This window comes from Paenibacillus sp. GYB004 (assembly GCF_036577605.1).
Taxonomy (GTDB): Bacteria; Bacillota; Bacilli; order Paenibacillales; family NBRC-103111; genus Paenibacillus_AB; species Paenibacillus_AB oceani.
In genome coordinates, this window is the sequence record NZ_JARBDB010000048.1 from 1 (window position 1) to 42,754 (window position 42,754).

Consider the following 42,754-nt stretch of genomic DNA (forward strand, 5'->3'; position numbering starts at 1 on the left):
TGGCACCCTTTATTTTCGGCATATTGGGCTAACCGAGACAAATAGAGGCGGTTTGCACCCCTTATTTCAACCACTCGGTCGGGTCTGCACCCGTTTCGCGGATATTAGCGGCTACAAACCGCTCTTATATCTGCATCCAAGCGGGTTGTAGACAAAATAACGGCTCCGTCTGGAATCCCCTACCTTACAATCCTTATTCAATCAAGGGATTCCGGACAACCTGTTTGAGCAGAAGAAGGTAACTTTTCACTTGGAACGGCCTGCTAACACTTCTACACATTGAATCGACAGCCTCCCAAACCGCTCTTATTCGGTTCTTCTCTCCCCGGCCGAGCTCTTGTATCCGTTTGCTGAAGGAACTGCTCGATTCATGTGAAACGGCGTTGGATACCACCGAGGTCAGCACGTGGCCCCACAACACAGCGGAACTCGCAATCGGCATCGTATGGAACCGCTCAATGATGCCCCGTTGCTTATCCAAAAACAGACGGTAAGCCGTATAAGAGATTGCGCTGGCAATCGCAATCAGCAGGATGCCGGGCAACAGGTAATTCACATAGTTCTCCGCACCAGTTTGGATTGCGCCGCCAAACACATAAACAAACAGCATAAAAAGCTACATACCCACAATTGCAACAAACGTAGATACGGTACTTGCGGATCAGGGTGGCAACGCTCTCGGGAGACAAAAGAAATTTAACAGTTTCCATATCGCTGGAACACCATCTAATCATATAATTGGAGTATCCGAATCCCGCCGGAATATTTTAACATTGGAGGAATTCCATGACCATTTTGCGACGACACAAGGTTTCATTACTACTTATACTCGGGTTACTCGCCATCTCGCCATTGACCGCTTCGGCAGCGGAGCCGATGATTAAGCCGACGCTCCCGTCTATCCCCTCTGTACCGATCATATTGATCGATCCCGATGACGATTTCCCTTCTGGGTCCTTGGCGAACGCTCCGTTGATCGAGCGCCGTTGGGAGTTTTCCCAGCTCAAGGGAGCGTACTATGCTCCGAGCCTGGCAGCGGACGGCACCTTATACGTCGGAAGCTGGAACAAATACTCCGACGGTGACGGACTGGCCGCCATCGCGCCTAACGGCAAGCTGTTGTGGAGCCTCCTCTCCGACAACGGCTATTACGACACGACCATCGGACCGGATGGCACCTTGTACGCTGCAAGAGGGGGAGGCGGACTTCAGCAAATATTCAAAGACGGACGGATCGGATGGACGTACTCCGGTTCGATCACGGGGAAGATTTCTTTCCTGGCGGACGGAACGATTGTGCTCGCAGTATCGGATAAAATCGTATGGATCGACCCCGATGACGGTTCGATTATCCGGTCGGTCGATGTGCCTTCGGTACTCCCGCATTCGCTCAGCGTCGCCGCCGACGGCACGGTGTACGCCGTATCCGGCAAGTCGAGTCTCTACTCGGTCAAGCCGGACGGCAGCTTGAAATGGTCACGCGACATGACCGGCGGCAGCGGCTCCGCTAACTTTTTCGGCACCGCTCTCGGCTCCGACGGAACCGTGTACGCCGTAGCCAATAAAAACACTGTCGTCGCCTACAAGCCGGACGGGAGCGTTAAAGATCAGTATACGGCGTCCGCGGACATTTCGACGACCCCGGTAATCGGCAAAGCCGGCGAATTGTACGTCGGACTCGTCAATGGCAAGCTGATCGGATTAAACGCTGCCATGGACGTGAAATGGATCACCAAATTTACCAATTCCATCACGCGAATCGTCGCCGGCCCGGGAGAGCTTGCGTATGTCTACAGCAGCGATGGTCAATATTTGTACGCGATTGCCGCCGTCGACGGCAATGCCAAGTGGATAGCCGAAGTGCCTCATAACAGCGGCGGCGGCCACGGGAATATCGTTTTCTCCTCCGACGGCACCCTGTTTGCCAGCGGCTTCGGGCTGTTCGCACTCGGAACGCCGCCAGTTGCCAGCGTTACGCTGGATAAGCCGGCGATCGAGCTACAAGCCGGACAGAGCACGGCGCTAACCGCTACCGTCGCTCCCTCCGTAGCGGTCAATCGCAAAGTCAATTGGAAGAGCGATAACCCCAACGTCGCCCACGTCAACAGCTCGGGTATCGTAACGGCTGTGTCGGCGGGCAAAACGAAGGTGATCGCATCGACGGACGAAGGAGGTTACATGGCGATCAGCGAAGTGAACGTCAGCGCCTCGCCGCCCCCCCTCCTCGTGTTGACGGATATCGAGGGCCATTGGGCTAAATCTGAGATAACGAAAGCGGTCGAACAAGGAATCGTCTTCGGATACGAAGACGGGACGTTTAAGCCGGAAAAGAGCGTGACAAGAGCGGAGTTCGCGGTGATGCTCATGCGGGCTTTGAAGCCGGATGTCGAAGGCATTGCTCTGCCGTTCACGGACCAACACGATATCCCTTCGTGGGCGGCCAAGGCCGTCGCTCAAGCTGCTCAGCTCCATATTGTAAGGGGCAATTCCGACGGAACGTTTCTTCCGTCGAACCACATCACGCATGAGGAAATGCTGGCGATGGTCGTACGCGCCTCGGGCAAACCAGCACCGGACCCCGCGCCTGCCAGCGGTTACGCGGATGACGCCGATCTTTCGGACTGGGCGCGAGGATCAGCGTACATCGCTTCTCGGCATTCGCTTCTCGGCGGCATGAACGATAACAAGGTTCGGCCGAAGACCTCGACTACTCGCGCGGAATCGGCTGCGGCCATCGTCCGCATGCTGGATCTATAAGTCAACTAGCCGGGGACCCTAGGGTCCCCTTGAAAGAAAAATTGCAACTTGTGCTTTGAGGTAACAGGAGTACTCACCAAGGACTTGGAAGAAGGGACGCACCTGATTGAAGAATACAAAAAGAGCAGGTTCACCTGGCGCTTGCTCCAAAATAACCATTTCGTTATCGTGCCTTTTGGCTAGATGCATTACAAATTGATCTGCTTATTAATAAGGACGGGTGGGATCTATTATGGAATGCTGCAGCTTTTCTGTATAAGCATCAAAAGCATCTATGCCTTCTTCTAAAATTAGACGTGCTTCTTTATCAGTAATGGGTATAACCCACAAGACACTAATTATTTCTTCACCTATTTGTATTTCTTCCAAGTCCTCACTTTCCCCCCTTAGTTCATCAATCAACAGGGCTTTTGCAGTCCAGTTCTCTGGGGCGAGTGCGCTCTCAGTCATTACTCGTGGGACTTCCGAAGATTTTACATTTTCAATAGTATGGGCAAGTAGGTCGCAGAAATACGAGAATATGCGATCGACGCTCTCTTGTCCCATATCGGGTGTTAAAGCTAGCATCCATTCCGTCTCGGTTGGTTTTCCAGTTTTTCGAACGGAATTCGATAGGCCGACAGTTGCGAATCTTGCAGGATTGTTTTCATTCGTTGACGGAAAATAATAGATCTCGATATATACGCCAATCTCCGGTTTTGTCATTATAACTCTGTATTCCGGCATAGACCATTCTTTCATATACAAATTAAGAATAATGGTTCGTTTGATATCAAGGTTCAGCAGTTTTTCTTGACTCGATTCTCGGTTGATTTGCACACCTATCCCCTTTCTGGTTGGTTAGCTAACAAAACGCAATGGCTACTTAGCCGCGGACGGAATGGGACAAGTGCCGTTGATGTTTATTGGCCAGATCGGGTAAAGCCGAAAACGATTCCCCACCCAAACGGTTCCGGTAAGCTGTCAACGATCGTCATCCTCCAGTTCGCCGCCGGAGGCTGGCCGCCGACGTTCCGATTGCTTCCGTTGCTCGTATCGCTCACGAATCTTCGTTAATGCTTCCTCTCGAGCCTTTTCGATTTTCTCTCCAGCTTGACGTTCGAGATCTTCCTTCCGGTCCAGACTGGTCTTGTACACATTCACCGTAATGATCTCGCCTGTCTCTCTAATACGCACGCCCTCTTTACTCACACTCCCCCACTCTTCGTTATTTACTTGATTGAGCACAAATTTCTCAAGTGCTACTGCAACACCATCGTTATCGTTGGATTCGGTAACGTACTTTGCACAATTTTTCAGTTCCGTTATCCCGTTCCCCATGGCAATGGGAAATCCGCATTTATGAAAAAGTCCCAAATCGTTAAAGTCGTCACCAAATGCCATGACATGGTCCGGGCTAATCCCGACTTCATTTAAAACCCACTGCACGGCATCCTCTTTTGAAGCGGATTTATGCATAATTTGAACCAATACTCCTTCATCCGTTGCGATTACGTTGACTTGGTTACCGAATTGCCGGGCAAGCTCGTTCCATGAGCTGTAACTCACAACCAGAATTTTAGTCGGAGATAGGGAATAGATAAAATTAGAGTCGACTACCTCTGGTCTAGATTCACCCGAACGGGCGTCAAACTTGGCGGACTCGGAGTCGGGAATCGGTGTGCACGTATACCAGGAGTCATTAACTTCATAGTAGATGGTAGAGTGGGGCTCGCTTAGCTCAATGAATTTAATAATCTGCTGGCTGATCTCTGTGGGGATGCAGATGTGCCGCTGAAGTTGTTTAGATTCGTTTGTTATTAAGGCACCATTGTAGAAAATAAGGTACTCTGCAAATGGAAGATCTTTTTACGAATCGTTTAGCGACTCTAGGCGGACGTGCTGTAGCGACAATAACATGAATTCCGGCTTCAAAACACTGCTTAACTGCATCATAATTCCGAGGAGATATGGATTTGCTGCTATCGAGTAAGGTTCCATCCAAGTCTAGCACAATTGCCTGTATTTCTGACATCTGCATCCCCACATTCCATAGTTAAATTCCTCCAATTATATCGGAATAGAGATGCTTGTGATAGTCTTTTTTTTGTGAGCAGGTTATGTTCACCCTCGCCAAACGTGCACGCGAGCTTGGAACAAAATAGGAGTCTTTAGTACATTTTAGTCTTCCTCCATATAATCCAATTCCAATTTCGCATCCGTGACGACGAGCTTATGGAAAAGCAGCTTCAGGAACTAGCCGAACATTCGGGCGATGTTGTGGTTGGAGACAAAACAACCGCCGCAGCATCAAATGCCGCGGCGGTTGTTTGTGGGCTCAATCGGTTCGACGGAACCGACGCAGGTCGGTCGTTAAACCGAAATCACCTTTGTCTGCATGTTCAATTCCATCACGCTCCCTTCCTGCAGGATACTTTTAGTATACTGGACGATGTCGCATCCCGCTATGGACCGTTTTGTTATAACGATTTTGGACCAACTCTGGGCGGACGGATGGAATCGTTACTTGCGCGTTGCTTCGAGAGTAACCGCTTACTTTTTCGATGCTTTGATCGTCTCAATATCTTTATCCGCTTCTTCCGCCGCTTTCCTCAGCAGTGTATTGATATCATCATTTCCGGTTCCTGTGATCAATTGGTTCATGTGGGTCACCCATTTTGTTTTAGCTTGAGCATCATAAGTTGTCATCGCCATAGGTTCGGCCAGCTTCTCCGGAAGCCGAGCTTTAATATTTTTACCCTTCAAGTGCTCCACTTCTTGCCCGAATGCGTTGCGTACGGCTTGACTCTTATGAACAGGCACGTCTCCACGCTTCGCCAGCTTCAACTGGAACTCTTCCGACGTTAAGAATGCGATCGCTTCAAACGCTTCATCTTTATGCTTGCTCATCGAAGTAATGTCGAAATAGGTCGGATAAGGTTGCGAACCTACACCGGGAAGCTCTTTAAATTCCGGGAGCTTGACCATGTCCCAATTTTTTATGGCATCATTTTTATCGGGGATAGCAAGGTGAGCCATCATAGCTACGGTCAAGTCTTTTCGGAATGCATCCACCTGCGCGAGTAAGACGCCAGTCTTGGAATCGACCTCATTTCCAGGTATTTTATAGAAACGAGAGAGATTGTCCGCGATTTTTTTCCAGTTTTCATTCGTCGTGAACAAAGACTTATCCGTTTTAGGATCCACATAACCTGCAGAGAACTGGTTCGTCTGAGCGATGTGTTCCACCGAGGCTACCAATCCGCGATAATTTACGCCACCTTCGGTTCTTGTCATTCTCTTGGCTAATTCATAGGTGTCGTCCCATGTCATTCCATCTTTCGGATAGCTGACACCGAATTTGTCGAACAGATCCTTATTATAGGATAGTACACTTACTGTATTCGTAACCGGCAGTCCGTACATTCCGCCATTTGCGATTTTTTTCATAAGCTCAACCGTTGAAGGCTCTAATTGGTTTAAATCATAATTGTTCTTTTTGATCAGCTCGGTCATATCGTACTGCATGTTATTGGCAATCAGATGCGCATGAATATGTCCGACTGACGAAAACAATACGTCAATAGTCGTTCCGCTTGCAATCAAATCGGTCGTTTTCGCGCTTGGAATAAATTTAATATTCATGTGGGGGAATTTTGTTTTTATCGCGTCCCCATACTGTTCCATAAACATAGCTTCCGTCCAACCGCTTGAGGTTTGGAAGAAGACAAGATCGACCGGCTCTTTCTTTTTCACTTCCGGGACTTTGCCGCTATCAGTCGTCCCAGCAGCCGTCCCTGCAGTCGTACTCCCTCCGGTGTTGGCGCCCGAGCATGCTGACGCTACTGCGGCGAGCAGTCCGAATATTGCAGCGTTTTTGACGAACTTTGCTAAATTAACACCTATGTGCCTATTGTCGTTTTTTGTTGCGCGACTCTCCGCAAGTTCGATTTTAGTTCTCTTTTTAACCATTCTCGACGCCTCCCTTTTTGTTTGAGCGCATATGTTGGAGTTGTAAGCGCTCTATCCATAAATCGATTATAACCCTACAACCTGAGAATATCATAAATGCGGTATATCAAAGTTGCGATTTCTTATGGTAAAATGCTAATTAAATACGTCGAATATTATCGGAGGAATTATGTTGATTTTTGAACATTGCCCGTTTCTGATTGACGCCCCGGTTAAGCTCGATATGTTTTTTGACAACTCCCGGTATTTCAAGCAGCTATTTCATTTCCATCCCGGTATTGAAATGATATTTGTGCATGAAGGTTCAGGTCAGCTCATTCTGGAGCAGAGCATATATGAAGTAAAACCCGGTACATTGATATTCCTCAAACCGTACCAGCCTCATTATCTGCAAATGCAGATCGGCCCCGGCAAACCTTATATCCGATCGCTGATAAAGTATGAGCATAGCTATCTTACGGAGAATTTGAAAGCGTTTCCGCAGCTGCGCGAATTTCATGACTACATATGCAGCGATACATCGACCTCCCAAGTGCAATATGTGCCGGATTGGAAAAACTTCGAGCAGTTTCTCCGGGAAAATTACGAACGGCTGCAGCGGTATCCTTTCTACAACAAGATGGAAGGCAATGCGCTGTTTCTCGTAAATGTATTTCACTACTTGTATCCGCTATGGAAAACAGGAATGGTATCGAAGCAGAAAAAACAGGCCGCCGAGCCGACTGTAGCGAAAATGATCCGGTGGATTAACGAAAATTATGAGCAGGAATTTCAGCTTGAAGCGTTAGCCCAGGCGGTGCATATCTCTCCGAATTATGCGTCCTATATATTCCGCCAGACGACGGGCAAGACCATTATGGAGTTTTTGACCGACCGGCGTATCAAACAAGCGTGCATTCTGCTGAAAACGACGGCCGCATCGGTGCAGGAAATCGGTGAAAAATCGGGCTGGGTGAACTTTAACTATTTTTGCAGCATATTCAAAAAACGGTTGGGCATGACGCCGAAACAATACCGTCATCATTAACTGCTTGATCCGGCAAAGGATATATGTTTTGCCCTTAGTCAAGGACAAGAACATATATCCTTCGAAATGAAAGAAACGCCCGATCGTTCCATGGTTTGCTGCTTTATTCAATCTAAAGAGCTGCTGTCTCCAAAAGCGTTACGAATACACCGCTCGAACAACGGTCTTTCAAATTCCAGTTTGTTTTTGGAAGCTTTTGTTTCTACGATCGCACCCGCTTCCAGCAGATAGTCCCGAAATAAGGTGTGAAATGTGCTCGTGTCCTCCTCGGGGTCTCCGCTCCATTCTGATGCATCCAAGCATATTGTAGTTATAAATTTTTGTTTGGTTTTATAAAAGAGCGGCTGGTATATGCCTGATTTGTCATAATACGTCGAAACATCCCCGTTAAAACATAAGCATACATCCATTTCCTGCAAGCAGGAAAACACGGCATCCTGCATAGAAGCTTTTATGCGTTGTCGTAAGTCGCGCACCGATTGGACGACGCCGGGCGTGACCCTCTCCGCACCGCCATAAATCGTTCGTATCGTGAGCTCCAATTCGCGATCCCCTCCCGTTATGTACATAGATCCGTGCCGGACGAGTACCCGGTTTCAACCGGTCTTCCCCCATTAGCCAAATATTATCATAAATGACTACCGTCTGCTATTACGCATAACTGCCCATGCCAAGCATTTCCTTATCCTTGAAAATATCCTAAATGTAAAAAAAGCAAAAACCGCATCCGCTGCGAATACAGGGGAGATGCGGTTCTTTGAGAAGTTTTTCGGTTTATGCTTATTTGCCTGTTTTGGCTATTTCCTCTTCGATTGCTTTGTTGATCGTTTCTTCCGCATTGCGCAGCGCCGTATTGACGTCCTTATGGCCTTGAATGACGTCATCGAACTCCTTGCTGAGCAAGTTCGCGCCATTGGTAGCCAGCTCGGGCGCCTGCGGACTCGGGGCGACCTTGTTGTGGAAGGCGGCGCTCGTGTTTTTACCCTTTAGCAGCTCCAGATCGGCGCCGAACGCTTTGGCGATCGTTTCATTTTGCAAGCTTGTCGTCTTGCCGGACTTGCTGTTGGCCAGCTCGACCTCGTCGGACAGCACGTGCAGCAGCACCTGGAATGCCTGTTCCTTCGACTTGCTCGTGTTGGATATGAACCAGGCTCTCGGCTCCACCTGCAGCCCCGTATTTTGCTGCGCGGATGAGACCGGAACGGACACCATGTCCCACTCGATATCATTCATACCCGCTCGGGTATATGCGGAAAGCGGGGAAATAACGGCCGCTATGTTTTTGTTCGTATAAAAGGCCGTCAGCTCCGCTGCGCCGTCGCCCGGCTTGTAGCCGGTCAGCATGCCGTTCACTTCGTAGAAGCGCTTGGCATTATCGAATATAGTTTTCCAAGGCGCCGTATTAACAGCGGCACGGCCGGTTTTGGCGTCGATGATCGGCAGCGACTCCGCGTTGTTGGTCAGCATGGTGCGAAAAAACATCGTGACGCCCCGGTACTGAATCCCGTCCTGGAAATTGGTCATCTTGCGGCTCATCTCGTACGCTTCATCCCACGTCATGCCGTTTTTGGGATACGTAACGCCGAACTTGTCATAAATATCTTTGTTGTAGAACATGACGTGCGGATTGGTGCTCTCCGGCAGACCGAACAGCTTGCCGTCGCCCGATACGTCGCGGAACGTCTGCAGCAGGCCCGGTTCGAATCGGTTCAGATCGACCTTGTACTTGGCGATCAGCTCGGTCAGATCGTACTGCAAGCCGTTAGGGAGCAAATTTTTTTGCATTTCGGGCAGGGCGAACAGGAAAATGTCCGGCACGTTTTGGGTGGCGATCATATCCGGCACGGTCCTGCTGCCGGGCTTGACATAGTTCAGCTTGTAGTTTGGAAATTTACTGCGGACATAACGCTCGACTCTCGACTTGAAGATGTCCTCGGTAAATGAGGAACTGCTCGCGTAAATCGTCAGCTCCGCGGCTTCATTATAATCGACTGCCGCTGGAGCCGCTTGCCCGGAGGGCGCGGCCTTCGGCGTGCTGCCCCCGCTCTCTCCCCCGCCACATCCGGACACCAATGCTACGACCGCAAAAGCAGGTCCCACAAGCTTCCAATTCATTTTTCGCATCATGGTTCGGAACTCCCCCATCGGTTCAATCTTTCTATTCCTGTAAAGCTGCTCATTCTCGGTTAGCCTTGTCCGGCTTACGGCTAGGGTAACGGCTTCCGTTAAGCTGCATCTCACCTAGAGCTTGAGCGTGCCAGCAAACCCGCAATCGCCCTCATCCTTTGCGGTATGCCTTCGGGGCAAGCCCCGTGTACTGCGCAAACACTCTGGAGAAATACAACGGGTCCGTATAGCCGACCTCGGCGGCAATTTCGCCGATACTTTTGCGGCTGTCGCGAAGCAGCTCCTTTGCTTTATCCATGCGGATTTTGATCAAATATTGCACGGGCGACCAGCCGGTATACTTTTTGAACAGCAGCGACAAATAGCTTTGCGATAACGAGACATAATCGGCCATCGCTTTGCGGTCCAGCTTCTCGGGATACCGCTCGTTAATGTAGCCGATCACTTTATTGACCAGCGCAAGCGCCGCTTCCTCGTCGCCTTTGGAACGGATTTGCTGGTTGAGCAGTTCGGACAGGAGGTTTTTGAAAGCGAGATTCACCTTCCATTCGTAACCGACCTTTTTGCTGTTCCAGCAGGTATGCATGTGCTGCAAAATGACGGTGGCCGCATTGGCGTGACGAAGCTTCGAGAACGGCTGGAGCGGCAGCTTATGCCCGCCATTTCCCGCTTGCAGCGACGGGCGGTTCCACCCTTCCCAGCGGACGAGCGTATAGTGAAACATAACCGAGTAAAATTGAAGCGGGTCTTGCCTGGAGCTAATCAAATGAATGTCGTTGCCGGGAGACGAATAAACGACCATGCCCGGCTGCAACGCCGTTTCCTCGCTGTTGTACACCAGACGGCCGGAACCGCCGCAAACGATCGACAATTTATGGATTTTGCAAAATTCCCCGAACGCGTAATTCATTTCTTCCCAAAACGGGGTTTCCCGTTTCGTAATCAACCACACCTGGGGATGAAGCTGGTTCCAAAAGTCGTACTGATGCTGCATTGTGTCCCGCCTCCGCAAATAGGCTGCTGCGGCTGTCTGCCGCTTGCCGTGGACTTACGCGCTCAGGTATTCCCGCACGTCCGGCCGCCTTGCGTACATTTTACCACGAGGCGAGCCGGTCGCGTGTGAGCCGCTGCAACTGCGCGGTTGCGTGGTGAGGCAGCTTGTATTCCGGTACGCTGTTCAAGTAATACCGTGCCTGAAACGACTCGTCCAGCACCTCGCTCCGAACGAAGGCGGCGATGCGCTCACGGACGGAAGCGTGCCGGCCGCCGATGCGCAGCAGCGCCAGCAACGCGTACGATACATACTGAAAACGGTAATCGTCGGCGCTCACGATAAACTTGTTGCGAATCCAGCTCTCCTCCGGCTCCCGGCTGCCCGGCTCCGCGATGATCCGTTCCAGCTCGGGCACGATCTCCGCGTCCCCGAGCTTGCCCAGCAAATAAATGGCCGCGTGCGCCCGGAACTGGCTGTACATATGGCTCGTGCCGGACATAAACGCATCGCGCTCCAGCACCATTTCGCGCAGTACCGGGATCGCTCCCTCATCCCCGAGCAGTCCCAGGGCCAATGCGCTGTGCTTGCGCAGATGGCCGTCCTTCTTGTGCGCGCACCATTCGCGCAGCGGTCCGATCATCGGGCCGCCAAGCCGCCTTGACGACCAGATCGCGATGCCTGGTGTCTCGGAGTCCAGTCCGCTGCGGATCGCATCTTGTCCGGTCATCCATTCGACCGTATCCGGCGCTTCTGACGCACAGCCGGAACGCTCCAGCAGCCGGCGCAGCTCGGCATAGGGCACTTCTCGGACGGCCGTGTTATCGCGCACCGCCAGATAGGCGGCCTTGGCGGCGATTTCGCCGCACTTCTGCATATCCCGCTTCATCCGGACACAGGAGGCGAGATCGTGATCGACCGCCAGACTGCGTCCCGCCACCAGCAAATTAGCCGTTCCTTGCGGGATCAACGCCGCCAACGGAACCGGTACGGCGATCCGCAGGCTCCACAATCCGCTGACAACCGACCATTCCTGCTGCAGTTCGCTCTCCAGAGCCAGATCCTTGGCATGGTTGTCGAGATTGGCATAGGCGTAAAACAGCGGTTCACCGGTCCATTCCCCCCGGACAAATCGTTCGAAGGTAAGCGTTGGATCTCCGTTAATGAGCCGTCCTTCGCGAATGCCCAGCTGCGGCGCGACCTTGAGCAGCCTGTCGCTTTCGCCATAGGTGTGCTTCAAATGCGTCGGCAGCGTCGTAGAAGCGAGCAGCGCCTCCGTCAACTCGGCGGCGTCGGTATGATCGACATATCCCGAGTCCGTATAAAACGACTTGACTCTCCCGTTGCGAAGCAGGGAGACGACATTGGAATAAGCGTGCGTCGTCCCGTCGCTGCCGCGACCGAAGCGGGCCGTGCACCCGGCCATAACGGCAATCTCTGCGTCTCCGGAGCAGTCGATCACGACGCGGCAGCCTGCTTCCTGTACGCCGTCGGGGCCGATCCACCGGACGCCGGCAATCGTCCCGCCTTCCATATAGAGGCCGATCGCCGTACATTCGTAGCCGATCGTGACGCCGGCATGAAGCGCCGCTTCCTCCAGCGCCAGCTTCTTCGCTTCGACGCCGGCCCCGTCGGTGAAGCAGCCTTCCTTCTCGAGCTGTGCCGCCCGCTCATCCAACTGCTCGTACAAGCCGCCTTTGTCGCCGAAATAGTAATACGCGACATGGCCGTTGGTGCCCGTGCCACCCATGCTCGTCTGCCGCTCGATGCCGAGCGTGGACAGTCCCGAACGCGCGGCTTCGATGGCGGCTACCGATCCGGCCGTACCCAGACCAACTACGATCGCGTCAAACGTCCGCGCGAATCGCGGCTGGTCGACCACGGTCGCCACGCTTTGCTTGTTGATCCATTGCAGCAGTTTCATAGGTCACCTCCTTCCTTCCTCGCCGCCAGTACGCCTTCCTCCAGCGCTTCCAGCAGATTCGCATATGCGCAGGATGGCAGCCGGGTCCAATTCGTACGGAGGACCGCCGGCCCTTTCCCGACGCGCTGTTCGAACGTATCCGCGATGGCGGCGATCGTCCAGGGCTGCCAGGCTGCGGGACGACCGCGCCACGCCGTATACAGCTTCCGTCTGGCTGTCGACCAGTCATCATGCGCCGCAAGCTCGAAGCTTGCGATCGCCTCGGAAACGAAGGGTCCGCGGTAAAACGACAAGCGTTCGTCGAACGATTCCGGCAACGGAACCGACGTGTCCGTTTCCAGAGTCGCACAGTGCAGCAGCGCATTGATCCGCTTGTGGACGATTGCGGTCCCCTTCTCACCCGTCAGCGGCAAGCCGCCTGACGTCGTATCGACGATTCGCCCGGCTACAAGCGTCTCCATCCCGGACGCATGAGCCAATGTCACCTCATAGCCATCCGGATGCGGGGCGATTCGCACAATATGCGTCATCAGCAGCAGTTGAAGCCGTTGTTCCCGAATCCAGCGGCAGATGATCGGCAGTACAGCAGGAACATGCAATCGGCGATCTGCGGTCAGCACTCCCCTGCGTTCCAGTTCCTCCAGCAAGCGCCCGCCGACCTCTGTCCGGGCTGTACGCGGCCACTGCTCGCCCGGGCGATAGCTGCTAATAAATTCATGGCCGGGCTGCGAGAACGGCTCGACGACCAGTGCCTCCGGTCCCGACTCGCTTGAGTAGCCCAGTCCGGCAAACGTCGCGCCGACAATAAGCAGCGGGATATGTTTCAATGGTTGCGGCCCCCTTTCCAAAACGACGAATCGTTTGCCCTAACTATACGGAAGGGCCCCGGAATTGAGAATGAAGAAAGCAATCGAAAACATGGAGATTCGTCTTCTTTACCGAAACTACACAATCACTCCCAGTATTGGACTGTTGGATTGCGGCTGCAGCGGCAGACGAAAAAAGCGCCCTTGGCGGACATCCACCACAAGGCGCTTCATCAGAATAACCATCAACTTATAATCAGGAAAATCATAATCTATCCGAAGCTGCTATGGAACGTGTAGCCGCTCGCCTTGGCCAACCGCTCGGACTCCAACCAAACCTCCGTCACCCGCGGGCTGTTGCCGCCGTTGACGGCGCCGAGCGCCAAACGGTATTGCACCCAGCGGCCGGCTTGCCGCACACCGGCTGCAGACTGGCCGTTCTCGAACCATGCCTCGGCGGCGCCTCCCGGTCCTTGCCACGCGACTTGCTCCAGTTCCTCGCGGTTGTCCGCGAATCGGAGCTGCGCCTTCACCCACGTTTTTGGCTGAAGCTCCGCCTCCCAGCCGATGCGGGCAGCCCGCTCTCCCTCGGGAAGCTCGTGAGCGCTCGATATATAAAACTCCTCCGGGCCGCGGTCGACGATATTGCCCGGATCTATGGACATCATGCCGTGCGGACCCATTGTCGGCAGCTTCGTCCTCCGGTTCGGCGAGAAGCCTTCCGGACCGTTCCACATGACATAGGAGTATCCGACATGGTCGCCGTACGTTTTATGATTCGCGATCGCGAGATCGGTCCATCCGTCCTCGTCAAAGTCGATCGCCATCGCGCCGCACGACGAATGAGCAGGCAGCTGCAGCCGATTATCCGACGAGTAACGGCCGCCTGGCTGCCCCCAGTACAAGTACGCGTCGATATCGCGTTCCCGGCCGCTGTTATAAGAGGTGGCAAAAATATCGAGAATACCGTCCCGGTTGAAATCCGCAATCGTCAGCGCATTCGCGGTATGGGCCGGCAGCTGGGCGCGGCGTTCCTCGCGATACCCGTCGGGACCGCCCCAATAAATGTAAATATACGATTCGTACTTCGCATTTTTGCCCATGACCAGATGGCCGCCGACGATCAGATCAAGCCAGCCGTTGCCGGTCAGATCGGCCGCCTGTGCGCATATGCCGCCATCGCAGTTGAGACGGGTCGAACGCTCCATCGAATAACCATCAGGCCCGCCCCAAAGAATATAGCTGAAGCCGAATATTTGCGATACGAACAAATCCAGCCAGCCATCGTTATTGAAATCCGCCGACAGCATCCATCTGGGCTCCCGGTAAGCGAGGCCGACAGGGTCCCCGTACGAATGCAGCGCTTTAACCGGAATGTACTCCTTCATATTCGGGTCCATCAAAATGCGCTGAGGATTCGCCGTATCGAAGCCGTCCGGGCCGCCTCTGAAGATGAGCAGCTCCGGGTTGCTGACGCCGACGACCGCCAGGTCCAAATAACCGCTGTGGCGGAAGTCGCCGACCGCGCTGCCGTGCGCGCGCAGCGTAGGAAGAATCTGTTTATGGTCCGGATCGAAACCGTCCGGCCCGCCCCAATAAAGGAACGATCCCGGGTCGAGATGCGGGGCGTTCTCCGCGCAGTTGGCGATAAGAACATCACCCCAACCGTTATCGTTGAAGTCACAGCAGATCGAATCGACGGCCGCCCAGCCCGGAAATTCGATGCGGCGGCTTTCATCGAAGCCGTTAGGGCCGCCGAGATAGGCGTAAGCCGGCACATCCCCTCTCACCCGTCCCGACACATGGTTGATAAAAATGATCTGCGGACGCTCGGCGTCCGAAGTCCGTCCGACCAGCGCTGTCGCAGCGTCATGCGTAACCAGCCGAATCGGGTCGGCGAGTCGGACCGTTTCATTGCACTCAACGGGCTGATGAACTTTATAAATCAGCGACTCCGTCGTATTCATCACGTTCGTCCGGCCTTGGCAGAGGACAATCTCCGGCATGCCGTCGCCGTCCAGATCGCCGATGCTGACATCGCGCGCGCTGATCGTCGGCAAGGCCGTCCGTCTGTCATCCCCGAAGCCTGCCGCGCCGCCCCAATAAATCCAGGACAGCTCGCTTGCATCCCGATCGGCGCAGACGGCGAGTACGATTTCTTCATAGCCGTCGCCGTTCAAATCCGCCGCTCCTGCGGAAACCGCATTGAGGCATCCGATCACAATCGGCTCGCCGATCGTCCGGTCGCTGCAACAAGGATAAAACGCCGCCGCATCGTTCTCCTGACGGAACAAGAACGGGTTCCCGCCAAGCTCGACGATTTTCGGCGTCCAGCCTTCTACGAAGGTCATCCAGCCTGCTGTCGTGCTAGCCAGCTGTCGGGAGCCGGGGTCGTCCCCGCCAATCCATGTGCTGGCCGACAGCTGCAGCCCTTCGGGGCCTCCCCACAGCACAAACGGCGGCCGCCCCTTCGTCCGCACATATAGATCGGCGAAGCCGTCGCGGTCGATATCGCCAGCGGTCATATGCGTCACTTCCATGTCCAGCGTCACGCTGTCCGTATGGCGGAAGCCGCCAGCCGTCTGATGGTAGACGACGATTTTTCCGTTGCTTGCAAAAGCGATATCCGGCAAGCCGTCCCCGTTAAAATCGCCAATTGCAACCGCACGACAATTCGGAACGGGCAGCTCCGTATTGTAACGTTCGCTTAGACCTTCCGGCGAGCCGTAATAAATGTACGCCGTCACATCGGCATGCGTGCCGTTGTGCTGGTTGGCGATGACAAGATCCTCATAGCCGTCGCCGTTCAAATCGCCGAGTGCTCCATAATAGGAGCCGGCCGAAGGCAATTCGAGCCGCTCCTCCTGACGGAACGGATGAGGATAAACATAAACCGGAGGCCGCTCGCCCATGTCCTGGCTGTTAACGAACATTACGTCCGCATACCCGTCCCGGTCGATATCGAAACGAAAAATGCGCTGCAGTACGCCTTTGCGGGACACGTACAAATTTTGCCCGCCATTACCGAAGGTTCCGTCCGCAAAATCTTCAAAACCCCGTTCTCTCCAAACGCTGTCCATGTGTTTCCCTCCATCAGCTAATCCGTTGTACCGGCAACTGAGATGCCGCGCACAATATGTTTGCGGCGACCCTCCGCATTCTAGCCATCCTGTGTTCGCAGCCGATAATACCGCCACTCGCCATTACCCAGGATCGGAACTCGTACAGCTTGACATCGCTGGCGACGACCGGCTTCAGCGGACGATGTTGATCAGATGTGTTGATTGCTCGTCACCCTGTTGTCGCGCACCTTTAACTCCACAAATGATGGCGCTTTCATTTCCCGGATTGCACTTCGGCAACCTTTCAGGACATATCGGACAGTCCCAAAACCTCCTCTCTCAATAAGTGATATGGTCATACCATACTACTTCAAATAGTATACTTGCCATTTTTATAAGTCAATCCCTTTATGATTTCATCCGTTTCATCAACTATACGTGGAGTCTGTGGGCAGACTGAGCTCGACGGCACCAGTGCGGTGAAGAACTTAAGCGTTCTGGCGACCAATGAACTAAAACAGGCCGCACATAGGCGACCTGTTTTCTCCTCAGTGGTATTCCTTACCTGATTACCTCAACGATTATAATATCGCTCGATGTGGCTCCTGCCGCATTCATGAGCTCGCCGCGGTACTCGTAGCGGCCGACCGGTTTTCCGTTCAGCTCGACCGTTGCTTTTTGCGCATTGGGCGAAGAAGCGGTCAACGTCTGCGACTCGATCAACTGTCCGTTTTCATACAAACGGTATTCGGCCGCGTTGGTCCCCCACCACAGGTTCATCGCGACGGTATAAGTTCCGTCTCCGTCCCAATTGTCATGAGACATGGCGGGCTTGCCGGGAGCGGCATCGGTAATGTGAACGACATGCGGTTGGCAAGTCGACGTGCCGTAGGCATTAAGGAGCTCACAAGTATAAGTATACGTCCCGTTCGATTTGCCGCGAATGTCTATAGCTGCATTTTGCGCCTGAGGCGAAGCTTCGATAAGGGTCTTCTCTCCGATCAGGGAGCCGTTCTCATACAGTTTAAATACGGTACCGTTGTTTCCCCACCACATATTCATCGAAACCGTATAGTTGCCGTCGCGAAGTCCGTTCGCTTGACCGGAATTATCGGACAATACCGGCACGCCGGGCCGGCCGGAACTGGTTGAGGAACTTACCGTCACTTCAACGCGTCCGGTTTCCAGCAGCACTCCGTCCACGACGATCTGCGCCCGGATTTGGGCGGTCCCCGGATGATGGGCCGTCAGCTTGCCGTTTTCCACGGAGGCAATCGAAGGGTTGCTGCTGAACCATACCGGATTTCTTCTCTCCAGTTTCTGCACGGTCCCCCCCTGCTCCAGCAGTCCGGTGATGGACACTTCCGACGATTCGCCCGGTGCAAGCGTCGTCTTGGCTATATCCAGCCGGGCTCCTATCGGCGAGAGCCGCAAGTCAGGGATCGTAATTTTGAGCAGATTCGTATCCTCGGTTATATAAAAATTCCCGAAATCGTCCTGAGCCAGCCAGTTCGTTTTGCCCGACTTGCGAATCATCTGCTTTTGCTTGGTCGCCGCATCGATTCTCATAAACTGTCCCGCCTGAGTGACATACACGTTGCCATCATGTCCGATGAGGAACCGTGCGTCGCGCCATACAGCGCTGCCGTAGGAGCGGGTCACCAGATTTTGCCGATGAACGACCTGTCTGGTTGCCGGATCAAAGATGAACAAGTCGCCCTCCGCCGAGCCCCAGATCATGCCGTCCGGGCCGACGATCAGCTCGGTAATCCCTTTTTTGCCGGGAACGGGTACCGTTTCGAACACCTTCTGCTTATTCGCCACATCCCAGATGAATAGCTTCGCTTCCGATTCGGTCGGATCGATGCCGAGTCCGCCCCATACGTTCGATCCGCCATACACGAGACCGTCCTTGTACGTGACGGCCGTCACGCTTTGCTGATTGACCACATTGGCGTACACTTCGCGTTCCTTCGTCTCCAGATCGAAGATGACGAGCGCTCCGCCCAGGAACCCGTACTTCGGCACGGTGCCGATCACGAGCTTCCCTTCGTCCGGCATCACCGTCCCCGTAAGTCCGCGGTCTTGATGGGCGACATCGGATGCGGTGAACAGGAAGGACGGATTCGGATGAATCGGGTCCTGCCGATTCCACGGCAGCGATTGGTCGTATTCGTATACCCTCATGCCGGTATATGTGACGAAGTAAATTTTATCTTTGTAAGCGAATACCCGGTCCGTCTGATTGCCGGGAACCGTCTGTGCGGCGCCCACGGATTGCTTCGAATACTCGAGCCGGGTTCCGTCCACGGGATCGTAAATCGCGTTGCCGCCCACCACGTAACCGCTCGTATGGATGCGTCCGTCATTGCCCTTGAATACGGTCTGGAGGGTGCTCGGTTCCCCGCTGACCGGAATAAGCACGCTGCGCCTGGCACCGGTGGTCAAGTTGTATTTGAAGATGTTCCCTTCCGTAATGCCGACCAGCGTATCGCCGGGAAATTCCGCGCCGGAGAACTGCGCGAACGTTAGACCGTTGGCATCCGCAGGCGTCCGGATGTCCAGCATGTTGTACTGTTTCGTAGCGAAATCGTAATAGCCGAGCTCCGACGAAACGGTAAAGTACACTTTACCGCCGTCCGGAGACAAAGGAGAGACGAGTCTGGACGTCACGGGCGCGCTCGTCGTTTCAAACTCGCCTGTCGTCAGATCCATGGCGAGAGTCGCCCCTGGAGATAGTCTCATGAACAGTTTATTTTGGACGACGCTCATATCCCATACGAATTGAGCCGTGCTATACTGGGCGGGTAGTGCAATTTCCGTCTTCGCGCCCGTATCCCGGTCATAACGAATCAGATGGGCATGAGAACCGATTCCGAAGTAATAGTCGTTCCTCGCCTCGTCGTAGGCAACCGAGTATAAGTAGTATTCGTCCGCCGTCGCCCGGCCCAGATTGATCATTTCGCCGGTGGCGGTGTTGTATTCGAACGCCTCGTTCCGGTTGTACGATCCCCCGATGAGGATGCCGTCCGGCCCGTTTTTCAAATCGTACACGGCCGATCCCGGCATTTTTTTCACGAAATGCACCTGATTCTCGCCCGGCACGTATTTGAACAAATTCGTCGGCGTACCCGCCATGTAGACGGATCCATCCGGAGTAACGGTCAAACCTCTTACGTACTCGCCCTTGTAGTAGGTGCCGGAGATCGTATCTTCGATCGGGATTTGGTTTAATACGGTTTCCGCTTCCACATCGATCACGAGCAGCTTGGCCGGCAATCCCGACAACGTGGCGTAAGCGATCGTTTTGCCCGCAGAGTTCTGATGGAATACGGCGCGTGAAATATCGACATTATGTACAAACGGTCCCAGATTCGTAAGCTCGTACGGAACCGTCCCTTCATCGACGAGATGGAGTTGAAGATCGTCCACGGTGGCGGAACCCCTCCCTGCATTTTGGGTATAAATGAGTACTCTCGCGTAGGCGGCGCCGGTCGGGGCGTCCGCTTCGACGGAAAATTCGGTCCAAACACTCGACGGCGGCAGCGTCACGAATTTGTTGCTAAGGTTGCCGCTCACTACGTCGTCTCCTGTCTGCTTATACGTACGGACGCCGACGTACACCGTTCCGGTCGTGCCGGTCGCTTGGAATCGAAGCCGCAAACTGTCGCCGGCCGATATTTCGATCGGGTCGCTGAAGACGACTGCGGCAACCGAAGTCGAATCGTCCGTTACCTTCAAGGCGTTCGATCCTTCGTAACTGACGCCATCGGTCACTTCCATCGATATTCCGGCCGGATTGTTGCCGCGCAAATGCCATCCCGGTACGGGCTGGTTCTCGTCTCCGGGTACCTCGAAGCCCGGGTTGGACAACAGGTTAGGCGTTTGCGTATCGGCATGCGCGCGAATGGAGCCCATCATCAAAGTTGAAACCAAAAGGCAAAGTACGACTACAAAACTTACGACGTTCGTGTGCAACTTGCACCTCATTATTCATCCCTCCGATCGAATGGTAGGGGGGCGGCGGGTTCCGCTCCCCGGTTTGCTGCCTTTATCCTTCGTCAAGGTTCGCTTTCCGATTGTATGCTCCACTCTTGATCCGCCGGATTATCCGGATGGGTTTATTTGCTCTTCTGCTTGGCGACCTCCGCTTTTAGCTTTTCATCCAATTCCCTTAAAGCGGTATTAACGTCCATCTTGCCCATAGCCACATCCACGAACGTTTGACCCAGCAAATTTTGCTGCGTTACTCCGGGCACATCCGTCAAGCCGGCTTTTCGCTTCTGCGTATAAGGGATCGGCGGATAAACGTTCACCGCTTCCATGTTTTTCTTGCTGTACACCGGATGGCTCTTGCCAAGCGCCTTCTGGATGTCCGGATTAGCCAGAGTCGTCGTAATACCCCGTTTGGAGTCCTCCATCTGGACTTCGTCGGCCAGCATGGCCAGGATCATCTCAAACGCCTCTTCCTTGTGCTTGCTCGTTGCGGATATCGACCAGTATGCCGGGCCTCTCTGCGGCATCAGCTGGGGAGCTCCCTCCAGGGCCGGATACGAGACGAGATCCCAGTTCAACTCTGGCGGAAGAACCAAATATACGCTATGCTGGTTGGTCATGAGCGCCACGTTTCCTTTGGCGAACGCTTGCCCGTCCAATGCCGCCGTGCTTTCGATTTTATTGTTCGGAATTTCGTAAAACCGTTTCAAATTGTTGAACAGCGTCATCCATCGGTCCGGATTCGAGAGCTTATCTGCGTTCGGATCGAGAATCGGCAAGGAATACGGATTGTCTCGAAGCAGATTCGTCGGATGTGAGCTGAATCCCCGATAAATAACGCCTCCGTCGACACGCGTCATTTTTTTGGCCAACTCGTACACTTCATCCCAGGTCATGCCGTTTCTCGGATAAGCTACCCCGAACTTGTCGAATAAGTCCTTGTTGTAGTAGAGCGCTTGGGGAAAATACGGAGGCACCGGCAACCCGTACAACGCTCCATCACGTCCGACGTCGACGATTTCGTCGATAAACACGTTGTTGAACCGCTTCAGGTCATGCTTGTGCTTTTTGACGAGCTCGTTCAAATCGTAGCCTAACCCCAAATCGAGATATCCGCTTACAAGTGTCGGCACATCGGTCCGGATGATGTCCGGGATACTGCCCGAGGCGATCCTATCATTGATCGTCGCTCCTTTGCCTCCAGGCGAATACTCGACCGTCACGTGCGGAAATTTCATCTTCAGCAGTTGTCGGAACCGTTCGTCAAACTCCTCGGTTTTAACCCCGTTCGCGAGAATTTTCATCGTGTACGGTTCTTTCGGTTTTTCCGCCTCCGCCTTGCCGCCTTCTCCGCTTACCGAACCTTGATGCTTCGTACCGCACGCAGTCGTCGTCAGCATCACGATCAGCACGGCGGCGAGCCCCAGCCTCGTCGTTTTCATGTCGTCCGTCTCTCCTTACTTCCCCCATAATAGGTCAGCAATTTATTGACCCCAAACTGACCCTATAAATAGCATAAAACGTTTTGAAAGCGCAGTCAATCGTTTCGAAAACGTTCGGCCCCGTCTATAAATTGTCTTTTTATTCGAGCGGAGACGATCCTCCTTTACACATCGCATGATGAGAAGTAGCATCCTATTGGCGCATAAAAAAAGCATTTGGGACTTTTTTCCCAAATGCCGCAATCCTGCGAATTTATTCGATTGCCTGGCTGCTGTTCATGTCTTGCAGCACTTGTTCCATTCGCCTGCTCATCGTAACGCCGTCCTGCAACCCGGTTAAAAACAGCTCGAACTCTTTCTGGATCGCCGACAGCTGCTTGGAGGTGAGCGACATATGCTCGAGCAGCCGGTACGTAGGTATCATGCCTTCAAAAATGCGAAAATGCGCCGGATGCCGAACGTCCGTCTCTCCGTCCCGCTCGGAGGCTTCCCGGTGCGCCGGAATACTGAGCGTTTTGCTGCGGATCACCACCTGAGCCTCGTACGAACCGAGAAATTCGACAAGCCGTTTTGCAGCTTCCTTGCTCTTCGATTTACGGCTTACGATCGCGCCGATGACGGATAGCAGATTGCCTTTCTCCCTGACATAGGGAAGCGGGGCGACATCGTAATCCATCTCCGAATGCTTCAGCTGGTTAAGCGAAAAGTAGGTCGTCATGATCATGGACACTTTGCCGTCCTTGAACCATTCGACCGCCGCACTGTCGAGTCCGGACAGCATAGTGGGAAACACGTTCGGCTGCTCCACCAGCTCCCGGCATACGCCCAGACATTCCGTCAAATCCTTGTCCGGCAAACGGTAAAACCCTTCCCGATCCGGGGTGAAGTCGATCCCGCTTTGCAGCAAAAAAACCGGCCAGCGGTTGCGCGACAGCAGATGGAAGCAAAAGCCGAATCTCTCATTCTCGATCGCCGCTTTTCGGGCAAGCTCCATCAGCTCGTTCCACGTCCAGTCCCCTACCGGCTCGGACAAGCCGCGATCCTTCAGATGGCTGCGGTTGTAACAGACGACGAGCGGCGAAAAAATTAACGGCTGCACGAGCAGCTTTCCCTGATCCGCAAACGGCCCGGTCGTAAACGGATAATAGCCGGACGTCTGCTCCAGCGGCTGAAGCGGTTCCAGCAAGTCCGCCTTCTGCCTGCTCGAAAATTGCCGGAACGTATGATGGTTAATAATCGCCGCATCCAGCGTGCCGTCCGCCATATGCTGCTTGATATATCCCGCATACTCGTTAGTCGGAATCATTACAGTCTGAACGCGAATGTTCGGGTGCCGCTTCTGAAATTGCTCCAGCAAGCCGGTCAATTCCATCTCCCGATCAGTCGTGTTATAGACGCCGAGCCGGACGATTGGTTGGTCCTCGGACGGTTGTCCAACCACGATGTTGCCGACCCGCGGAATTTTCTGGATAACCCCTTCCCGGACAAGCTGCTCCAGCCCTTTGCGCACCGAAGTGTTACCGAGCCGAAACCGCTTCTCCAGATCGCTCTCGGAAGGCAAATACGTCCCGACGGCCTGCACGTTCGTTATGATTTCGTTCCGGATCGTATTCACCATTTCATCGATCCGCGCCTGCGAATGTTTTCGAATCACTTTTTTTTGCATTGCACTACCTCGCCCACCCGTTAGCCGCTGACTCCCTTGTCGCTTTTGGTCAAGAGGGTCTGGCCGTTCTTTTCCAACCTATAGTCTAGCACCAACTATCCTTTTCTCGCAACATGGCTCATTTGCATCGGACTGCCGCATCATGGGGATTCTTACGGGCGAAAGAGTCTATCTGCAGTTACAAAGGTTCAATCCGATAATCGGCAGAAGGGATGTGTATCCGTAGAACAAGACTTCCCCGGAATAAGACATCTTCGTCATCCCTCCTTTTGTCCCGCACGACTATCACGTCATCGGCCACACCCCGCTGGACTGTACAGTATTTTGTTTCTTCCGGGAAACCGGTACCTTCGCTCCAGCCGGTCGTTCGGGAGGTTGTGCCGGAACAACTTGACTCCGAAGGAATCGTGTGGCAAGAACTCACGATCGTAACCGTCAACGTTCATGGTTTAACTTTAGTGAAATACAGGTTTAGATCGTCATCCGCACAAACCATGCTGCCAGGTGTAACTCAAATATTAAGCCCCAGGCATAGCCTGGGGCTTAATATTTGAGTTAATTAGTCGTATAGATGTCTTCCGGCGGCTTCAGTCAACTTGGATGACATACTGAAAAAACCAAGGAGCTAAGCGGTCTTTCTTACTTAGCTCCTTGGTTTTTGGCATCCACAGCGGCCTTCGTGAACAGATTGCGGTTTAGTGAAAGCCGCTCGACCTCTTCACTTTTCCCATAGCAGTTGTAGCCGTTCTTATACCCGGCTTGTCTGTTACAAGAATTTGTCCAACTGAAAACAAAAACCCGCAAGTTATGCAGGTTTGAATCGGGCTAAGTTCTTTTCGTCTGACAGTCATCGGACGAAAAGAACTTGACCCATGATGCAAGGTCGCAGAAGCGCCCCGACTCCTGTTCACCATTTTGCCAGTACGGCCCCCAAATCTGTTATCATCAAATCTGTCCGGTATGGCGACTTTTTCTTCTTCAACTTCTCTTCTAAAACTGAAATGATCTCCATCAGATCCTGCTTAAACATCTCTTTCTGCGTCTCAATCGGAAGTTCTCCCTCCTGCCGGGTAAAATGCCGAGTGATTTCCAGCTTGAGCTGTCCGCGGCGTTTTGCCAGCTTGCCGACCTGCAGACGGGGACGGATATAGTAACCGGCAGCGAAGTCCGGCGGAACATCTTGCTCCGTATGAAAATACTCATAGCGTACACTCGGCGAAGGATCGTCATGATGACTAAACCAGCAATATATGCCGAGATAGCCAAAATCGTCTCCGTATAACTCCTGCCGCATATCGCGGTCAAGCTGCTCTCTAAGTTCCTCCAAGCTGTCTACGAATGGTTGCGCAGAGCGCTGGTAATTGCCCGAACCGACCAGGCGAATCGGATTTTTGGGCAATGGATTGCGCTGGGTAGCCAAAGCAGAAATCCCGTAGTTAGCCAAGTCGTGACCTCCGTCAATGACAAAGCTGTTTCCGCGCTTGCTCCATCCCTTGGATGTCCCTTCAATCGTGGTAAAGGTTCGGGTACGCAGACCGGAATAATAAGAACCGTTGATCCATTTTTCGGCAATTGCCTCCACTGGCTCACGCCCCGCCCATCCGACAACACGGAGCGCTTCGCAAACGCGAACCAGCTTGTTCCATTGTTCGATGTTCGCATAATGGAAGTAGCGATCGTACTCCGCAAACAGCGCTTGACGCTGCGAATCCAGCAACGGCTCTTCCTGAATACGTGCTGTCAATTGCTCTAGTGTTTCGAATTGGTACAGATCGTTCAGCATCAGGATTCTCCTATATCATCATCGAGTGGTTTTTCGGAATACGAATATTAATCCTCTGGCATTTGCCAACCCGTTTCCTCATCCCATATGGCATCCGTATCATCTAGATGCACATGCCAATCCCCATTAGAAATACTTTTTCTAATATCCGTCAAACAGGCCAACCAATAGAACAGCGCCTGCAATGTATCTTCAAAATCGTCTGATAAGGGCAGCTTTGTTGAACCAGCAAAGATCACGGTTGGTTCATCCTGATCATAGTCATAAACACAAAATGTTTCTCCAATATCTTTCATTTCAAAACCAGTATTGTATTTATCCACGATGGCCGTTATCTCTTGCTCCTCACTGTTAGTAAGGTTATGGTCTCTCATACAAGTATAATAAACAGAAACTCCCATTTGCTATATTTCTCCTTTTCCTTTTCTTCGATCCCGTCCTATTCTACTTACATTTTAGTGCTAATTAAAGTATCGTATTACCTATATTTCATTCTAATCATCCCCTTCTTTACTCTTAACTTTCAGAATATAAAATGATCAAACAAGAACTACAAGAACAAAATAAAGGCTGCAAACCACTCTTATCCGACTGCTTCCCCAGCCTAATACAGGATATGACAAGAACTCACGATCGTATCCGTCAACGTTCATGGTTTAACTTTAGTGAAATACAGGTTTAGATCGTCATCCGCACAAACCATGCTGCCATGGATAACTGGTTGTTGCTGATACATGAGTCCTCTGCCGTCAGGCAGATAACCTCTTTTTGAGTATAAACGCTGTGCACTGCCATAACTTTGATTAAGTCCAACACCAATTCCTACAATTCTGTACTTCTCGAATCCAATTGCCTCGACAGCTTCCATTAATGCATTTCCAATTCCAAGCTTTCGAAATGGAGGGATAACATTAAAATCGTTAATCTCCGGTATGCCGTTTTCAACAAAGTGAGGATAGTGAGATGTAGTAAGAAGATGCAGGCTTCCCACAAACTGCCTCTGGTAAAAGCCTAGCAAAGTTATTCGTTCTGCTGTTTCATTTTGTTCCCAACACCTCAAGATGTAATCCCTAGGTTTTCCAATATGATGTTCGGTGAATACCTGATACACAAGTTCCACGTCTGCTTCCGTCATTTGGCGAATTTCAATTGAATTACTCATACTTTCCGCTCCTTCCAATGCACAATTTGCGTTTTAAGCTTATTTTACCAGTGTGTCTCATGTTAGGTAGGTCATTTATAACTTAAACGAAATTATCCTTTCCGATAGTTCAACGGCATCCTTACAAAGTAGCAGAGAGATATTCACACATTAAACATTTCCTGATATCGAAAGAGATGCTATCATTAGGTAAATTATACTAAAAAAAGCCGAATCAAGGCACCCCTAAGCAAGATGTGAATGACGGTTTCGGAAGTTAAGGAGATATATTGATGTGGAAAAAAGCTTTAGTTTTCTCGATGGTTGTCCTGATCCTGTTCCCTCTTGTCCCTTCAACCAGCTTTGCGCAAGACGAAAATCCGGTCTGGTTCGAAGATAAAGCACTTGAACTGTTGGTCAGAGAAACGTTGAATGTCCCTCCCGATAAATCCATTACGCGAGGCGATATGGCGAGTCTCACAGCATTGGGAAGTATGGGGAAAGGCAGCTGGTATGGAATTCAGAGTCTGATCGGCTTGGAGCATGCAGTTAATCTAAGATCCTTGACTCTAACCCATAACAAAGTAAAGGATTTACAACCGTTGCAAGGGCTGCTCTCGTTACAACGTCTCGACCTGAATAACAATATCATTGCAGATATCGGTCCATTGCGAGAGTTGGTTAACCTGAAATCGCTTACCTTGTATTTCAATGAAATCGAGGATATTAGCGCAGTGGCATCTCTGAAAAAATTGACTCAAATCGAACTAAGTTCCAATCGAATTACAGATATTACGCCCATTGAAAGTTTGACCGAACTGGAGTGGTTCAGCGCTCCATTCAATCGGATCGAGTCGATTCCCCATCTCGGCAATTTGAATCGACTGATCTACCTGGGGTTGCTTCGAAACTCGATCAGCGACATAAGCGGGCTTTCATCCTTACCGAGTCTACGCTATTTAACGCTGGGTTCGAATCGGATCACAAATATTCAGCCCATCCAAACGCTTCGCTTGTTGGAGAGTCTCGATCTGAGCGACAATGCTGTCCATGATCCGAGTCCGATCTACTCGCTTAAATCTATCCAGAGCCTTAACGTCTCGAGCTTAGGAATTAAGGACATTTCATTTCTGAGTGGATACGATTTGCTCACTGAGTTCAAAGCGGAAAACAATGAGATTCGTGACATTTCCCCGCTTGGCCGGCATGTTGGCCTCACTCAAATCGATTTGAGTCAAAATTGGATCAACGACATCTCGATCCTTTCCAAGCTCTCCCGGTTGGAAACGTTAAAATTGGCCGGCAATCGCATTGAAAACGTGAATAGTCTTAAAGACTTGACCGTACTGCGATCGTTAAATTTGACCGACAACCGGATTTCGAACGTAAAGCCCATATCTGGCCTGAAGAATCTCTATTGGTTGGATATCGGCGGAAATCCTGTATCGGACTATACGACGCTGCGCGGTTTGCGTCAGTTAACTTCGTTGGCTGTGCCGAATGCGGGTTTGAAAGATATCGGTTTTGTATCTGGACTTACCCGGCTGAACTCTCTTTGGCTCAGCGGCAATCAAATCGAGGATTTAAGCCCGATCCAGGAACTGAAGGGCCTCATGGATTTACATATAACGGATAACCGGATTCAAGATCTGACGCCTGTCGCATCTCTCCGGAATTTGCAAAAAGTCTGGGTCGACTATAATCTGATTGCCGATCTTCAGCCGATCCAATCCTTATCCAAGCTCGCCGTGCTATCCGCCAAGAATAACCGGATTACCGATGTTTCGCCGCTGGCCGCCATGCCCGCTCTATGGGAAATCTATCTGACGAATAATCCGTTATCTGGCGAATCAATCGAAGTATTGGAGCAAAAGAAGGCAAACGGCTCGACCGTTTCTTATGGCGAGCGAATCCAAGTGTCGATTAACGGGAATTTGCAAAACTACTCGCTGGAAGAATCACCTCAAATCATTCAGGATATCGCTTTCGTACCATTAAGGAAAATTTTCGCTGCTTTAGACGCCGTAGTTCGATGGGACGAGGAAACGCGATCGATTGTGGCCACCAACGGCCAGACCGAAATCAAACTTTCGATCGACTCCAAGATCGCGTTAGTTAATGGTGCCAAAGTAGATCTCGAGGAAGCACCCCGAATCGTAAACCATATAACGATTGTTCCTCTACGGTTTGTGACGGAAGCTTTTGGGAGGACCGTGCGCTGGAACGAAGAGAAGCAGCGGATTGAAATCGACAAGTAAATCACTTTGTGGAAGTTGATCCCTCTACAAATATGTACAGCGGAAGTCCAAAACAATTCTTGGATTTCCGCTGCCTCTAGCTTAGAACTCTATCGGTACAAACCTGTTATTTCGCCTTCTCAGAAGCAATTGCTTTGTTGATCACTTCTTCGGCGCTTCTCAGCACCGAATTCAGATCCTTATCCTCCACAACAGCTTTCTGAAGTTCCTTCATGAACAGGTTCTGGCCGGCGACATTCGTTAATCCCGGCTCTCGGCCAGGCATGCCCGGCCCGACCTTGTTGAAGAAGAAAGCCTCGGTATGTTTGCCCTTATACAAGGGATCGTTTTTCAAATATAAACTTTTGATTTCTTCGCTTTTTAAAATCGGGTATACTCCCAGCTCCGCCGCAAGCTTGCCCTGCAGCTCCTCGGAAGACAGCCATGAGGCGACCTGGAACGCGGCATCTTTATTTTTGCTACTGCTCGTCAGGTACACGTTGCGGAAATCGGATAATCGGCCAATGCCAGGCAGCTCCTTGTACACCGGCATACTGACGATATCCCACTGGAAGTTCCAGTCCATAAAATTTCTGGACACGAATGTTGTCATCGCGGAACGCCCTTCAATAAACTCTTTCCAATCCAGGTCTTTGTTGATTGTTTTGGAATCAAACTTTAATCCCGAAATGGTATAGAATCGTTTCCAGTTTTCAGCGATTTTTTTCCACCTTTCCGTATTGACAGCAGCCTTGTCCTCCGTGAAGCTCAAAATCGGTTCGCCAAACGGGTTTTGAGTAAAGAAGGTTTCCATCCATCGATCCGAAAATCCCCGATATTGGACGTCTCCTTCGACCCGGGTCATGACTTTAGCGACCTCGTATACATCATCCCACGTCATGCCGTCCGTCGGATAAGGAACGCCAAACTTATCGAAAAGATCCTTGTTGTAATGCATCACCCCGCCATTTGTCCCGCTAAGAGGTATACCCGCAATGATGCCGCCCGTTTCCCTCTTCATTTGCTCAAATGCAAGCGGATCGATCCGCGAAGAGTCGAACTTGTACGTTTTCATCAACTCACTGATATCGTACAGCAATCCGTTTTTTTGCAGATCCGGTGTCGCTACGCCTCGCCCGACGAACAAATCCGGCATCGCGCCTGAGGCAAGCATCGTATCGATCGTTACCCCTCCCGTTCCTGTGCTGGGAACCGCTTTCAACGTATAGTGAGGAAACTTGCTTTTGGCTTGCACGGCAATATAATCATATTCGCTCTGCGACATCGACCACATATAAAAGCTGATTTCTGCTGGCGAATTCACATCCTGAACGGTGCCGGCTTCTCCTGGAGGATTGGTCGCTTCCGTCCCGCTTTTGGCACATGCCGAAAGTGCCAGTGAGCCTGCCGCAAGTGCGAAAGCCATCCACATTTTTTTGTTCATCATACTCCCTTTTATCACTACGTTGCTATCCTTCATTCGAGGTCACCTTCGCTATTCGCTTTTCTATTGGAGGAATCTGAAACGGTTTCAGCTAGGAGTCGACATGAGCCAGAACGCCCAGTCGTTAAGCGGCCGTAAAGTCGCCAGATGCTGAGATACTGCAATCAATCTGGGAGATCCATACACTTTTTGGGCTCTACGGGTCAGTTGGACGGCGAGACCGTTGATTTCGTTGTCGATATTTTGCCAAGCCCAAGGCTGCTCCTCCGCCAAATAAGGGGCCAAAAAGTCGAATCCGAGCTGAATGCCTTTGCCGTCCTCGGTCCGGTAATGCCATAAATCGACACCCAGCACTTCGCCGCACCGCGCCAAGGCTACGAAAGCGCTTAATCCGTACAACGAGTAAAACAAAGCCCGATTGCGTTTCAACTCGCGGTGAAGCCCGCCATCCGCTGTAAACTGCACGCCGATTTGCCATTTGGCGCGTTCCATCATTTGAACGGCCCGATCCATATTACCGCTGTAGATCGAGAAGGCCGCTACTTGAGCCGCGTACCAAGATCCGTGATTATCGGTTGCGCGGTACTCTTCTTTTCCTGCCGGGCTCTCCAACAGCCAATCCGTATAGGAAGTAAACCATTGCTTTAAAGCTTCATGATCGGCGGCAGTCCAGCTATCCGACTGGGTTAACAAGCTGACGGAATCCAGCAGCCCGATCAATTGAACACCTTCGATAATACCGATGGCCATTCCATCATTAACGCCGGGCAGCGAGGACGCATACTTGAAGTTCGGGTTCATCCGGGTTTCGGGATTCAGAAACCAGACGCGCAGAAGCTCGGCTGCTTTAGCCGCATATCCTTCAGATTTTGAATAGAAATATGCCAGCGCCAACGTGTTGACCCTTATACGCATATTGAAATAAGGTCCCAAGTCATACTGATCGCCGGATGCCGCCGGATTGGTATATCCGTCGCGCCGGATGAAGGGCATCCCGTCAGGCGTATCCGGATTCGGCCACGCATATTTGCCTATAGCAAAAAAATCATGGTTGTCCCCGGATGGCGGAGTACTATCATTATCGACTACGGAGCCGGGTGGCAATTTGAGAAAGGCGGTTGCCTCACCCAGCAGTGCATAATAGGCCGGCATCAGGGTGGGATCATTCGCTTTAATCTTTTCGCGAATGCTGGTAACTTCCTTGTAGTCGAGATGGATAAGAGTTGGTGTTGTCGTTTGTTTCATCGCTGGAATGTTCTCCTCTTGGAGTAGTTTCGTTTCAACGTCACAGCCTGCTGCCATGAAAATAAGCAGGAACGGCAGGGCATAAAATCCGGATCTGTTCATCAGTTCGTTTTACCTGCTCACTCAGCCGCAGGTCTTAAGGCTATGACCGTAACCGAATAAGGATCAAGCGTCAAGCTGACTTCCCCGCCTTCGTACGAGGTCGGATTCCCTGGAGTCCATACGGCTGCTCCCGTTCCTTGGACGTTCTGTTCACTAAGATCATAACCTCGCTATGAAGCTCCCAGAAACAGCCGGACAGCACCTCGCAACCCGCGCCTGTATATACATCCTTGTATCCTCGCAAAAGCACTTTTCCCCGTATTCTGTAATTGTAATTTTGTCTCCATTCCATCGCCCCTTCCCCTGCCATCCTTACTCGAGTCCCGATGCGACTTAGGAGAGAATGACAGCCCTGAGTACGCCATTGACCAAATCGCGTATGCGATCGCACTTCGGGCCCTTGATGTTAGGTGTTTTTACGTATAAATCCGTATGTTCCCCTTCTAAGTTCATTGTAAAGAAAAGCTGTAGAAGAACGAATGCAAGTTATTATTATATTTTATATACATTCTTGCAAACAACTTTTCGTTAGCGCAATAGGTAAACAGTCTTTGGCCTTTAGTTGAGAACTTATATTTTTCAAATAAAAAAACCGCGATATACGCGGATTCCAAGCTTATCTGTCCTCGGCTGTGACAGCATCCATTTTTTATTTTTATCTCAAGGAAGCACGGTAGGCCAGGTAGGCAGGCACGTTAAAAAGAGAAAAAGCGATCATCCACAAAGCATGCAATCTGTGATGCTTATAGGCTTGAATCATGGCCCATACAGCGAAAAGCACCCAGTACACTACAAAACACGTAACGATTGCATTTATCCAAGCGAGATAAAAATGCTCGTAATTGATGTCCACGGACCATTTTCCGCTTGAATACACCGTACCCGCCATTCCGTTTAGATACATCATGCTTTTGAACGGCTTCGGATTTTGGTACTTGAACGCTTCCTTGGAAGAAGAGTCTGAATCCCTTTGAAAAATGGTAAGATATACGATCTGTGAAGCTTTTACTGCTTTTTCGATAATGAGTGTTTTGCCCGCCTCGCTGAGTTCCTGATCGGCTTCCAGTGCATAAAGCACAGACTCCGCAACGTGTATCCGCTGAGAAAGCAACCGGTATTCGTTAAAGGCGAACAAACATCCGATCAAGATGCCCAAAACTGCAAAGCCAATTGCTGTACGTAATAAATTTACAGAAAACATGCGAGGCATCCGGAAATATTCTGCGACTTTTCCTTGCAGCATACCTTCGTCTCCAAAACGTTCCAATGCAATCGTAACGGCTTCTTCTTCGGATTTTCCTGCTGCCTTCAATTCCTCAACCGCTTCCAGCAAATGGACTTTCATTTCCATCTTTAGTTCATCCACTTCTTTAACATCTTTTACATGCGCATATACAGAATGGATAAAGGCCTCTATTCGATTCATGGATGATCTCCCCTTTCTAAAAATGAATCCATAATCTGTTTTACAAATTGCCATTCGGCACGTTTCCGATTTAGCTCGTCTTCCCCTAAAGACGTAAGTTTGTAGTATTTTCGTCTTCCTCCCGGACCTTGCTCATCCCCCCAGTAGGAATTCACCCATTTATTTTGCTCCAGCCGCTTCAAGGACAAATAAAGCGTGCCTTCCTTCAGCTCAAACTGATTCTCGCTCTTTTCCCGGACCGTTTTGGCCAAATCATAACCATACATATCTCTGCTATGTAACAAAGAAAGAATAAGCGTATCGATATGACCTTTTAAAACTTCTTTATTGATTTCCAACATGTACACCCCCTATATAGTTTATACTACACATTACCTTATAATGCAAGGTATTATAATAAAGAAACACCCGATAATCATTACCGGGTGTTGACGATTATTAGGGTATGAGCCTGATAGAGCGTATACGAAATGCGGTGCTTTGCGGTGAAGTACCAGCATATCATGCAAATTGCGGTGATCGCGGCATTGGACCTATCGTGATGCGTTAGTTTAAACTAGGATACTTTTGCTGATCCATGATTGGTTCTGTATTCGATCCGCCAATCTCGTTCCGGAAATTTGAACACTAATTGGTCCAGGAAGTTTTTCAGCTTTAGTGCATCATGGGGTAGACGATTCTCCAAAACATTCCAGGCATCAACGACAACTCTTCGTGGCATCTGAGTTACATTTACCCGATCTTCGAAGGTCTATCCGCTGTTTTGATGAGTAACAGGTCGGTCCCATCAGCTAGTGACAGGAAGGCGACCCCGTCAGGGTCGATTCCCCTAAGCTTCAGCCCCAATAGATCCTCTGATACCATTCGCCTGACTGAAACACATCCGTAACAGGCACATAAATACACTTTACCGCTTGCAGCATCTGGACTCATTCCTTTCGGTATCTATTCTTACTGAATTCCGTGCTCACAAATCAGCTTTTGATCGGCGCATAAATATCGAAATCAAAATAATCTATCACATCCGCAGGGATGTGAAACGGGTTTACCGGAGTGAGACGATTCATCTCATATCCGTATGAACCTTCCGTCATATCTCTTTCAAAATCTCCATTTTTAAACCATTTCCACAGAGAATCGTAAGTTTGATCCATTTGGCTGCGGTCACCGCGTACCGTTGTTTTTGCATATGGTTTAGCCGGGATCGTTATCGTTTCGAACCCTTCGGGAATACGATCCAGAGAACCGGCTTCCACTCCTACCCATAAGGTTTCGACCTTTGTCGCCCATTGCCACTCCGGTATGAATACTAAACCTTCGTCCGTATGCAGCCTGTCCGCGTGACCTTTCATGGCGGCTTCAACTGCTTTCCATGCTTGACGTACATCGCGTTGGTTGGCAATCGTACGCAATACAATTGCCTTCATCTCGGGACGTTCGACCACGACAATTTCCGGGATATTCGATTTCATTTCTGCTCCTCCTCGGATTACTTTTAATGCTTTCGGTGTTGCAGCCGGCCGATAATCCTCCAGGGGGCTGTGTTGCGGCGCTAACCACGATGAATGACTCTGCGTAATGCCTTACTCCGTTACGATCGATTTCCATACCCCGTTCTCATTAACCCGGAATTTATTTATCGTCGTGTTGTAATAAATTTGGCCGGCTGCTCCATTCCCTGGATCTTCTGCAAGCGTTCCCACTTGGACGGCTCCTAAAAATTTGGCTTCACCGCTCGATTGTACGGAAAACAGCGAGTCCGATTCTGTTCCATCCGTTGATTCGCCCGCAGGCGTTGTTTTCACCTCAAACGAAGAGTTACCCGAATGGTCACGATTACCGATATAAACGTCGGCCGAGCCAGCACGTTCCTTATGCGCATCTCCATATAGTTTCAAAGTGCCCCCCGTGAACTTCCCGTCTATAGGCTCGGAGCCGGCAAATTCAAGGTTCCCCGAATGACCCGGTCCACTTACCGGTCGCTGAAAGATCCCTCGGTGTCTGCCGAAATCAAACCCTTCGTTCGGAATATCGGAGCCTAGCTTAATCCAACCGAAATCAATAGAGCGTTCATCCAGCACAAAGATATCGGCGGCTCCATCACGTTTACCGACAAGCATCGTTAACCGGTATGTATCGTCTGCGCTCCACCCTTCGAAGACATGCCCGCCGTTTACAAAAACGGATGTCGTCACGTCCGAATCATTCGAGTTCCATCTGCCCTTCCGGCTGCGAACCGTGATCATTCCGTCACTGTCTATCCCTCCGCGTATACGATGCGGAAGCGGTGTCCGGCTTGGCACAAATCCCCTTTTGTAAGGAGTTTTACTCCATTTGTCCCATTGTTCGTTGATTTCCGAGTGCATCTCCAAGTAACCGTCCTCATGCTTTTTGATGTCCGCACACATCTTCATTTCCCCTCCCTGAAATTGAAAATATTAGCAATGATCTATTCCTAATTATAGTATAAAAGCTTGCCGTTCCATACCGCGATCACCATTCAAAGAAAATAAAAAAAGGAGCGCCCCTGCTGATGAGGCACTCCCTTACCGGATAACGATGTGATTTCCTGACTTGGCGGTCGGCGCCGGGACCGTTTTATTCTCAACTGCCGGAGCTCTCCGTGAAGGAATTCGCATAATGGATCGGTTTATTTTGCTTTTCTTTACGTTTCAATTTATAGTTCGCCAATACCATATATAGGGACGGCACGACGAATAGCGTCAAGATTGTCGAGAATATCATCCCGAAAATAATCGTCATGGCAAGCGGACGGAACAAAATATCCCCGATCGTCGCGATCGGAATCATACCGACGATCGCCGTGAGCGATGTCAACACGATTGGACGGAAGCGGGCGGACGCGGCCTGCATGACGGCTTCCTTCAGCTCCATTCCATGGTGGCGCGCCTCCTCGATAAACTCGATAAGGACGATCCCGTTCCGCACGACGACACCCGCAAGAGATATAATGCCCATAATGCTCATGAAACCGATCGGCATACCCGTCAAGAAAATGCCAAGAATCCCTCCGGCCGCAGCCAGGTACACGGTCGTCATGATCAGCAGCGGCAATGAAAGCGAGTAAAACTGCATCGTCATCAGAAGCACGATCAGGAAGGCGACGATGATCGATAGCTTGCCGAGACTTGCGAATATATCCGCTTGTTCCGACGTTTCACCGCCTATACTCCATTCGTAGCCGTCCGGGAACTTGAGGTCCGTTAGCTTTTTCTGCACCTCGGCCATTACTTCGGTCGCAGTCCGGCCGGATACGTCGGCGGTAATCGTTACGGTCCGCTCGAGGTTATACCGATTGATCTGCGGGATCGAGAACCCCGGAACCATTGTCGTCAGTTGCGACAAAGGGATTTGACGGCCTTGGGCGTTCGTCACCTGCACTTGTTGATACAATACATTCGGCTCGGCTTCGTTCTTAGCCACATACAGATTGATGTCCACAAGCTCCCGTCCGGTGTCGAATTGGCTGACGGTTAAGCCTTGGCCGACCAGCAGCAATGTCCGGGTCAAGTCGTTGTAGCTGACCATATAGCGATCCATGGCTTCCTGATTCGGCTGAAAAGTCAGATTGTACCTCTCGATCCCCATATCGTCCATCACGTTCACTGTGCCCTGGACGCCGGCAACCGCAACTTTCACTTCGTCGGCCATCGCTTGAAGCTCACTCAAGTTCTCGCCGCTCAAACGGATCGATACCGGCGAGCCGACCGGTATACCGAGCTGCGGGACATGGATACTGAGATTCGCACCCGGGTATGCGGCGTTCAAATGCGACTGCCAGGCCCCTACCGTCGTTTCGCGGTCGAATTTGTCTTTGACCCCGATAATCTGGAGCTGCCCGGTCGTCGGACTGGACGGTGGAGATCCGGATGCGATGTCGCTGAACAACGTCGGAGCGCCTCCGCCGGCCGCATACGTGATTCGCTCCGTTTCCGGCTGCGACACGACCCAATCGGCGATTTCACGGACGACCCGGTCGGTCTCGACAAGGGAGGTGCCCGCCGGCATCCGGATGTTGATCGTCGCTTCCGGCCGTTCCGAGTCCGGGAACAGCTCGATTGGCGTAAACAAGGCAAGCGTGTACGCCGCCGTACCGATAAGCAGACCGGCCAGACCCGTAATGAGCGGCCGTTCCAGCACCTTGGCCATCCACCGTCCCGCATAGATGCCAGTTACCGTCTGGAACTGCTTTCCGAGGAAACCGGAAGGCTTTTGCTTAAACTGCCCCGCCTTCTGGCGTTTCCCGTCGTACCAGCCTCGGAAGATTGGAATGATCGTGAGCGACATGACCATGGACGCCAGCATCGTCAGCGAAACGACGGTTGGAATCGGCTTGATAAAGGCGCCGATGTCGCCCTGCAAAAACAACAGCGGCGCGAACGCGGCGATCGTCGCAAGAGTCGCGGTCAGAATCGAGATGGACACCTCTTTCGTCCCGTTAACTGCAGCGACGGCCGGACTTTCGCCGAGCGCCGACATTCGTCGCTCGATGTTGTCATTAACCACGACGGCGTCGTCGACCAGCAGTCCGAGAACGATGATGAGGCCGACAATGGAAATTTGATTCAAGGTGATGCCGAGCACCGGCAAAAAGATGAACCCGAGTCCGATGGAAAACGGAATCGCAAGCGCCACAGTCGCCGAAGTAAGCAGATTCAGCCCGAGTGTACAGATCAGGATAACCGCTGCTATGGCGATTAACAGCTCCTTGCTAAGCTCGGCAAATAGTTCATTGACCCGATCGTTTTGAGCGAACAGCGACTCCAGCTTCAGATGTGCGGGCAAGCTGGGAGCCAGCTTGTTCATTTCTTCGTTTACAAGCCGGTTCATGGTAGGAACGTCACTGCCCGTTTCACTGTTCAAGCTGATCGTGATAGCCGGTTTTCCATTGTAATACGCATAATAGTCCGTTTTCTTATACGTGAACGTCGCGCTCCCGATATCCCGCAAATAAACCGGCGAACCGGTTTGCGTTTGCGTGACGACGACCCGGTTCAAGATTTGAGCCTCTTGTGCCTCCGGCACCGTCAGCAAATACTCGCGACTTCCGAAATCGAGACTGCCTGTCGGGACGCGATCGTTATAGCCTTGCAGCGAGTTCAGCACTTGCTCCCAAGGGATGCCGAGCTGCCCAAGCTTCTGCGCATCCACCTCGACGCGGACTTCCCGCTCCGGCAGCCCCCTGATGTCGACGCCCGCGACTCCAGGTACGGTGCGAAGCTGATCCTTCCACGTTACCATCAGATCGGTCAGACTATAAAGATCTTCCGGGCGATCGGCTGTAATCGCGAACTGCTCGATGAACGACTTGGCGAGATCGTCATTGACGACCGGCGCTTCTGCGTCTTTGGGCAAGCCCGCCTGAGCATCCTGCACCTTTTTGCGCAGCTCGTCCCACTTCTTAGCCGCATCCGCATCGTCGTCCGCCTGCACCAGAATGGAAGAGTACCCGTTATGCGAGGTGGAGGTGATCGTTTTGATGCCTTGAATTTCCTTGATTTTCTGTTCGATGACCTTCGTAACCGTCTGCTCGACCTTTTCCGGAGCCGCTCCAGGATAAATCGTCGTCACGAGCGCCTGCTTGATGACGACGTCCGGCATTTCTTGGCGCGGCAGCTGGGAAAATCCGAAAAAACCGACGATCAGCGCCATCAGGAGAAAGAGCAGCGTAATTTTCCGTTTCTTGATGACGTAATCGATCACTTGGCACGCTCCTCGGATGTCGCGATCGCATCGCCATCAAACAATTTGTACGCCCCCTTGGTGACGATTTGATCGCCTGGCGAAACTCCCGAAGTCACTTGAAGCCGATTGTTCGCAAGCTCTCCGAGCGTGACGTTCGTCTTCACCGCTTTGCCGCTGACCTTCTTGAAGACGTAGGGTTCGCTGCCTGTACTGACGACCGCCTCGACAGGGACGAGAATTCCCGTTTCTCCGGTCGACGTTCGTGCAGCCTTCACGACTTGTCCCGGCAACCAATCCGCCTTCGTATTCGGCACGAGCACTTCGACGTTCACCGATCCGGTGCTTGAGTTCGTCGTAGGATACACGTTTTTGACCGTCCCGTTCCGGGACTCTCCGTATAACGTAAGCGCCACCTCTTGTCCGACGCTCCATTTGCGGATTTCTTGATCCGGTACGGGAAGCACTACTTTCAACTGCGTCATGTCGCCGATCCGGAAAGCCGGCTGACCTCCGCCCGTCAATTGCCACGCCGAGACGAACTTCTCCAGCACGACGCCCTCGATCGGCGAGACGAGCGAAGACTTGTCGACGGCCATCTGCGCTTGATCTCGACCTACAATCGCTTCCCGCCCAGCCGCTCTGGCCTGCTCGAGTCCCGCTCGTGCCTGCGCCAGCGTCGCTTCAGCAGACGTGACGCCTGACGACGACTGTTCGCTTTGCGCCTTCGCGTTGAGATAGTTGGTCTCCGCTTGTTTGTAGGCCAAACGCGCGTTGTTCATATCCGTCTCCGAAGCGCTTCCGTCTTTATAGCTAGCCTCTACTTTGTTCAATTCGTAGGTCGCTTTTCGAAAAGCTTCCTGGGTAAGCGCCTCTCCGTTTTTGCTCAATACGTCCCTCGATTGCCGCGCATTCTCTACACCCACCGTGGCAGCTGCGACGGAAGCCTCCGCCTGACGGACCGCCGCTTCAGCTTGCCCGATCGCGGCTTCCGCCCGATTCAATTGAAACTTGTAATTCGATGCGTCGAGCGACGCCAGAACGTCTCCCGCCTTGATGAGGTCCCCCGCTTGTACGAAAGTCTCGGTAACCCGGCCATCCACTTCGAAAGAGACGACGGCTTCCTTCACGGATTGCAGGGTGCCCGCCAGCGCATAACGATCGAGAACAGGCTCCGGCTGCACCGTAATCACCTCAACCGTCTGTATGTTCGCGGCGATGACCTCCGCATCCCCATTCCCTGCTTGAATCGAGCAAGCGCTCGAAAGTAACGCCACAAACCCCCAGGTCAGTACAGAAAGCGAAATTCTTTTCCTTCGATTCGATTTCCAGTCATCCATTTCTCTACCTCTCTCTATAAACTTGTAGTCCTGCGTGATTGGAACTCCAGTTCCATTATAATGTAATGATGTGGACTCGTCATCTTATTCGATACTTGTTCATTATTTCGAAACTTTTATATTCACTTCCAAGTTCGCTCTCTGTTTCTTCTTTATACTGAGGTTTGATACCCGCCTTCCTAGTGCTTGAGAGTGAGCAGATATGTTCCCAATCTGAGCCTTGTCTAAGACTTCGACTTCAAACGAAAAAGCCTCGATCAATAGGAACGAAGCCATGGTTGTGATTTGGTTGTAGTGAGAACGGGCAGAGGTAACCGTATCGACGCTTAATATTCACCTTTAATTACAAAAAACGAGCCCCGGATTGTTCCAGCCAGTTTCGAATTTTGCCTTGCAAACTTGAACTTCCCTTCCAGCTCCTTGGGCACGTCCATCCCTACAGAAAGCTTAAAACCAACAGCCCGCTTCTTAGGATCATCGACCGTATACATGACATTAACCCCAAGACCGTCCTCATAAAAAACGTAAGCCATTTGGATATTCTCCACTTGAAAACGCGACGTTTCTAGCGGTTTGCTCGAAAACTCGATACCTCGCTCTTCTTTCAAAATTCGGTTCACATAAACAAGGGTATCCTGGCTTTCGCTAGCCGGTACAACGGTATACGGGTGCTTGTATTTGTTCATAAAGTAACGGGCTTCATTAGCACGCAACCCGGCAAGCGCTTCTGCAACAGGCGAAGACTCTAAACCGGCTGTAGATACCTGTTTGAAATCGACGATATAGGACATTTTCATCTCTCCTCAGATCTTGGCTATGGTTGCACCGAATATGATTACTGCTCTAACATCTTTTCAAGCTCGCCGCACCATTTCCCCCATCCGTACTTGGCGCCGCCCAGTGCTTGAGCGTTGGAGATTCCGGTTTGTTCGAGATGAAGGTTCACCTTCCCGTCCCCTAAATCATGCAGCGTCCAGGTGACGGTATGCTTTTCTCCGCTGGCCCACGTATAGGACAATCGGTGTGGCTCCTCCACAATTAGCACCTCACCTTCGATAATCCCATTCCAATATTCGGTCGGTAACGTGCGAAACTGAAAACGGTGGCCGACGACGGGTTTGAAATTATTGTCCATCCCCTCGCCGGTGTGGATATTAGCCACCCACTTGGCAAGCTTGCTTGAATCAGTTAAGGCGGACCAAAGCTTCTCAAGCGTTGTTGTGTATTGGAAATCCAGGGTTAATGTTAAACTCATTCTTCTTCCTCCTCTAGTAGTTGGCTTAATCGAAACATATTGGTACTCCAAAATTTGTTGTAATAAGCGACCCAATCCTGAATTTCTTGGAGTGGAGAAGCGTTTAGCCGAAAGCGCGTTTCTCTGCCGACTTTCCTGTCGAGAACCAGCCCGGCTTCTTTGAGAATGGTCAGATGCTTGGATACCGCTGTACGGCCCATCGGAAAATGTACCGTTAACTCATGAAGCGGCAGCTCCTCCGCCTCTGACAATAGGTGAATCAGTCGGCGCCTTGTCGGGTCTGCAATCGCGTCAAAAACGTCACGCAACTGGTTATTCTCGCTCATAGCACCCCCTCCAAACCTTTATATTTCCGAAGCGGAAATCTTTTGACGGGATGAACAGCCAGTCTTACCTCCCCCTTCTTGAATCTTCGGCTTTTCGCGACTATTAGACACTATTTGGTGTCGTTTTGATTATAGGACACCATTCGGTGTCGTGTCAACAACATTTTTGAACTCACCATGCAGCATGACATGGGGACTGCCTTTTTTTCTGCCGTTATGGAAATAAAAACAGCAGCAGTCAAGGGCTTTACTTTCCCGCCCTTGACTGCTGCTGTATAGTCACTTTCTTCATAAGTATTAAAGAGCTCATAACCGGTAACCTGCTAGCGAAGCGCAACCGTATGATCTTTGAATTTGTTAATTCCATCATTCCGTTGGAACGGAACCAGCCTAGTTTGCGTTCGCGCTCGTTTCTTCAACCGCCCGAAAATAGTGGCCGTCCGGATCGTAAAAGGTGAAATAACCGAAAGCACTTGTAAATACAGGTTCTCTATCGACTTGAGCCCCGGCTTGTATAAGCCGTTCATGCAGAGCGAGCAAATTGTTCGTTAGCAACTCCACCATCGTCACATGTCCCGTGCTGCTCGTGATAAAGAACGAACGGGGAAATACAAACTTCAATGGAGTGACATCCTCCGGTTTGGTTTCCATTAAAAAAATACTCGGTCCGTTCCCATTCTTCAATGCAACATGTGCCTCTCCAAACTGATAATCAGCTGATTTCAATTCATAACCCAACACATTGCAATAAAAATCAACCGACGATTTCAAATCTGTGACCGGAAATCTCATGCAGCAGTAACCAATCACATCCGCAGCATTCGTTTTCTTGCTCAACATTCTTTACAATCTCCTTCGAAAATAAGCTATTTTTCGTTTGAACCTCTCATGACTAAAGTCACGAGATTCTTGGGTAGTCCCTTCTAACGAAGAGAAGTTCACCAAGCTAACCCTGTCGTTCCGACAGTTCGTGTAAGGATTACACAGCAAGAAGTCTTTTGCC

Annotated in this window: 31 protein-coding genes and 1 pseudogene; 3 read left to right on the forward strand and 29 right to left on the reverse strand. The window is 51.5% G+C overall.

Annotated elements, in window-relative coordinates; all coding sequences use genetic code 11:
- Nucleotides 1–373: 373 nt before the first annotated feature.
- A pseudogene (locus PV433_RS20985) lies at nt 374–616 on the reverse strand (ABC transporter permease); the annotation flags it as partial.
- 170 nt (nt 617–786) lie between these two features.
- Between PV433_RS20985 and PV433_RS20990 the strand changes: the two are divergent.
- Complete coding sequence (locus PV433_RS20990) at nt 787–2,757, forward strand: S-layer homology domain-containing protein (protein ID WP_332074019.1); 1,971 nt, start codon at nt 787–789, stop codon at nt 2,755–2,757.
- Nucleotides 2,758–2,964: 207 nt separating this feature from the next.
- Here the strand turns inward: PV433_RS20990 and PV433_RS20995 are convergent, their stop codons facing one another.
- From PV433_RS20995 to PV433_RS21005, 4 genes are all read right to left on the reverse strand, one after another.
- Complete coding sequence (locus tag PV433_RS20995) at nt 2,965–3,576, reverse strand: suppressor of fused domain protein (RefSeq protein WP_332074020.1); 612 nt, start codon at nt 3,574–3,576, stop codon at nt 2,965–2,967.
- Nucleotides 3,577–3,720: 144 nt separating this feature from the next.
- The gene (locus PV433_RS21000; protein WP_442951557.1) at nt 3,721–4,578 is read right to left on the reverse strand and encodes an HAD hydrolase family protein; all 858 of its coding nucleotides are present in this window, start codon (nt 4,576–4,578) and stop codon (nt 3,721–3,723) included.
- Nucleotides 4,541–4,777, reverse strand: coding sequence for an HAD family hydrolase (locus PV433_RS34190; protein ID WP_442951556.1), 237 nt, complete (start codon nt 4,775–4,777; stop codon nt 4,541–4,543). The genes PV433_RS21000 and PV433_RS34190 overlap by 38 nt, the downstream gene beginning before the upstream one ends.
- Nucleotides 4,778–5,289: 512 nt before the next feature.
- Nucleotides 5,290–6,708, reverse strand: coding sequence for an extracellular solute-binding protein (locus PV433_RS21005; protein WP_332074021.1), 1,419 nt, complete (start codon nt 6,706–6,708; stop codon nt 5,290–5,292).
- A gap of 169 nt (nt 6,709–6,877) precedes the next feature.
- On the opposite strand from PV433_RS21005, the gene PV433_RS21010 reads away from it, so the two are divergent.
- Nucleotides 6,878–7,735 (forward strand): AraC family transcriptional regulator, encoded by an 858-nt coding sequence (locus PV433_RS21010; protein ID WP_332074022.1) that lies wholly within the window; start codon nt 6,878–6,880, stop codon nt 7,733–7,735.
- 107 nt (nt 7,736–7,842) lie between these two features.
- Here PV433_RS21010 and PV433_RS21015 read toward each other — a convergent pair whose 3' ends face one another.
- From PV433_RS21015 to PV433_RS21070, 12 genes are all read right to left on the reverse strand, one after another.
- Complete coding sequence (locus PV433_RS21015; RefSeq protein WP_332074023.1) at nt 7,843–8,277, reverse strand: Imm12 family immunity protein; 435 nt, start codon at nt 8,275–8,277, stop codon at nt 7,843–7,845.
- Between the two features lie 238 nt (nt 8,278–8,515).
- Entirely contained in the window at nt 8,516–9,862 is a 1,347-nt protein-coding gene (locus PV433_RS21020; RefSeq protein WP_332074024.1) for an ABC transporter substrate-binding protein, read from the reverse strand.
- Nucleotides 9,863–10,013: 151 nt separating this feature from the next.
- Nucleotides 10,014–10,856, reverse strand: coding sequence for an AraC family transcriptional regulator (locus PV433_RS21025; RefSeq protein WP_332074025.1), 843 nt, complete (start codon nt 10,854–10,856; stop codon nt 10,014–10,016).
- A 100-nt stretch (nt 10,857–10,956) separates the two neighbouring features.
- Nucleotides 10,957–12,777 carry an FAD-dependent oxidoreductase gene (locus PV433_RS21030; protein WP_332074026.1) on the reverse strand — a complete coding sequence of 607 codons (1,821 nt, stop codon included), beginning with the start codon at nt 12,775–12,777 and terminating at the stop codon, nt 10,957–10,959.
- Nucleotides 12,774–13,604 (reverse strand): hypothetical protein, encoded by an 831-nt coding sequence (locus PV433_RS21035; RefSeq protein ID WP_332074027.1) that lies wholly within the window; start codon nt 13,602–13,604, stop codon nt 12,774–12,776. Before PV433_RS21035 ends, PV433_RS21030 begins: the two co-directional genes overlap by 4 nt.
- Before the next feature lie 251 nt (nt 13,605–13,855).
- Entirely contained in the window at nt 13,856–16,663 is a 2,808-nt protein-coding gene (locus PV433_RS21040; RefSeq protein ID WP_332074028.1) for an FG-GAP repeat domain-containing protein, read from the reverse strand.
- Nucleotides 16,664–17,206: 543 nt separating this feature from the next.
- A complete protein-coding gene (locus PV433_RS21045; RefSeq protein ID WP_332074029.1) occupies nt 17,207–20,635 on the reverse strand; it encodes a hypothetical protein in 3,429 nt (1,142 codons plus the stop codon).
- A gap of 131 nt (nt 20,636–20,766) precedes the next feature.
- Nucleotides 20,767–22,083: an ABC transporter substrate-binding protein gene (locus tag PV433_RS21050; RefSeq protein WP_332074030.1), complete on the reverse strand. Its 1,317-nt coding sequence runs from the start codon at nt 22,081–22,083 to the stop codon at nt 20,767–20,769.
- A gap of 253 nt (nt 22,084–22,336) precedes the next feature.
- Nucleotides 22,337–23,749, reverse strand: a complete 1,413-nt coding sequence (locus tag PV433_RS21055; protein WP_332074031.1) for an extracellular solute-binding protein — start codon at nt 23,747–23,749, stop codon at nt 22,337–22,339.
- Nucleotides 23,750–24,656: 907 nt separating this feature from the next.
- The gene (locus PV433_RS21060; RefSeq protein ID WP_332074032.1) at nt 24,657–25,532 is read right to left on the reverse strand and encodes a hypothetical protein; all 876 of its coding nucleotides are present in this window, start codon (nt 25,530–25,532) and stop codon (nt 24,657–24,659) included.
- 47 nt (nt 25,533–25,579) lie between these two features.
- Nucleotides 25,580–25,933 (reverse strand): hypothetical protein, encoded by a 354-nt coding sequence (locus tag PV433_RS21065; protein ID WP_332074033.1) that lies wholly within the window; start codon nt 25,931–25,933, stop codon nt 25,580–25,582.
- A 248-nt stretch (nt 25,934–26,181) separates the two neighbouring features.
- A complete protein-coding gene (locus tag PV433_RS21070) occupies nt 26,182–26,694 on the reverse strand; it encodes a GNAT family N-acetyltransferase (protein ID WP_332074034.1) in 513 nt (170 codons plus the stop codon).
- Nucleotides 26,695–26,966: 272 nt separating this feature from the next.
- Here PV433_RS21070 and PV433_RS21075 point away from each other — a divergent pair, with 272 nt between their 5' ends.
- Nucleotides 26,967–28,931 (forward strand): leucine-rich repeat domain-containing protein, encoded by a 1,965-nt coding sequence (locus tag PV433_RS21075; protein WP_332074035.1) that lies wholly within the window; start codon nt 26,967–26,969, stop codon nt 28,929–28,931.
- Nucleotides 28,932–29,037: 106 nt separating this feature from the next.
- Here the strand turns inward: PV433_RS21075 and PV433_RS21080 are convergent, their stop codons facing one another.
- The 12 genes from PV433_RS21080 to PV433_RS21135 form a co-directional block, all read right to left on the reverse strand.
- A complete protein-coding gene (locus PV433_RS21080) occupies nt 29,038–30,390 on the reverse strand; it encodes an ABC transporter substrate-binding protein (protein ID WP_332074036.1) in 1,353 nt (450 codons plus the stop codon).
- Nucleotides 30,391–30,441: 51 nt separating this feature from the next.
- Nucleotides 30,442–31,599 carry an alginate lyase family protein gene (locus PV433_RS21085; RefSeq protein WP_332074037.1) on the reverse strand — a complete coding sequence of 386 codons (1,158 nt, stop codon included), beginning with the start codon at nt 31,597–31,599 and terminating at the stop codon, nt 30,442–30,444.
- 757 nt (nt 31,600–32,356) lie between these two features.
- On the reverse strand, nt 32,357–33,127 hold the full coding sequence (locus PV433_RS21090; RefSeq protein ID WP_332074038.1) for a permease prefix domain 1-containing protein: 771 nt from the start codon (nt 33,125–33,127) through the stop codon (nt 32,357–32,359).
- Complete coding sequence (locus PV433_RS21095; RefSeq protein ID WP_332074047.1) at nt 33,124–33,465, reverse strand: PadR family transcriptional regulator; 342 nt, start codon at nt 33,463–33,465, stop codon at nt 33,124–33,126. The genes PV433_RS21090 and PV433_RS21095 overlap by 4 nt, the downstream gene beginning before the upstream one ends.
- A gap of 636 nt (nt 33,466–34,101) precedes the next feature.
- The gene (locus tag PV433_RS21100) at nt 34,102–34,599 is read right to left on the reverse strand and encodes a GyrI-like domain-containing protein (RefSeq protein WP_332074039.1); all 498 of its coding nucleotides are present in this window, start codon (nt 34,597–34,599) and stop codon (nt 34,102–34,104) included.
- Between the two features lie 111 nt (nt 34,600–34,710).
- A complete protein-coding gene (locus PV433_RS21105; RefSeq protein WP_332074040.1) occupies nt 34,711–35,541 on the reverse strand; it encodes a hypothetical protein in 831 nt (276 codons plus the stop codon).
- 190 nt (nt 35,542–35,731) lie between these two features.
- The gene (locus PV433_RS21110) at nt 35,732–38,851 is read right to left on the reverse strand and encodes an efflux RND transporter permease subunit (protein ID WP_332074041.1); all 3,120 of its coding nucleotides are present in this window, start codon (nt 38,849–38,851) and stop codon (nt 35,732–35,734) included.
- Nucleotides 38,848–40,170, reverse strand: coding sequence for an efflux RND transporter periplasmic adaptor subunit (locus tag PV433_RS21115; protein WP_332074042.1), 1,323 nt, complete (start codon nt 40,168–40,170; stop codon nt 38,848–38,850). Before PV433_RS21115 ends, PV433_RS21110 begins: the two co-directional genes overlap by 4 nt.
- 326 nt (nt 40,171–40,496) lie before the next feature.
- Nucleotides 40,497–40,961 (reverse strand): phage tail protein, encoded by a 465-nt coding sequence (locus tag PV433_RS21120; protein ID WP_332074043.1) that lies wholly within the window; start codon nt 40,959–40,961, stop codon nt 40,497–40,499.
- A gap of 44 nt (nt 40,962–41,005) precedes the next feature.
- The gene (locus tag PV433_RS21125) at nt 41,006–41,425 is read right to left on the reverse strand and encodes an SRPBCC family protein (RefSeq protein WP_332074044.1); all 420 of its coding nucleotides are present in this window, start codon (nt 41,423–41,425) and stop codon (nt 41,006–41,008) included.
- Nucleotides 41,422–41,751 carry an ArsR/SmtB family transcription factor gene (locus PV433_RS21130; protein ID WP_332074045.1) on the reverse strand — a complete coding sequence of 110 codons (330 nt, stop codon included), beginning with the start codon at nt 41,749–41,751 and terminating at the stop codon, nt 41,422–41,424. Before PV433_RS21130 ends, PV433_RS21125 begins: the two co-directional genes overlap by 4 nt.
- A 390-nt stretch (nt 41,752–42,141) precedes the next feature.
- Nucleotides 42,142–42,591, reverse strand: a complete 450-nt coding sequence (locus PV433_RS21135; protein ID WP_332074046.1) for a VOC family protein — start codon at nt 42,589–42,591, stop codon at nt 42,142–42,144.
- Between the last annotated feature and the right edge of the window lie 163 nt (nt 42,592–42,754).

What these genes read in the sequence shown, in the direction of transcription:
- PV433_RS20990 (WP_332074019.1), top strand. Translation starts at nt 787, where the DNA reads ATGACCATTTTGCGACGACACAAGGTTTCATTACTACTTATACTCGGG.
- PV433_RS34190 (WP_442951556.1), bottom strand. Translation starts at nt 4,777, where the DNA reads ATGCAGATGTCAGAAATACAGGCAATTGTGCTAGACTTGGATGGAACC.
- PV433_RS21005 (WP_332074021.1), bottom strand. Translation starts at nt 6,708, where the DNA reads ATGGTTAAAAAGAGAACTAAAATCGAACTTGCGGAGAGTCGCGCAACA.
- PV433_RS21010 (WP_332074022.1), top strand. Translation starts at nt 6,878, where the DNA reads ATGTTGATTTTTGAACATTGCCCGTTTCTGATTGACGCCCCGGTTAAG.
- PV433_RS21020 (WP_332074024.1), bottom strand. Translation starts at nt 9,862, where the DNA reads ATGATGCGAAAAATGAATTGGAAGCTTGTGGGACCTGCTTTTGCGGTC.
- PV433_RS21025 (WP_332074025.1), bottom strand. Translation starts at nt 10,856, where the DNA reads ATGCAGCATCAGTACGACTTTTGGAACCAGCTTCATCCCCAGGTGTGG.
- PV433_RS21030 (WP_332074026.1), bottom strand. Translation starts at nt 12,777, where the DNA reads ATGAAACTGCTGCAATGGATCAACAAGCAAAGCGTGGCGACCGTGGTC.
- PV433_RS21040 (WP_332074028.1), bottom strand. Translation starts at nt 16,663, where the DNA reads ATGGACAGCGTTTGGAGAGAACGGGGTTTTGAAGATTTTGCGGACGGA.
- PV433_RS21045 (WP_332074029.1), bottom strand. Translation starts at nt 20,635, where the DNA reads ATGAGGTGCAAGTTGCACACGAACGTCGTAAGTTTTGTAGTCGTACTT.
- PV433_RS21050 (WP_332074030.1), bottom strand. Translation starts at nt 22,083, where the DNA reads ATGAAAACGACGAGGCTGGGGCTCGCCGCCGTGCTGATCGTGATGCTG.
- PV433_RS21055 (WP_332074031.1), bottom strand. Translation starts at nt 23,749, where the DNA reads ATGCAAAAAAAAGTGATTCGAAAACATTCGCAGGCGCGGATCGATGAA.
- PV433_RS21060 (WP_332074032.1), bottom strand. Translation starts at nt 25,532, where the DNA reads ATGCTGAACGATCTGTACCAATTCGAAACACTAGAGCAATTGACAGCA.
- PV433_RS21065 (WP_332074033.1), bottom strand. Translation starts at nt 25,933, where the DNA reads ATGGGAGTTTCTGTTTATTATACTTGTATGAGAGACCATAACCTTACT.
- PV433_RS21070 (WP_332074034.1), bottom strand. Translation starts at nt 26,694, where the DNA reads ATGAGTAATTCAATTGAAATTCGCCAAATGACGGAAGCAGACGTGGAA.
- PV433_RS21075 (WP_332074035.1), top strand. Translation starts at nt 26,967, where the DNA reads ATGTGGAAAAAAGCTTTAGTTTTCTCGATGGTTGTCCTGATCCTGTTC.
- PV433_RS21080 (WP_332074036.1), bottom strand. Translation starts at nt 30,390, where the DNA reads ATGAAGGATAGCAACGTAGTGATAAAAGGGAGTATGATGAACAAAAAA.
- PV433_RS21085 (WP_332074037.1), bottom strand. Translation starts at nt 31,599, where the DNA reads ATGAAACAAACGACAACACCAACTCTTATCCATCTCGACTACAAGGAA.
- PV433_RS21090 (WP_332074038.1), bottom strand. Translation starts at nt 33,127, where the DNA reads ATGAATCGAATAGAGGCCTTTATCCATTCTGTATATGCGCATGTAAAA.
- PV433_RS21100 (WP_332074039.1), bottom strand. Translation starts at nt 34,599, where the DNA reads ATGAAATCGAATATCCCGGAAATTGTCGTGGTCGAACGTCCCGAGATG.
- PV433_RS21105 (WP_332074040.1), bottom strand. Translation starts at nt 35,541, where the DNA reads ATGAAGATGTGTGCGGACATCAAAAAGCATGAGGACGGTTACTTGGAG.
- PV433_RS21115 (WP_332074042.1), bottom strand. Translation starts at nt 40,170, where the DNA reads ATGGATGACTGGAAATCGAATCGAAGGAAAAGAATTTCGCTTTCTGTA.
- PV433_RS21120 (WP_332074043.1), bottom strand. Translation starts at nt 40,961, where the DNA reads ATGTCCTATATCGTCGATTTCAAACAGGTATCTACAGCCGGTTTAGAG.
- PV433_RS21125 (WP_332074044.1), bottom strand. Translation starts at nt 41,425, where the DNA reads ATGAGTTTAACATTAACCCTGGATTTCCAATACACAACAACGCTTGAG.
- PV433_RS21130 (WP_332074045.1), bottom strand. Translation starts at nt 41,751, where the DNA reads ATGAGCGAGAATAACCAGTTGCGTGACGTTTTTGACGCGATTGCAGAC.
- PV433_RS21135 (WP_332074046.1), bottom strand. Translation starts at nt 42,591, where the DNA reads ATGTTGAGCAAGAAAACGAATGCTGCGGATGTGATTGGTTACTGCTGC.